Annotated in this window: 55 protein-coding genes, 1 tRNA gene and 1 other annotated feature (1 of these 57 running past the window's edge); of the genes, 29 read left to right on the top strand and 27 right to left on the bottom strand. The window is 56.3% G+C overall.

What is annotated here, in order from left to right; translation table 11 throughout:
- The 5 genes from ACH2EM_RS08110 to ACH2EM_RS08090 all read right to left on the bottom strand — a co-directional run.
- Positions 1-846, bottom strand: partial view of a TIM-barrel domain-containing protein gene (locus ACH2EM_RS08110; protein ID WP_395151708.1) — the beginning only. 1,647 nt of this gene lie to the left of the window's left edge; 846 of the gene's 2,493 nt are visible here — the first part of the coding sequence; the start codon lies at positions 844-846; its stop codon lies off the left edge, out of view.
- Positions 847-944: 98 nt separating this feature from the next.
- Positions 945-2,261: a TRAP transporter large permease gene (locus ACH2EM_RS08105; protein WP_395151706.1), complete on the bottom strand. Its 1,317-nt coding sequence runs from the start codon at positions 2,259-2,261 to the stop codon at positions 945-947.
- On the bottom strand, positions 2,261-2,740 hold the full coding sequence (locus ACH2EM_RS08100) for a TRAP transporter small permease (protein ID WP_395151704.1): 480 nt from the start codon (positions 2,738-2,740) through the stop codon (positions 2,261-2,263). The genes ACH2EM_RS08105 and ACH2EM_RS08100 overlap by 1 nt, the downstream gene beginning before the upstream one ends.
- Positions 2,741-2,801: 61 nt before the next feature.
- Positions 2,802-3,812, bottom strand: coding sequence for a TRAP transporter substrate-binding protein (locus ACH2EM_RS08095; RefSeq protein ID WP_395151702.1), 1,011 nt, complete (start codon positions 3,810-3,812; stop codon positions 2,802-2,804).
- Between the two features lie 110 nt (positions 3,813-3,922).
- A complete protein-coding gene (locus ACH2EM_RS08090) occupies positions 3,923-4,507 on the bottom strand; it encodes a YcxB family protein (protein WP_395151700.1) in 585 nt (194 codons plus the stop codon).
- A 205-nt stretch (positions 4,508-4,712) separates the two neighbouring features.
- Here ACH2EM_RS08090 and ACH2EM_RS08085 point away from each other — a divergent pair, with 205 nt between their 5' ends.
- Entirely contained in the window at positions 4,713-5,624 is a 912-nt protein-coding gene (locus tag ACH2EM_RS08085) for a helix-turn-helix domain-containing protein (RefSeq protein WP_395151699.1), read from the top strand.
- A 224-nt stretch (positions 5,625-5,848) separates the two neighbouring features.
- Here the strand turns inward: ACH2EM_RS08085 and ACH2EM_RS08080 are convergent, their stop codons facing one another.
- Positions 5,849-8,101: an EAL domain-containing protein gene (locus tag ACH2EM_RS08080; RefSeq protein WP_395151697.1), complete on the bottom strand. Its 2,253-nt coding sequence runs from the start codon at positions 8,099-8,101 to the stop codon at positions 5,849-5,851.
- A gap of 630 nt (positions 8,102-8,731) precedes the next feature.
- Between ACH2EM_RS08080 and ACH2EM_RS08075 the strand changes: the two genes are divergently transcribed.
- The 4 genes from ACH2EM_RS08075 (at position 8,732) to ACH2EM_RS08060 (ending at position 11,591) form a co-directional block, all read left to right on the top strand.
- Positions 8,732-9,244 (top strand): substrate-binding periplasmic protein, encoded by a 513-nt coding sequence (locus ACH2EM_RS08075; RefSeq protein WP_395151695.1) that lies wholly within the window; start codon positions 8,732-8,734, stop codon positions 9,242-9,244.
- A 105-nt stretch (positions 9,245-9,349) separates the two neighbouring features.
- A complete protein-coding gene (locus ACH2EM_RS08070; RefSeq protein ID WP_395151693.1) occupies positions 9,350-10,540 on the top strand; it encodes a transporter substrate-binding domain-containing protein in 1,191 nt (396 codons plus the stop codon).
- A gap of 3 nt (positions 10,541-10,543) precedes the next feature.
- Complete coding sequence (locus tag ACH2EM_RS08065; RefSeq protein WP_395151770.1) at positions 10,544-11,095, top strand: GGDEF domain-containing protein; 552 nt, start codon at positions 10,544-10,546, stop codon at positions 11,093-11,095.
- Between the two features lie 409 nt (positions 11,096-11,504).
- A tRNA-Leu gene (locus ACH2EM_RS08060) sits at positions 11,505-11,591 on the top strand.
- A gap of 194 nt (positions 11,592-11,785) precedes the next feature.
- Here ACH2EM_RS08060 and ACH2EM_RS08055 read toward each other — a convergent pair.
- The 4 genes from ACH2EM_RS08055 to ACH2EM_RS08040 form a co-directional block, all read right to left on the bottom strand.
- Positions 11,786-13,390 (bottom strand): MBL fold metallo-hydrolase RNA specificity domain-containing protein, encoded by a 1,605-nt coding sequence (locus ACH2EM_RS08055; RefSeq protein ID WP_395151691.1) that lies wholly within the window; start codon positions 13,388-13,390, stop codon positions 11,786-11,788.
- A 207-nt stretch (positions 13,391-13,597) separates the two neighbouring features.
- Positions 13,598-14,164 (bottom strand): ATP-binding cassette domain-containing protein, encoded by a 567-nt coding sequence (locus ACH2EM_RS08050; protein ID WP_395151689.1) that lies wholly within the window; start codon positions 14,162-14,164, stop codon positions 13,598-13,600.
- Entirely contained in the window at positions 14,161-14,931 is a 771-nt protein-coding gene (locus ACH2EM_RS08045; protein ID WP_395151687.1) for an ABC transporter permease, read from the bottom strand. Before ACH2EM_RS08045 ends, ACH2EM_RS08050 begins: the two co-directional genes overlap by 4 nt.
- Positions 14,906-15,973, bottom strand: a complete 1,068-nt coding sequence (locus ACH2EM_RS08040; protein WP_395151685.1) for an ABC transporter substrate-binding protein — start codon at positions 15,971-15,973, stop codon at positions 14,906-14,908. Before ACH2EM_RS08040 ends, ACH2EM_RS08045 begins: the two co-directional genes overlap by 26 nt.
- Positions 15,974-16,126: 153 nt before the next feature.
- On the opposite strand from ACH2EM_RS08040, the gene ACH2EM_RS08035 reads away from it, so the two are divergent.
- Positions 16,127-16,831: a Crp/Fnr family transcriptional regulator gene (locus ACH2EM_RS08035; RefSeq protein WP_395151683.1), complete on the top strand. Its 705-nt coding sequence runs from the start codon at positions 16,127-16,129 to the stop codon at positions 16,829-16,831.
- Between the two features lie 23 nt (positions 16,832-16,854).
- The gene (locus tag ACH2EM_RS08030) at positions 16,855-17,613 is read left to right on the top strand and encodes a flavin reductase family protein (protein ID WP_395151681.1); all 759 of its coding nucleotides are present in this window, start codon (positions 16,855-16,857) and stop codon (positions 17,611-17,613) included.
- A gap of 137 nt (positions 17,614-17,750) precedes the next feature.
- On the opposite strand, the gene ACH2EM_RS08025 is transcribed toward ACH2EM_RS08030, so the two are convergent.
- From ACH2EM_RS08025 to ACH2EM_RS07995, 7 genes are all read right to left on the bottom strand, one after another.
- Positions 17,751-18,029, bottom strand: a complete 279-nt coding sequence (locus ACH2EM_RS08025) for a GNAT family N-acetyltransferase (protein ID WP_395151679.1) — start codon at positions 18,027-18,029, stop codon at positions 17,751-17,753.
- Positions 18,030-18,056: 27 nt separating this feature from the next.
- On the bottom strand, positions 18,057-19,925 hold the full coding sequence (locus ACH2EM_RS08020; RefSeq protein WP_395151677.1) for a glycosyltransferase: 1,869 nt from the start codon (positions 19,923-19,925) through the stop codon (positions 18,057-18,059).
- Positions 19,926-19,962: 37 nt separating this feature from the next.
- The gene (locus ACH2EM_RS08015; protein ID WP_395151675.1) at positions 19,963-21,909 is read right to left on the bottom strand and encodes a glycosyltransferase family 2 protein; all 1,947 of its coding nucleotides are present in this window, start codon (positions 21,907-21,909) and stop codon (positions 19,963-19,965) included.
- Positions 21,910-22,035: 126 nt separating this feature from the next.
- The gene (locus ACH2EM_RS08010) at positions 22,036-22,770 is read right to left on the bottom strand and encodes an ABC transporter ATP-binding protein (RefSeq protein ID WP_395151673.1); all 735 of its coding nucleotides are present in this window, start codon (positions 22,768-22,770) and stop codon (positions 22,036-22,038) included.
- 16 nt (positions 22,771-22,786) lie between these two features.
- Entirely contained in the window at positions 22,787-23,581 is a 795-nt protein-coding gene (locus tag ACH2EM_RS08005; RefSeq protein ID WP_395151671.1) for an ABC transporter permease, read from the bottom strand.
- Between the two features lie 11 nt (positions 23,582-23,592).
- Positions 23,593-24,159: a dTDP-4-dehydrorhamnose 3,5-epimerase gene (gene rfbC, locus ACH2EM_RS08000; protein WP_395151669.1), complete on the bottom strand. Its 567-nt coding sequence runs from the start codon at positions 24,157-24,159 to the stop codon at positions 23,593-23,595.
- A 211-nt stretch (positions 24,160-24,370) separates the two neighbouring features.
- The gene (locus ACH2EM_RS07995; protein ID WP_395151667.1) at positions 24,371-25,816 is read right to left on the bottom strand and encodes a D-alanyl-D-alanine carboxypeptidase family protein; all 1,446 of its coding nucleotides are present in this window, start codon (positions 25,814-25,816) and stop codon (positions 24,371-24,373) included.
- Positions 25,817-26,000: 184 nt separating this feature from the next.
- Between ACH2EM_RS07995 and ACH2EM_RS07990 the strand changes: the two genes are divergently transcribed.
- Positions 26,001-26,597, top strand: coding sequence for a 5-formyltetrahydrofolate cyclo-ligase (locus ACH2EM_RS07990; RefSeq protein WP_395151665.1), 597 nt, complete (start codon positions 26,001-26,003; stop codon positions 26,595-26,597).
- On the opposite strand, the gene ACH2EM_RS07985 is transcribed toward ACH2EM_RS07990, so the two are convergent.
- On the bottom strand, positions 26,594-27,169 hold the full coding sequence (locus ACH2EM_RS07985; RefSeq protein ID WP_395151663.1) for a dipicolinate synthase subunit B: 576 nt from the start codon (positions 27,167-27,169) through the stop codon (positions 26,594-26,596). The genes ACH2EM_RS07990 and ACH2EM_RS07985 overlap by 4 nt on opposite strands.
- 3 nt (positions 27,170-27,172) lie before the next feature.
- The gene (locus ACH2EM_RS07980; protein ID WP_395151661.1) at positions 27,173-27,967 is read right to left on the bottom strand and encodes an NAD(P)-dependent oxidoreductase; all 795 of its coding nucleotides are present in this window, start codon (positions 27,965-27,967) and stop codon (positions 27,173-27,175) included.
- A 221-nt stretch (positions 27,968-28,188) separates the two neighbouring features.
- Here ACH2EM_RS07980 and murC point away from each other — a divergent pair, with 221 nt between their 5' ends.
- The gene (gene murC, locus ACH2EM_RS07975; RefSeq protein WP_395151659.1) at positions 28,189-29,562 is read left to right on the top strand and encodes a UDP-N-acetylmuramate--L-alanine ligase; all 1,374 of its coding nucleotides are present in this window, start codon (positions 28,189-28,191) and stop codon (positions 29,560-29,562) included.
- 247 nt (positions 29,563-29,809) lie between these two features.
- Here murC and ACH2EM_RS07970 read toward each other — a convergent pair whose 3' ends face one another.
- Positions 29,810-30,163, bottom strand: a complete 354-nt coding sequence (locus ACH2EM_RS07970; RefSeq protein ID WP_395151657.1) for a type II toxin-antitoxin system PemK/MazF family toxin — start codon at positions 30,161-30,163, stop codon at positions 29,810-29,812.
- Between the two features lie 169 nt (positions 30,164-30,332).
- Positions 30,333-30,710, bottom strand: a complete 378-nt coding sequence (acpS, locus tag ACH2EM_RS07965) for a holo-ACP synthase (RefSeq protein ID WP_395151655.1) — start codon at positions 30,708-30,710, stop codon at positions 30,333-30,335.
- Between the two features lie 141 nt (positions 30,711-30,851).
- Positions 30,852-31,089, top strand: a binding site (T-box leader).
- 58 nt (positions 31,090-31,147) lie between these two features.
- Here acpS and pheS point away from each other — a divergent pair.
- The 20 genes from pheS to ACH2EM_RS07865 all read left to right on the top strand — a co-directional run bounded on the left by pheS (position 31,148) and on the right by ACH2EM_RS07865 (position 52,556).
- Positions 31,148-32,170 (top strand): phenylalanine--tRNA ligase subunit alpha, encoded by a 1,023-nt coding sequence (gene pheS / locus ACH2EM_RS07960; protein ID WP_395151653.1) that lies wholly within the window; start codon positions 31,148-31,150, stop codon positions 32,168-32,170.
- A gap of 22 nt (positions 32,171-32,192) precedes the next feature.
- Positions 32,193-34,649 carry a phenylalanine--tRNA ligase subunit beta gene (gene pheT / locus ACH2EM_RS07955; protein WP_395151651.1) on the top strand — a complete coding sequence of 819 codons (2,457 nt, stop codon included), beginning with the start codon at positions 32,193-32,195 and terminating at the stop codon, positions 34,647-34,649.
- Positions 34,650-34,819: 170 nt separating this feature from the next.
- The gene (locus ACH2EM_RS07950) at positions 34,820-35,065 is read left to right on the top strand and encodes an IreB family regulatory phosphoprotein (protein ID WP_395151649.1); all 246 of its coding nucleotides are present in this window, start codon (positions 34,820-34,822) and stop codon (positions 35,063-35,065) included.
- 153 nt (positions 35,066-35,218) lie between these two features.
- Complete coding sequence (locus tag ACH2EM_RS07945; RefSeq protein ID WP_395151647.1) at positions 35,219-36,340, top strand: glycosyltransferase family 1 protein; 1,122 nt, start codon at positions 35,219-35,221, stop codon at positions 36,338-36,340.
- 46 nt (positions 36,341-36,386) lie between these two features.
- Positions 36,387-37,376, top strand: a complete 990-nt coding sequence (locus ACH2EM_RS07940; RefSeq protein ID WP_395151645.1) for a glycosyltransferase family 2 protein — start codon at positions 36,387-36,389, stop codon at positions 37,374-37,376.
- 27 nt (positions 37,377-37,403) lie between these two features.
- Positions 37,404-38,636 (top strand): glycosyltransferase, encoded by a 1,233-nt coding sequence (locus ACH2EM_RS07935; protein WP_395151643.1) that lies wholly within the window; start codon positions 37,404-37,406, stop codon positions 38,634-38,636.
- 8 nt (positions 38,637-38,644) lie between these two features.
- Positions 38,645-39,910 (top strand): glycosyltransferase family 4 protein, encoded by a 1,266-nt coding sequence (locus tag ACH2EM_RS07930; RefSeq protein ID WP_395151641.1) that lies wholly within the window; start codon positions 38,645-38,647, stop codon positions 39,908-39,910.
- Entirely contained in the window at positions 39,907-40,860 is a 954-nt protein-coding gene (locus ACH2EM_RS07925; protein ID WP_395151639.1) for a glycosyltransferase, read from the top strand. The genes ACH2EM_RS07930 and ACH2EM_RS07925 overlap by 4 nt, the downstream gene beginning before the upstream one ends.
- A complete protein-coding gene (locus ACH2EM_RS07920; RefSeq protein WP_395151637.1) occupies positions 40,857-41,870 on the top strand; it encodes a glycosyltransferase family 2 protein in 1,014 nt (337 codons plus the stop codon). Before ACH2EM_RS07925 ends, ACH2EM_RS07920 begins: the two co-directional genes overlap by 4 nt.
- A 24-nt stretch (positions 41,871-41,894) precedes the next feature.
- On the top strand, positions 41,895-42,932 hold the full coding sequence (locus tag ACH2EM_RS07915) for a glycosyltransferase family 2 protein (protein WP_395151635.1): 1,038 nt from the start codon (positions 41,895-41,897) through the stop codon (positions 42,930-42,932).
- An 86-nt stretch (positions 42,933-43,018) separates the two neighbouring features.
- Entirely contained in the window at positions 43,019-44,041 is a 1,023-nt protein-coding gene (locus tag ACH2EM_RS07910) for a glycosyltransferase family 2 protein (RefSeq protein ID WP_395151633.1), read from the top strand.
- A gap of 6 nt (positions 44,042-44,047) precedes the next feature.
- Complete coding sequence (locus tag ACH2EM_RS07905) at positions 44,048-45,052, top strand: glycosyltransferase (protein WP_395151631.1); 1,005 nt, start codon at positions 44,048-44,050, stop codon at positions 45,050-45,052.
- Complete coding sequence (locus ACH2EM_RS07900) at positions 45,049-46,260, top strand: glycosyltransferase family 4 protein (protein ID WP_395151629.1); 1,212 nt, start codon at positions 45,049-45,051, stop codon at positions 46,258-46,260. The genes ACH2EM_RS07905 and ACH2EM_RS07900 overlap by 4 nt, the downstream gene beginning before the upstream one ends.
- A gap of 34 nt (positions 46,261-46,294) precedes the next feature.
- Entirely contained in the window at positions 46,295-47,353 is a 1,059-nt protein-coding gene (locus ACH2EM_RS07895) for a glycosyltransferase family 2 protein (RefSeq protein ID WP_395151627.1), read from the top strand.
- A 112-nt stretch (positions 47,354-47,465) separates the two neighbouring features.
- Positions 47,466-48,338: an ABC transporter permease gene (locus tag ACH2EM_RS07890; protein WP_395151625.1), complete on the top strand. Its 873-nt coding sequence runs from the start codon at positions 47,466-47,468 to the stop codon at positions 48,336-48,338.
- A gap of 16 nt (positions 48,339-48,354) precedes the next feature.
- Complete coding sequence (locus ACH2EM_RS07885; protein WP_395151623.1) at positions 48,355-49,653, top strand: ABC transporter ATP-binding protein; 1,299 nt, start codon at positions 48,355-48,357, stop codon at positions 49,651-49,653.
- 56 nt (positions 49,654-49,709) lie between these two features.
- Entirely contained in the window at positions 49,710-50,858 is a 1,149-nt protein-coding gene (locus ACH2EM_RS07880; RefSeq protein WP_395151621.1) for a glycosyltransferase family 4 protein, read from the top strand.
- A gap of 16 nt (positions 50,859-50,874) precedes the next feature.
- On the top strand, positions 50,875-51,594 hold the full coding sequence (locus tag ACH2EM_RS07875; RefSeq protein ID WP_395151619.1) for a glycosyltransferase family 2 protein: 720 nt from the start codon (positions 50,875-50,877) through the stop codon (positions 51,592-51,594).
- A 5-nt stretch (positions 51,595-51,599) separates the two neighbouring features.
- Positions 51,600-52,037, top strand: coding sequence for a DUF2304 domain-containing protein (locus tag ACH2EM_RS07870; RefSeq protein WP_395151617.1), 438 nt, complete (start codon positions 51,600-51,602; stop codon positions 52,035-52,037).
- 210 nt (positions 52,038-52,247) lie between these two features.
- Positions 52,248-52,556, top strand: coding sequence for a hypothetical protein (locus ACH2EM_RS07865; protein WP_395151615.1), 309 nt, complete (start codon positions 52,248-52,250; stop codon positions 52,554-52,556).
- A gap of 180 nt (positions 52,557-52,736) precedes the next feature.
- Here ACH2EM_RS07865 and ACH2EM_RS07860 read toward each other — a convergent pair whose 3' ends face one another.
- From ACH2EM_RS07860 to rpsU, 6 genes are all read right to left on the bottom strand, one after another.
- A complete protein-coding gene (locus ACH2EM_RS07860) occupies positions 52,737-53,678 on the bottom strand; it encodes a hypothetical protein (protein ID WP_395151613.1) in 942 nt (313 codons plus the stop codon).
- Positions 53,679-53,776: 98 nt separating this feature from the next.
- Positions 53,777-54,277: a CD1247 N-terminal domain-containing protein gene (locus tag ACH2EM_RS07855; protein WP_395151611.1), complete on the bottom strand. Its 501-nt coding sequence runs from the start codon at positions 54,275-54,277 to the stop codon at positions 53,777-53,779.
- Between the two features lie 185 nt (positions 54,278-54,462).
- A complete protein-coding gene (gene efp / locus ACH2EM_RS07850) occupies positions 54,463-55,020 on the bottom strand; it encodes an elongation factor P (RefSeq protein ID WP_395151609.1) in 558 nt (185 codons plus the stop codon).
- Positions 55,021-55,240: 220 nt separating this feature from the next.
- A complete protein-coding gene (locus tag ACH2EM_RS07845) occupies positions 55,241-56,092 on the bottom strand; it encodes a TIM barrel protein (protein ID WP_395151607.1) in 852 nt (283 codons plus the stop codon).
- On the bottom strand, positions 56,089-56,592 hold the full coding sequence (locus ACH2EM_RS07840) for a YqeG family HAD IIIA-type phosphatase (protein ID WP_395151605.1): 504 nt from the start codon (positions 56,590-56,592) through the stop codon (positions 56,089-56,091). The genes ACH2EM_RS07845 and ACH2EM_RS07840 overlap by 4 nt, the downstream gene beginning before the upstream one ends.
- 155 nt (positions 56,593-56,747) lie before the next feature.
- Positions 56,748-56,867 (bottom strand): 30S ribosomal protein S21 (gene rpsU / locus ACH2EM_RS07835; protein ID WP_395151768.1); only part of this gene is annotated, 120 nt, incomplete at its 5' end.

Below are 56,867 nucleotides of genomic sequence, written 5' to 3'. Positions count from 1 at the left end.
ATCATCGCTGTCCTGCTCCAGCTCGGGGTAATACATGGAAGAACCCTGGTAGCCTAGTGCACGCTTGGGCAGCAGTGCAGGGCGGCCGGTAAGCAGAGTGTAATTGTCCACCACCTTTGCCAGAGTATCGCCTGCCAGCAGGAACAGATCAATGTCGCCGCCATCGGCCTGCCAGTAGGTATAGCGAGACCAATAGTTGCTCTTTTCGCAGCCCATGTTGAACACAGACTCGTAGTAGTTGTTGTAGTAAAGGCCCACAGCCTTCTGGGTGCTGCGGCTCAGGCGGATGTAGAAGGGGATATGCTTGTAGAGGGTATCCATCTTTTCTGCATCGTAACCCATGGCGTCGGTGGCGCGCTGCCGCTGGAAGGTTTTGTTCTTATTCAGCAGGCCGGCCTTTTCGCCAAAGCCATAAAAGCAGTCCTCCTCCTCCATGGAGCTGTAATGGGTAACCCGATTGTTGGAATCCAGGATGTAGGGGGTTCCGTGCAAATCGCTGTACAGCAGCTGGCCTTCCTTGTTGAACAGCTTAATGCCCAGCGGATTGCAGCTCAGCTCCAGCCGTACTGCACCGGTGGTAAATACATACCCCTGCTGGGTCTGCTCCAGTGCAGGCTCTACCGGCTGCACCCGGGTACGCTCCCCTTCAAACAGGCCGTCCAGGCGATCCTGCCAGGCGGTGGTTGCAAGCACATAGGACTCCTCCTCCAGCTTGCGGTCAAAAGCCACACGCACCCGAACAATTTCATCGGTCACAAAGCACAACAGCAGGTCGGCACAGTTGGTATGAAACAGGAATGCACCGTCACGGCGCTCCATTCCTGTGATTTGTTTACAAAGATGCATAGAAAACTCCTTTCGGATTTGCCGGTAACGCAAAGTTCCGGCTGCGTCCCATGGCTTGGGGCACAGCCGGAACCAGAACATTTTAAAAAGTCAGCTTATCAGCCCCACCAGAAGCTGTCCACCAAACCACACAGATAAGGTACAATCATGGGAATGGCCGGGATGTAAGTAATCAGGAACAAGGCAACCACCATGCCGCAGAACAGCGGAACGATGTACTTGGTAACACCCTCGATTTTCACCTTGGCCACACCGCAGCCCACGAACAGGCAGGAGCCAACGGGAGGGGTAACGGAACCAATACCCAGGTTGGTGATGAGCATGAGGCCAAAGTGAACGGGGCTCATGCCAATGCTGGTGGCAATGGGCAGGAAAATGGGGGTAAAAATCAACACCGCAGGGGTCAGGTCCAGGAACATACCCATTACCAGCAGGAACAGGTTCATAATCAGCAGGATGACATACCGGTTGTTGGAAATTCCCATCAAAGCGCTGCTGATGGCAGCAGGAATGCCAGAGTAGGACATTACATAAGACATGATGGAAGAAGCCGCAATCAGGAACAGAATGGTGGCAGAGCTTTTCATGGTGTCGGCCAGCATTTCATAAAAGGTCTTAAAGCTCAGCTCACGGTACAGCACAGCCAGCAGAGTGCAGTACAGGCACATCACCACGCCAGCCTCGGTGGCGGTGAAGTAACCGCCCAGAATACCGCCCATTACCAAAATAACGGCTAGCAGAGAAGGAATGGCATCCACCAGAATACGGGCGGCAGAGGCATCTTCCTTTACAGTGGAGGCTTTGTAACCCTTTTTTACTGCCAGGAAGATGGCCAGCACAGCCACACACAGGCCCAGCAGAATGCCGGTGAGGTAACCGCCCATGAACAGAGCTGCCACCGAAACACCACCTGCCGTGATGGAGTACAGAATCAGCGGACCGGAGGGAGGAATCAGAATACCGGTGGGAGCGGAACAGATGTTAACCGCTGCGGAATAGTTGGGGTCGTAGCCTTCCTCTTCTTCCAGCGGGCTCAGAATGGAACCCATGGCAGAGGTGGCGGCCACCGAAGAGCCGGACACCGCGCCAAAGAACATACTGGCCAGCACATTGGTTGCGGCCAGGTAGCCGGGAATACGGCCTACCAGCAAGCGTGCCAGGCGGATGAGCCGCCGGGCAATACCGCCCTTGTTCATGATGTTGCCGCCCAGGGTAAAGAAAGGCAGTGCCAGCAGCGAGAAGGAGTCCAGGCCGGAGAAGCACCGCTGGGCTGCAATCAGAGCAAAAATATCGGAAGGCATACTGAACAGTGCGGTAACAATGGATGCAATGCCAATACCCGCCGAGATGGGCACACCGGCCAGCAGCAGCACAAAGAAGGAGCCAAACAGGCAAAGAGTAGCTTGTAAAACCATCAGGAATTGCCTCCTTTTTTAGCAGCCAGCAGCTGCACATACTTGAGTACGCGGGCCAGCACAATAAACACACCAGAAACCGGCAGTACCGCATACAGGAAGGTGTAGGGAATGTGCATAACCGAAGACACATTCAGCGCAGCCGCCGAAAGCTTTGCACCGCCATACACAAACACATAGCACACAAAGAACAAAATCATGGCTTCAATGAACACATGAAGTGCCACCGCCACCGGGCCTTTCACCCGATCCCGGATGAGATCCAATGCCAGATGCTCATCCCGGTAAAAGCAGTAGGCAGAGCCAATCATGGAGGCCCAAATCAGCACATACCGCAAAAATTCATCGGTCACAGTGGATGGGTTATTGAGCACCATCCGGGTAAAAATCTGCCAGGTACCCCCTGCCAGCAGGGCAAACATGGAAAGTGCCATCAAAAACCGCATGACAAGATCCAATACTTTGTCAAATTTTTTCACAGGGTTCAACTCCTCTCACAAACTCCCGGCCCACAGGGCCGGTCAAGCGTTTCCGGCTTATTCATCCAGCCGTCTGGATGCGCTCCACATAGGCGTACACCTCGGGGGATTCTGCCTTCAGATTCTCATACAAAGGTTGGCAGGCCTCCTGGAACGCAGCGGTATCCACATCCCGCACCAGCTCTACGCTCTTTTCCTGGGCGGCAGCCAGCACTTCATTTTCAAACTCAGCCCAGGCAATTTTGTAATCGTCGGTCATCTGACGGGCACATTCCTCCACAATCTGCTTTTGCTGTTCATCCAGCTTGTTCCATGCTTCGGTGGAAATCAGCAGAATATCCGGAATGCGGGTATGTTCATCAAAGCAGTAGTAGCCGGTTACATCTGCATGGTCACGCATGGCGGTAACATTGTTTTCGGCACCGTCCACCACGCCCTGCTGCATACCAGTGTAAATCTCAGAGTAGCCCATAACCGTAGCCGAACCGCCCAAGGCGTTCATCATGTTAATGGCCATCTGGGAGTCCATGGTACGGATGCGCAGGCCCTTCAGGTCTGCCGGGGTGCGAATGGGAGTGTTAGCAGTATAGAAGGAGCGGGAACCAGAGTCCAGCCAGGTCAGACCCATAAAGCCCTTCTCAGCAGTAAGCTGGTACAGATCGTGGGCAATTTCCCCATCCATAACCTCATAGTAGTGCTCCTGGTCGTTGAACACATAGGGCACCGACAGCACATTCCACTCTGTCTGGAAATTGCCCAGTGTAGCAGCAGATACCTTAGCCATATCCAGTGCCCCTGCACGAATCTGGGTAATATTGTCGGTTTCGCTGCCCAGCACACCGTTTGCAAAAATTTCAATCTTCACGCTGCCGCCGGTCTTTTCCTTCACCTGGTCCGCAAAAGAGCTCAGGGCAATGTGTACTGCATGGTCTTCTGCCAAGCCATGGGAAAGGGTCAGTGTAACATTGCCTTCTCCTCCTGTGCTTGCTCCGTTGCCGCCGCAACCGGTCAGCATCAAACCCAGCGCAGCTGTGGCTGCTGCCAGACGCAGGCCAAAACGCTTGCTTGTCATGTGTGTCAATTCCTCCTCATCAATCCTTGCCTCCCAAAAATTTCAAAAGGCAATTTTTATCTGCAAACCGCCTGGGCATTCCCCCTGGTGGTATATGCCATTCCAAACTTTTAGCTTTTGCGTGATTTTGCCGCTTTCTTGCTGCTTTGGTGCATCCTCACTAAGTCTCGAAGATTTAAGGTAAGCAGCGAAATAGGCTGCTCCCAATGTTTTCCGCTGCGCTTTTGCACCAGCTCCATCAGCTGCTGCTCACATCCCTCTGGCAGCGATGTACGGTCGACCATCACCACCGAATCCGGCCCCAAAAACAGATACAAATGGTTCTTGTCCTGTACCAGACGATCCAGTTTTTCGTACCGGAATTTCTTGTGAGCTTTACCTTCCTGCACCTCCATATGGCCGGAATAAAACCGGGTCTGCACATCGGGCAGAGCACCCTTGCGGGCTTCCAGAGTATCTTCCGCCCGCAGGGCCGCCGGGAACTCCCGGCCCGCAAACAGCAGGCAACCAAACAACATCAGCATTCCTTGCGCATACATAGGCAAGGGCGCAAACAAAGCTGCCGCCGCTAACGCTGCACCCACAGCTGCTGCGGCAATCACCCGTCCCATGGAATAGGTCACATATTGGGTACGAAACAAATCATGAATGGTGTCCTCATTGTGACAGATGCTTCCTTCGTAACAAGCAGCCATAGTCGCCCTCCTTTTATCACATTTATACAGTCACTTTTGTTTTTTATAGCTATATTTGTAATTAATTTATTGTGCATTTTAACACGAATCGTCTACTTCGTTTCAATAATATCAAATTTCAACAGTTTAAATCATTTCTTTTTGTGACCACAATCTCGCAATTTGTGATATACTGAATTTCATTCCAGGGCAAAGGAGTTTATTTATGCAGCCATACTTTACCCCCTATGCAGACCAAAACATCACTCAGGAAGTAGCCAGCCTGCGTCTGCCGCTGGACAAGGTCATTACCGGTTGGTATTCCAACCGTCGGGTGTTTCAATCTGTGGTGCACTCTCATCCCTACCACGAATACATCCTGATGGAAAGCGGTCACGCCATGTACCATGTGGACGGCAGCCGCTACGAGCTGCGCCCAGGTGAACTGATGATTATTCCACCTGGCACGGTGCATTCGGGCCAATACGACAACTACGACCGGCTGATTCTTCAAATCGACGATGCATTCTGGCGGCAAACGCTGCACGGCTCCAATCTGCCGGATCCAGAATCCTGCGTGCCCCAGCAGCTCATGATTTTTGGTGCTGACTGTGTGCAAAAATGGGGCATTCGCAGCTTAATTGAACGGGCTGCTGTCTCTGCCAGCATTCTGGATTTATCTGCAAGAGAGATTATGTACCGCTGCCTGCTGGTGGAGCTGGCACTCAGCATTGGGCAGATGATTTTGGAAAGCGGTCTTCGTCCGCCCACCGCCACCAGCCCTTTGGCCGTGTTTGCAACCACCTACCTGCAAGAACACTTTCGAGACCCGGAGCTTACCGCCAGCGAACTGGCACGGCGGGCCTATGTAAGCCGGGAGCATCTTTCTCGTGTGTTTCGGGAATACACGCTGCAAGGGGTTCATCAGTATCTTACAGATCTTCGTATGCAGCACTGCCGCCGGGATTTGGCTGCGGGCAAGCCCGTTTTGGCTGCCTGTTTGGAAAACGGCTTTTCCAATTACAGCAGCTTTGTAAAATCCTTTCGCAAAATGTACGGCATTACCCCGCAGGAATACCGCAATCAGCTGCGCAGTGCCCTGCGGAGCGAACCTGTGGTGGATGCCGCCAGTTCATAGCCCTTTCATTCCACCTTTTTTGCCCTTTCTGTTTTCGTTTTGTGCAGCAGATAAAAAAGCAACCCCCGGCAGAAATTCCTGGTGAATTTCCTTCGAGGGTTGCTTTTTTATTATAGGCCAGCAGCGTGCTTTTTTAACATTAAAAAACCGCTATCTTGCCGCTGTGGGTGGAAAGGGTTCCGTCTGTTTTGTAATGGGACTGTCCCGACCATTGCGGACCATTTTTATAGCCTCTGTTCTGTCTTTTCACACGGGGGACAGGGAGAGTACCCCCCCCCGTTTCCATATTTTCTCAATTCATCCTTGTAGTGGGATTTTTCGAGAGGACGGGAGAAGTAGTATCCCTGGCCAATGGTGCAATGGTTTTCACGCAGAAAATCGGCCTGTTCTTTGGTTTCAATGCCTTCTGCCACAATTTCCAAATCCAGTTCCAAAGCCATCTGAATTGTAGACCGGATTACAACATTCATTCGCTCATCTCCGATGTGGTCCACAAAGCTCTTGTCCATTTTAATGGTATCAAAGGGCAGCGATGCCAGCGAACCAATGCTGGAAACGCCGGAACCATAATCGTCCATATCCACCCGGTAGCCACGCTCATGAAGCTGGTCAATCAGGCTGTTTAGGCTGTCGTTGGCGTCCAGCATTGCGCTTTCGGTAATTTCAATGGCCAACTCACCCTGAACAATGTTGTATTCCCGTGCCAGCCGATCAATCTGGTGTACAATGCCAGGATGGTGCAGATGCAGGCGAGACAGGTTAACCGAGATTGGCACCACCGGAAAGCCTTCTGCTTTCATTTCCTTAATGTCTTTGCACACCAGATTGATGACATGCTCATCCAATCGAATGATTTGGCCGTTTTGCTCAAACACCGGAATAAAATTACCTGGCGAAACCATCTGGCCGTCACTCTTTTTCCAGCGTACCAGAGCCTCTGCCCCTACAATGCGCCCTGTATCCAGCGCATACTTGGGCTGGTACCACACCTGAAATTCATCGTTCTGAATGGCCTGTGCAAATTCGGCTTCAATCCGGCCACGCTGCAAAAACTTTTCGCTCATGCGTTCGTCAAAGATGCAGTAGCAGTAATGGGTTACACCCTTGATTTCGTTTTTAGCCAAAATTGCATTGCCGTAAATGTTGCGGAAGGACCCATAAGGTTCCACCGGGCATACACCCATAGAAACATTCAGCGGGCAGATTTCGACCAGCTGTACACCTCGCTGGATTTCGTTGTTCAATGCCTTGAGCTTTGCCACCAGTTCTGCATTGGTCTTATAGCGAATCAATGCAATAAACTCATCTGCATGGCGCCGGTAAATCTCATCCTGACTGAGCACCCGATTGAAGGCATGGTACACATATAAAATGGCTTTATCGCCCATCTGCATACCGTGCAGCATATTAATCAGCTTCAGCTTGTCGATGTCCATTACCATCAGGGCCAGCCCCTGCTGGCCTTCCAGATTTTGTTCCTCAAAACGGAGTTTTAAGTATTCGTAGTTGTAACTGTTGGTAAGGGGGTCAACAAACAGCATTTTTTCGTTGCTGCGGGCTTGAATGCTATAATACACTCCAAAAAACACGCAGAATGCCGCCATAACGCTTACCACCAGCAGTCTGTCCTTCTGTATATTAAGAACAAAGCTGGCAGCATTGGCTTGCATATAGCTGCGGTTGACATAGGTCAGCAGATACCAATTGTTCACATCCAACCGCTCCACATAGCCCACATAGGAGCCATCGCCCATGCTGAAATAAATATAATGCCCTTTGGAGTTTGCGGTGCCGGTAATATCCTCCTTGACTTCGTTCTCAATTCCTTCCGCAAAATCACCTTGATTGCCGGCTACCTGGCGGCCCTCTTTATCAATTACAATGCTGTGGCCTTCCCCTTCAAAGGAAACAATGTTCAGCATCTGGGCAAATTTCTCCGATTTGTAGGGGGCGGTAATCAACAATTCTACCTGGCCATCTTTGTACACCGGCATGGTAAAGATGTTGATGTAATCCATCGTATCTTCGCTCAGCCGCATATCCGAAATCGTAAACTCGCCTTCAAAGCCTTTGATTACATAATCCTGGTCGCTTAAATCCAGTGTCTCGCCCCGGGTGGTGTAACAGATGCCATCCCGCCCGGTTACGCCCATATTATATAAATCGTATTGTTCTACATACGAAGAAAAACGCTGGAGCAACTGCTCCACATCGTAGTTTTGCTGTTGTTCAATATCCGCTGCCAAAGCCCGCAAAAAATTCTCCCTGCTTTCCAGCAAGGATTTTAGTGCATGAGCATTTTGATTTGACACATACATAAGATTTATTTCCGCCTGCTGGCGAAACAGATTTTGAATCTGCTTGCTGTACTGCATGGTTAAAAAAACAACCACTGCCACCAGCAAGGCAATACCATTCAAAACAATCAACATGTATTTGCCGCTGTACAATGCTGTCCGCTTCTTTTTGTATAGCATGAGCGCTGCTCCTCCTCCTCCTGTGCCGGGGTCTGTTAGCCCATACCTGCCGCGTCAAAATTGTATGGAGCCAAACCGCAATGATCCTCGTGCAACCTTTGGTACTTTTAAGCGTTCTGTGACTGTCTTTTATATCATTATAACAAATCACATCGCTTTAACAATATATTTAACTCAATTCACTTCACTTTTTTATATTTTTCAACCTTTTTCTTTTTTAAACTTCTACAAAATATTCCATAATTTAATCTATTTTTTCCTTTTCTGCATATTTCTTCTAATTTACCTGTTTTTCGTTATTTTTTCGGTGTTTGTCAACAGCACACAAACAGGGGTTACCGATTGATTTTATACCCCTTTGCGGCTCTGCAAATTCCCCTTTGCATCGTCCGTACTCCGTGCCACTTGCCTTGCTGAACACCTATTTGCTATACATCTATTTAAATAAGTGTATATATAGCTTCTCCCCTTCATCCAATTGTCGAATCTTTTGATAATTTTACCGCCCAAACCAATAAACAAAGAAACGAATTCTTGCTATAATAGCAGGCAAATTCATTAATAAACTCAACGAACTGTTGCCATATGGCCTGTGCCAACATTGGTAAGGCAACGAAGGAGCGTATAACTTTGAACATTCGTTGGCGAAGAAGCCTTAACCTGTTTATGACGCTGGGGATACTGCTGAGTCTGGTTTTACCCTGCCTTACCCTCACCACCCATGCCGCCGACGATAATGTAATTCATGTAGGCTTCCCCATCCAAAAGGGTCTCACCGAACTGGAAGACGACGGAAGTTATACCGGCTATACAGTTTCTTATCTGGAAGAACTGAGCAAATACACCGGCTGGGAGTACGAGTATGTGCAGATTGATGGGAACATCAACACCCAGCTGACCACCCTCATGAATATGCTGAAAACCGGCGAGATTGACATGATGGGAGCCATGACCTACCAGGAGTCGCTGGAGGAGGTATATCTTTACCCCAATTACAGCTACGGCACCTCCTATATTACTCTGTCGGTCGCTAAAGATTCTACTAATTGGATGGCCGAAGATTATGGCAATTGGGACGGCATCCGCATTGCCACCTACCCTGGTTTTGAACGCCGTCTGCCCAATCTGGAAAAATTTGCCTAAGTAAACGGCTTTAGCTATGAGCTGGTTCCCTACGAAACCCTGGAGGAATGCGAGATCGCCGTACTGAACGGCGAAGCCGACGCCACCTTACAGGTGGATATCTCGATGGACCCCGGTCTGCGGGGTATTGCACGGTTCCACCCCACTCCGTTTTATTTGGCATTGAGCAAAACACGGTCGGACCTTTTGCAAAAGCTCAACAACGGCATGAACAGCCTGAGTATTTCTTTCCCCACCATCCAAACGGATTTGCACAACAAGTACTTTGGTTGGGACGGTCATTTCCGTATTTCCGGTAAAAATCGGGAATACATCGAAAGCCTTGGCACGCTCAAGGTTTTGTTCTTTGACGGCAACGCCCCCATTCAAACCCAGCAGAACGGCCATTTGGAAGGTTTGGCAGTGGATTATATGGATTCCTTTGCTAAGGCTACCGGCCTGAAATACGAGCCCGTTGTGGTGCAAAACTTCCAGGAGGCTTTGGAACTGCTGAACAGCGACCAGATTGATTTGATTGCTGCACTGCCCCTTAACGCCAATCTGGTAAACGAATCCGGCCTGATGCTGAGCACTCCCTACTTTACAAGCTATGGTGTGGTGGTTTCCAGCCCGGATGTAACCAGCATCGATTACAGCTCTGTGCAGGTTCTTTCGGCCAACACCCAAAGCACCCTGCAGCAGCTGCGCTGCAGCCGCAACACCAGCATTTTGCTGGATGCCCAGCTCATTCAGATTTTTAACAGCTATGCTTCTAACCTGAGCGACAATGTGCGCCAGGAAATGCTCTACAAAAACTCTCAGATTATTTCCTCCTACACCTGGCAGGAACTGGTGTATATCTACTGGTTTCCTGTAACCATTGTGGGCGTACTGCTTTTAACTGCCATTGTCATTGCACGCCTTCTGCACAAAAACCGGATGCTGCGTGTAATCAAGACAGAGAGCGAGCGCATCTATCAGCTGTCTAAACTGACCGAAGAATGTTTGATGGAATACAACTACAAGGACGATGTTTTGCAGCTGCAAAACAACCAGTATGTGTTCCTGAACATGAACCCCATTAAAAACTTCCTGCATCTTAACCCCGCCAGTCAGTTTACTCATTCATATGAACTGGAAGCTTACACTGTGCTTAAGGAGATGCTTTCCACCCGCAGTGTGGAGCGGCATATAAACCTAAACATTGGTGAACAGAAGGTTTGGTTCCGGGTGGATTTGCGGTATGTGCAGGATGATTATTCCGACTATGCGGTCGGCCGTATTGTAAATGTAAGCACCGAAATGCTCTCGAAATAGCAGCTGCAGCAGCAGGCCAGCACCGATGGCCTTACCGGGCTGATGAACCGTGTGGCTTTTGCAGAAAAAATTCAGCAATTCTTAACCCAAGAGCCGGCAGAAGGCATTCTGCTGTTGATTGACATCGACAACTTTAAATGCCTGAACGACACTAAGGGCCACATGGCTGGCGACCAGGTACTGCGGGATTTTGCCCAGTACATGAACCAATTCTTCCGCTCCTGCGACTGGAAAGTCCGTTTGGGCGGTGACGAATTTGTACTGTTTATTCCCAACAATATGGAGCGTACTGTTCTTGAAGAAAAACTTACTCAGTTTCAACTTCAGGTAAAGCAGGTAGTGTTCTGCTCCTATCCGGATGTTCCCCTGTCCCTCAGCATTGGTGCCTGCTATATTAACCCAGAGTTAAGCACCTACTCTGCACTGTATCAGGCAGCGGACGAAGCCATGTATGTGGCAAAGCACACTGGCAAAGGCCGCTGGTATATCCACCAGCAGAAGGACGCCCAGGAGCAGCAAACCAGCGATTCTGCTGCTGCGCAAACCAACGCCTGACCCCTTTCGCTTTATTACATTTTGCAAAAACCACTGGTTTTATTACCATTGGTTTTTGTTTTGTCTGCCTTGCTTGGGCACTTGGCAGCGTTGGGCTGGGCTGTTTTGGCTTGCCTCTGCCCCGCAAAAGCTGCTGTGAAAACAGGCTGCGGGCCGGGGCGCCCTCTCCTTTGGGCTTTGGGTAAATTAACTGCCACAGGTGCGGCCCTTGTGTGGCATTCGGAACAAGGCATCCACTTGACCGGTTGCCATGCTGGCAAAAGGCTGGCTTGGGGCGGCTGGCAGCCCAGAATTTGAGCCATCTTTTAAAACCTTTATTTTTTTAAAAAAAATTTTGCAAAACCCCTTGCATTTTACAAAATCCATGCTATAATAAATATCGTCGCTGAGAGATGCGGCAAGCAAATATGCGGATGTGGCGGAATTGGCAGACGCGCTAGATTCAGGTTCTAGTGGTAGCGATACCGTGGGGGTTCAAGTCCCTTCATCCGCACCAAGCGAAACACCCTGTAAACCAATGGTTTACAGGGTGTTTTTGTGTTTGCCGGGCTGGGGCTTTGCTTCGCAAGAGGAAATCCAGCGATTGCACTCTCTGACCCTCCATGATTCTATCGTCCCTTGCTGGTTACCAGCTGACAAAAAGCGGCGCAGCCTTGCAACAGGCTGCACCGCTTTTTATAGAGTTACAGGTTAGTCTTCCCACTTTTCGCACAGGGCTTCAATCTGGCTTGCAAACCGGGCCAGCTCCTTATTGGCATGGCCTTCCTTGCCTTTGATAAGGTTCAACAGGCGGTGGCCTGCATCCAGCAGCCGACGGTAAACCGGGTTCTGGCTGCGCAAACCAGCCTTCTTTTCTTCAATGCGCTTGCGGTTGCCCAAAGCCAGGCACTGGCCGGTGAGCAGGTCGTACTCGGCGCCGTTGTAGGGGGCGGTAGCCGGGTACCCCAGTTCTGCAGTAAGCCGGTTTGCAAAAATATCACAAACGGTATCCTCGCCATGGGTTACAAACACCCGCTGGGGTTTGTGGTCCTTAAATCCTGCGGCCCAGCGCATCAGGCCCTCGTTGTCCGCATGGCCAGAAACACCTGCCAGCACCTGAATGTTGGCCCGCACCTCAATGGTTTCGCCAAACAGCCGCACCTGCCGGGCACCCTCTACCAGGGCACGGCCCAGGGTGCCGGGGCTTTGGTAGCCCACAAACAGAATGGTGGACTGGGGCCGCCACAGGTTATGTTTCAGATGATGGCGGATTCGGCCTGCTTCGCACATACCGCTGGCAGACAAAATCACCTTGGGGCGTTCGTCAAAGTTGATGGCCTTGGAGTCATCGCTGGTAAGGGAGAGTTTCAGGCCGGAAAAGTTCAGCGGATTGATGCCCTGCTCCACCAGGGCACGGGCTTCCTCGTCGTAACATTCCTGCCACTGTCTGCGGAAAATTTGGGTGGCTTCCACTGCCAGAGGGCTATCCACATACACGGTAAAATCCCCGTGGCCTTTTACCAGATTGCGCTCCTTGATTTGCCGCAAAAAATAGAGCATTTCCTGGGTGCGGCCCACCGCAAAGCTGGGAATTACCAGATTGCCGCCCCGGTCAAAGGTGGATTGAATCAGCCCTGCCAGCTCGGTTACATAGTCTGGCCGGGGGCCGTGGCTTCGGTCGCCATAGGTGGACTCCATCACCACATAGTCCGCTTCTTTCAAGATATGGGGATCCCGGAGCAGGGGCTGGTGGTCGTTGCCGATATCGCCGGAAAAAACCAGCTTTTTCTGCTGTCCATCCTCGGTAACCCACAGCTCGATGCTGGCAGAGCCCAGCAGGTGGCCCACATCCACAAAACGGCCTGTTACCCCCTCGCACACCTCAAAGGTTTCGCCGTATTCAATGCCCTCAAACAGCTTGAGGGCCGCCTCGGCATCCTGCATGGTGTAGATGGGCTGGTATTCCTCGGCACCGGAACGCTTTGCCTTGCGGTTGCGCCACTCCGCTTCAAACTCCTGAATATGGGCCGAGTCTCGCAGCATGATGTTGCACAGTTCGGTGGTGGCGGTGGTGGCCATAACAGGGCCACGGTAGCCGTTTTTCACCATCAAAGGAATCCGGCCGGAATGGTCAATGTGGGCATGGGTCAGCAGCAGGCAATCCACCTGGCTGGGGGCAATGGGCAGGGGCTGGTTTTCGTAAATGTCCCGGCCCTGCTCCATGCCGCAGTCTATCATGATGTTTTTTTCGCCCACTCGCAGCAGGTAGCAGCTGCCGGTAACCTCATGGGCAGCACCCAAAAATGTAAGTTTCATCAAACGACGCCTCCTTTATTGGGCCGGTGGGTCAACGCCCCTGGCGGCCATACAAGGATGTACAGCACTGTGAGGCTTTGCAAAAAATCTGCACATCCTTTACTTGCTTTTATTATACCCCCTTTGCCAGCAGCTTACAAGCAATTTTACAAAAAGCAAAACCATACAATTTGCATCTTTTGGGCAAATTGTATGGTTTTGTTGGTTTTAAGGATTCCAGCGCAGGCAAACGCCGCCAAAGGCAGCGGCTTCCTGCTGGTCGTGGGTAATCAGCAGCAGCCAGCGGCCTTGCAGCGTATCCTGCACCCAGCGGATGGCTTTTTGCCGGGTGGTTTCGTCCAGGCCCTTGAATGGCTCATCCAGAATGATTCCATCCCCAGGGGCCAGCAGCGCCCGGGCCAGCGCCACCCGGCGCGCCTGCCCGCCAGAAAGCTGGGCTGCCTGCTTGTGCAGATCCTGCTGGTTCAGCCCCAGCTGCTGCAAGGCTTGCACAATCTGGTCAAGGCTGCACTGGGCAGCAGCCAGCGCCACATTCTGCACCGCCGAAAGCTGCGGGCAGAGCCGATCTTCCTGAAACTGAGCCACCAGATGACCGGTGCACTCCACCCTGCCCTCGTCGGGCTGTTCCAGCCCCAGCAGCAGCCGGGCCAGAGTCGTTTTGCCCCGGCCTGAGGGGGCCATCAGCACCGTGGTGCCCTCCAGGGTGAGGGTAACATCCCTGAGCACCGGCACCCCTTGGTATTGCTTGCTTACATGGGTTAGCATGGCTTTCATGGCTGCACCTCCCATCTGCGGCCCAGCCAGGCCAAAAGCCGCAAAAACAACCGCTCACACAGGGTGCTTGCCGCCACAATCACCACCGTGCAGGCAAACAGCTCCCCTGTTTCCAGATACAGCTTTGCCTGATAGAGGGCTTCGCCCAGGCTGCCGGAGGGCAGGCCAATCACCTCGGCAGCAATGCCGCTTTTCCAGGCAAGGCCCATGCCCACGGTGCAGCTTTGCACAAAATAGGGCCACACCTGGGGCAGCCAGATGGCCCCCAAGGCCCTTTGCCAGGGAATCCGAAAGACCTGGGCCATCTCCAGCAGCTGGGCGTCGGTGCTTTTGATGCCTTGCAGCACCGCCGTATACACCACCGGCAGCACCATTAAAAAGGCAATAAGGGTGCACAGATTGCTGCTGCGCACCCAAAGCAAGGCCAAAATAATAAAACTAGCCACCGGCACAGCCTTCATCAGCTGCATCAGGGGCGAAACCAGAGCCTGCGCCAGCTGGACAGCGGCACTGAGCGCAGCCAGCAGGCAGCCCACCCCGGCAGCGGCGGCAAAGCCCACCAGAATGCGCAGGGCACTAAACCCCACCCGGTGCCAAAACGCCCAGCTGCCTGCAAGACGCAGCAGGGCAGCCAGGGTTTGCAGGGGCGAAGCCAGTAAAAAGCTCTGGTTCAGGGCGGCGGCCCCCAGCTGCCATACCAGCAGCCAGAACACCACCGCCCCCAGTTGCTTGAGCCGGCCCTTATGCGCCATAGTAGAAGGCGTCATCGGGCAGGGCACCGCCCACCGAATCGGCAGACTGGTTGAACAGAACCTCCAGGTAACCGCTGAGGGCCTGTTTCATCTCGGCACCATCCATGTACACCAGATTGCAGGCAGGCAGGGCCTTCTGGGCCAGGGGAGCCTTTGCCACAATGCCGGCCTGTGCAATCAGCTCGGCAGCCTCGGCAGTATTCTGGTTCACCCACTGGATGCTGTTCTTGTAATCCTGCAAAAAGCTGGTTACAGCCTCAGGGTTCTGCTGGGCAAATTCGGTGCGCACCACCAGCACACCGGTGATGAGCTGGCTGTCCTGGTTTACCTTGTTCCACTCCTGGGTCAGGTCCAGCGCCACGGTCAAGCCCTCCACCTGGGCCTGGGCGGCAGTTACATAGGGCTGGGGCAGCACGGCCACAGCATCGCCGCTGGCAGCTTGCAGGGTAGCCAGCACCTCGGTGGCCTCACTCTTGTATTCCACGGTCACATCCTTCTGGGGGTCCAGACCGTTCTGGGTCAGCAGATAGTTCAGCACATACTCCGGGGTAGTGCCCTTACCGGTGGAATAAATGGTTTTGCCGGCCAGGTCTGCAATGCTTTCCACCGGCTGGCCGGTGGTTACTACATACAGCACACCCAGGGTATTTACCGCAGCCACCTGCACTGCGCCGTTGGTTTTCTGGTACAGGGTGGCAGCCAGGTTTGCAGGGATAGCGGCCATGTCCAGCTCGCCCTTGGTGAGCAGCGGTACAATCTCGTCGGCACTGCCGTACATCTCCACCTGGTAGGCAGGGGTTTCCAAAGCAGCCTGGTCGTCCATCAGCTTTACCATGCCCATGGTGGTGGGGCCCTTCAGGCCAGCGGCACGCACCAGGGTCTGGCTTACAGGAATACTCTCATCCTGGCTGGCAGATACACTGGCGGACACACTGCTGGGCTGGCTGGCGGAGTTGGTGCTGGTTACAGATACAGAGCTGCTGCCAGAACTGGTGCAAGCAGCCAGGCTCAGAGCCAGAGCCAGGGCGGTTGCCAGGCTTACAATACGCTTCATCATGATTGATTCTCCTCTTTTGTTTTATATTGCCCTCCCTGGCCGGGGTCGCTGTTCCCCCTTGCCCGGTACGGGTTGCGTTTTCGGTTTCATTTTACTATAATAAGGGAAATCATACTGTTGCAGCAGCAACTCAGCTGCATAGGGAGGCCGCTTATGGGCAATGCACTTTTAACCGATTTTTTCCCCCTGCTGCTTGGCACCAGCCTGTTTCAGGGGCTGAGTCACCAGGAGCTTGCGCAGGTGCTGGAATGCTTTCAGCCCAATGTTCGCAGCTTTGCCAAGGGGGAAATTGTGCAGCTGGCCGGTTATGCGGTGCAGCAGATGGGTGTGGTGCTCACCGGCAGCCTGGAAGCTGTGAAGGGCACGCCAGAGGGGGCCAGCGTAGCCATTACCCGGCTGGAGCCCGGCAGCCTGTTTGGGGATGTACTTTCCGGGTCGGACACAAAAAGCCCTGTTACCATTGTGGCCTGTACCGGCTGCACCATCCTGCTTTTGCCCACCCAGCAGCTGCTCAACCCCCGCCCAGAGATGCACCCGTACCACCTAAAGCTGCTGCAAAACTGGGCTAAAACCCTGTCAGAAAAATACTTTGCGTTGAATCGGCGGGTAGATTTACTGATTTTGAAAACCCTTCGGGCCAAGCTGTGCGCCTACCTGCTGGAGCAAGCCCAGCTGGCCGGGGCCGATACCTTTACCATTCCCTTTACCCGCTCCGGCCTGGCCGATTACCTGAACTGTGAGCGCACCGCCCTCTGCCGGGAAATCTCCCGGATGCGGGCAGATGGCCTGATTGAAACCTACAAAAACAGCTTTAAGCTGATGAACAAGGCGGAACTTTTGCGCCAGCACCAGCGATAAGCAAGATTCCCAAGGGAGGAACCATGGAAAAAGAAATCTGGAAAGGCAGCGTACTGCTGGGGCCTATCCCCCCGGTGCTGGTAAGCTGCGGCACCCCGCAAGCCCCTAATGTGTTTACGGTGGCCTGGGCGGGCATTATCAACACCCATCCGCCCCGGCTCTCCATCTCGGTGCGGCCCAGCCGGTACAGCTACGAGCTGATTTGCAAAAGCGGCGAGTTTGTGGTCAATCTGCCCACCACCGCCCTGGCCCGTGCAGTGGACTGGTGCGGCGTAAAAAGCGGCCGAACCGAGGATAAATTCGCTCAGATGGGCCTTACCCCCTTGGCTGCCAGCCAGGTGAGCTGCCCCCTGGTGGGGGAAAGCCCGGTGAACCTGGAATGCAAGGTATTTCAGCAGATTGCCTTGGGAACCCATGATTTATTTTTGGCGGACATTGTGGCCGTGCAGGTAAGCCAGTCTTTGCTGGACCCCAAAGGCCGCCTTTGCCTGGAACGGGCAGATCTGCTGGCCTACGCCCATGGCGAATATTATGGGCTGGGCCAGGCCATGGGCACCTTTGGCTGGAGCGTACGCAAACAGCCTGCTGCCAGCGGCAAACGGCAGCCCTCTGCACAGGGAGTCCCTCAGGGGCCAAAGGCGGACGCTCCGGCACGCACCCAGCGTTCCTTTACAAAGCGTCCCAAAAAGCACAGCGGCACTCAGCCCGGCCGCACTCAGCACTCCGGCATCCAATTTGCAAAATCCGCAAAGCCCAAAAAGGCAGGGCGAGGCCGGGGGTAAAAGCCTTCCCTGCTCCGCCCCTGCCGGAGAGGGTTTGTTGTGCCGCCTTTGTTTCATCACATAAAAAAGAGAGCAGCCCAGCTGGGCTGCTCTCTTTTTTTCGGCTGATACAGGGCAAGCCCCCTGGGCCAGACGAGTTACTCCTGTGCCAACAGGTCGGCCTGGTCCGGGTGCTTTGCAAACCAGTTTGCTGCGTAGGTGCAGCTGGTGCGGGTTTTTAAGCCATTGGCCCGCAGCTGGGCCACACAGCGTTCCATCAGCTGGCCGGCAATGCCCTGGCCCCGCAGGCTGCCGTCCACAAAGGTATGGTTAATGTCCACCACGCCGGGGGCTACTTCCGGATAGGTGATGCAGGCCAGCTCCTGCTGACCATCGGTGTAAACAATGCGGTTTTCCAAAACTTGAAACTCCATCATGCTCCATCCTTTCTTAGCTGGGTGTATTCACTGCGGCTGGTTAAAAGCCTTTGGCTGCCAATCCGGCAGACGGGCCTCCTTGAGCCAGCGCAGGTCGTCACTTTCAGAAAAATCCTCCCGGTCCAAGGTCAGGCAGGGGTTATAGTACGGGTCCCGAATCAGCTGTTCCCGCCCAAACCGCTGGTACAGCCGGGCCTGTTCCTGGGCAAACCGGGCCTTTTTGGCCTGATCCTTTTCGTCGCTGCCCCGGCTTTTGCTCTCGTAATGGTAAAGTTTTGCGTAAGGGGTCCACACAATGCGCCAACCTGCCTGGCGTACCCGCAGGCAGAAATCCACATCGTTAAAAGCCACGGTGTAGGCTTCGTCCAAGCCGCCCACTGCATCGTATACCTGGCTGCGCACCAGCAGGCAGGCAGCCGTCACAGCAGAAAAATCCTGCACGGTGCCCATGCGGAACATATAGCCGCCGCTGGTAGCAGGCCGGTACTTATGGCTGTGGCCAGCATAGCCGCCCAATCCGGTGATGATGCCAGCGTGCTGCACGGTATCATCGGGATAGTACAGCATGGCGCCGCAGATGGCTACTCCCGGCCGGCTGGCCTGCATGAGCATCTGGGTAAGCCATTCCGGGTTAATGACCTCCACATCGTTGTTGAGCAGCAGTAGATACTCTCCCTTGGCAAAGCTGCGGCCAAAGTTGTTGATGGCCGAGTAGTTGAAGGGCCCCTCCCACTGCACCACCTGCAAATTGGGGTAGATCTGCTTTGCTTTTTCATAGTATGCAAAGGTGTCGGGGTTTGTGGAGTTGTTTTCAATCACAATCACTTCAAAGTGCTGCCAGGTGTTTTTTTGGTACACCGAATGCAAGCACTGCTCCAGATCCTGCACATGGTCCTTGTTGGGAATCAGAATACTCACCAGCGGCTGGCCCTGGATGGCCCACTCCACCTTGTAGGTGCTGGGGTAGAGCCCAGGCACCACCTGGCCCTGCTGCCCGGTGCGGGTAAGATGGTCCTGAATGGCTTTTTGTGCTGCCTTGGCCACATAGGGCTTTGCTTCCACGCCGCCGCTGGTGCTGCCCCCGTGCACCCGCCAGTAATACAAAACCTGGGGCACATGGACAATCTGCTCTTGGGGCAGGTTCTCCAGCAGCCGCAAAAACAAATCATGGTCCTGGCTGCCGTCACATTCCGGCCGCAGGCCCCCCAGCTGCTCAAACCGCTGCCGCCGGAACACCGCCAGATGGCAGATGTAGTTGCAGCACAAAAGATACTCCGGTGCGTAATCCGGCTTAAAATGGCCCACCAGCGGTTTTTTGATGCTGTGGGTAAACAGGGCCTCATCGCTGTACAAAAATTGTGCCCCAGTAGCCAGAATGGCCTGCTGCATGGTATACACCGCATGGGGTGCCAGGATGTCGTCATGGTCTGCCAGAGCCAGATAGTCCCCGGTGGCCATGCTGGCCGCTGCGTTGGTGTTGGCGCTGATGCCCAGGTTCTGCACCTGCATATAGCGTATTTTTTGCCCTGCAATGGCCATGGCCTGGTCTACCTGCGCCTTGACCTGGGGCTGGTGGGCCGGGTCGGAGGCATCCGCCAGGCAAAGCTCCCATCTGTCGCTGGTTTGCTGGAGCACACTGTCCAGCAGCTGGCTTAAAAAGTGGGGCGGTGTGTTGTACAGCGGCACACAGATGGAAATTACCGGCGCATCAGCCAGGGGATTTTGCCGCTGGGCTTGCAGCACCTGGGCTTTGGGCAGGTACCGTTCCCGCTTGCCAAAAAACCGGCGGCGCACAAAGCCGGCACCCCGGCGCACCATGGTTACCGGGCCTTCCTGCTGCACCAGCTGAACCGCATACCCGGCCAGTTCCTTCATTCGTTTGAGCTTCTGATTCACACCATCACCTGTTTGATTTGATTGGGGCCTTGCGCTATCAGCGCAGGCCGTAGTTCTCGTACTTTAAATTCAGATGCCGATTGTAATAAGGGTCGCCCTGTTCCATCAGGCTGCCGTAGGCTTTAATAAAATTGGCCTTTTCTCTGGCATAGCGCACCGCATTGGGGCCTTCCTCGTCCGAGCCACGGCTCTTGCTCTCGTGGTGATACGCCTCGGCAAAGGGCGTAAACACATTCAGATAGCCCATTTTCCAGAGCTTGAGGCCCAGGTCCACATCATTGTAGGCCACCGCAAAGGCTTCCTCGTCCAGGCCGCCCACCCGGTCGAACAGTTCCGCCTTTACCATCAGGCAGGCACCGGTAACGGCCATCATGTTTTGGGGCACCGCCAGCCGGTACATATCACCGCCAGACTCACGGGGGTGTCCCTTATGACTATGGCCCGCCGTGGAGTTGATGCCCAAAAATACCCCAGCGTGCTGGATGGTATCATCCGGGTAGTAGAGCTTTGCACCCACACAGCCCACATCCGGCCGCTGGCTGTACATGAGCATCTCCACCAAAAAGTCCGGGCTCAGCAGCTCCACATCGTTGTTAAGCAATAGCAGCTGTTCGCCCTTTGCAAACTTGCGGCCAAAGTTGTTGATGGCCGAAAAATTAAAGGGGCCTTCGTAACGCACCACCTGAAGGCAGGAGAACTTCTTTTTTGCCTCCTCGTAGTAGGCAAAGGTGGCCGGGTCGGTGGAGTTGTTTTCAATCACAATCACCTCAAACCGGCTGTACCCTGCAAACTGGTACAGGCTTTCCAAACAGCGGGAAAGATCGTCCACATGGTCCTTGTTGGGAATGAGAATGCTCACCAGGGGGTGACTGGTAAGCTGGTAGCGCACCCGGTATGCGCCGGGATTGCCCGGAATACTCTCCACGGTACCGGCTCTGCCGGCACGCTCCAGATGTGCGGCAATGGCCCGCTCCCCGGCTGCCAGAGCGTAGGGCTTTGCATCCATACCGCTGGCGGTGGAATTTGCATGGCTGCGCCAGATATAGAGCACATAGGGCAGATGCACGATTTTTTGGGCCTGTTCAGTAAGGCGCAGAATCAGGTCATGGTCCTGGCTGCCGTCAAATTCCGGCCGCAGTCCGCCCCCTGCCCGTTCCAGCAAGCTGCGGGAAAAGGCGGACAGATGGGTGATATAATTGCAGCCCCGCAGATAATCCGGGGAGTAATCCGGCTTAAAGTGGTAGCTGACCACATTTTTCAGGTCTGCGGTAAGAATAATCTCGTCGGAATAAACAAAGTCCGCCCCCTGCACCGCCTGCTGTGCCACCATATACAGGGCGTTCAGATAGAGCACATCGTCGTGATCCAGCAGTACAAACCAATCGCCCTTTGCCCGGGCCAGGGCCTGATTGGTGTTTTGAGCAATGCCCTGGTTCTGCTCCAGCCTGTGGTACACAATGCGCTTGTCCTCTTTGGCCAGCCGCAGCACCTGCTGCATCACCTGTTCCTGGTGCTGGCTGTCCGAGGCATCGGCTAATACCAGCTGCCAGTTCCGGTAGCTTTGGTTCTGCACGCTGTGCATCATCTGGCGCAAAAAGGGCAGCGGGGTGTTGTACAGGGGCACCACCACACTGATGAGGGGGCCGCCCGGCACACCCTGGCTTCGCTGGCGCTTCAGTTCCCGTTTGCTGGGCACATCCGCCCGGTACTCCCAGCCATCCCGGCCGGTGGCAAGGTCCACCCGGAACTTAATTTCCCGGCGCAGTCCCTCCATGCCATCCTCCCGCAGGGTCTGGGTGCACCAGCCTGCCACCTTGGCAAGATGGAGCGGGTTCAGCATGCGCAGTACCATACCGGGAATGCTGTCTCTTTTGGGGGGCTTGGCAGCGGTCTGTTCCTGCTGCTCCTGGCTGCTTTGGGCGGCTTTCACTGCCTCATTGGGTTGTTCCTGCGGGGGGAACGAAGCTTGTTTTTGCTCTGCCATTGGTTTATGATTCCTCTCTTTGCCCCGCCATCCTGATGCATGGGGCTAAAATTGCACAAAGCCGCACCGGCTAACAAGCGTTTTGTTTACGGTGCGGCTGTTTGTTTGCAGTTATTGTTCATCCGGTCAGCGGGTGGTCTGCTTGTAGGCATCGCACACCTGCTGCACCGGGCCATCCATTTTGATGCGGCCATGCTCCAGCCATGCCACCTTGTTGCACATCCGCTCGATTTGGTCGATGGAGTGGCTTACCAAAATCACGGTAGTGCCGCCGCTCAGCAGCTTTTGCATCCGCTTTTCGCATTTTTCCTGGAATAAAAAGTCGCCTACGGACAAAATTTCGTCCGCAATCAAAATATCCGGTTTGGTAATGGTGGCCACAGCAAAGGCCAGACGGGCCACCATACCGCTGGAATAATTCTTGAGGGGAACATCCAAAAAGTCCTGTAATTCGCTGAACTCCACAATCTCGTCAAAGTGTTCGTCCAGGTATTTGGGGCTAAAGCCCAGCACGGTGCCATTCAGGTAGATGTTTTCCCGTGCGGTAAGGTCCATATCGAACCCGGCACCCAGCTCAATGAGGGGGGCCACGGTGCCATTTACCCGGCAGCGCCCCGCTGTGGGCTTGTATACGCCGGAAATTACCTTCAGCAGGGTGGATTTTCCGCTGCCGTTCAGGCCCACCAAACCGTAAAAGTCTCCCGGTTCCACCGTCAGGCTTACATCCTTCAGGGCATAAAATTCGTCAAATTGCAGCTTTCCCTGTACCAGCTGCAAAAAGTATTCTTTCAGGCTTTCGCTTTTTTCTTTGGCAAGGTTAAAGCGCATGGATACATTTTCCACCTGAATCATGGGTGCCATCTTTCCTGCGCCTCCTTTACATATACAGCACAAAGCTGTCCTGGGTTTTTTTGAATACCAGAACACCCAGGGCCATCATGGCCAACGCCCACACAGCGCACACCACAATCTGGCCCAGGCTTAAAAGCTGGCCATCCATGACGGTGCAGCGGAAGGCATGAATGTACTGATAAATGGGATTTAGGTTAATCAGCTTTACCAGCAGCGGATTACCAAATTGCTCAGGGGTGTAAAAAATTGCCGAAAACCACATCAGCACGGTGGTGAACACCTCCCACAGGTGCATCACATCCCGAAAGAACACGGTTAAGGATGAAAGCACCATGCCCACGCCCAGGCTGAAAACAGCCAGCATCAGCAGAGGGTAAGCCCCCAGTAGGATGGTCCAGTGCAGGGGGGCGCCGGTAAAAATCATCACCAGAATCAGCGCAATAAAGCTGAACAGGCAGTTCACCAGCCCAAAGCAGACCTTTTGCAGGGGAAAAATATACTTGGGGATATACACCTTGCGCAGCAGCATGGCATTGTTCATGATGCTGGACATGGCCATGGTGGTGGAGTCCCGGAAGAAGTTAAACAGCAACTGGCCAATTACCAGGTAAACGGCGTAATTTTCGATGCCGCTGCCCCGGAACTGGGGCATCAGGGAGCCAAAAATCACAAACATTACACCGCACATCAGCAGCGGGTTAAGCACACTCCAGGCCACACCCAGCACGCTACGGCGATATTTCAGCTTAAAATCCCGGCTAATCAGGTTGTACAGCAGGTACCGATATTTAAAAAAATCCTGCATCGTAGCTTTTAACATACCCTGCACCCTCACATATCCTTAAAGCAGTCAAAGGACTGCTGGGCAAAGGGGGTGTGCTTGCCATCCTTCTCGCTCAGGCGGTACTCACAGCCGCAATCCGGCCACTGAATGCCCACCGTGGGATCGTTGTAGGGGATGCCGCCCTCTGCACTGGGGGTGTAGTAATCGGTGCATTTGTAGCAGAATTCGGCCTCATCGCTCAGCACCAAAAAACCGTGGGCAAAGCCCTTGGGCACATAGAACTGCTTTTTGTTTTCGGCACTCAGCACCACGCCCACCCATTTGCCAAAGGTGGCGCTGCCGGGGCGGCAATCCACCGCCACATCAAACACCTCGCCCTTTACCACACGCACCAGCTTGCCCTGGGTGTGCTCGGTCTGGAAATGCAGCCCCCGCAGCACGCCACGGGTGGAGCTGGACTGGTTGTCCTGCACGAATTCATCCGCAATGCCGGCAGCGGCAAACTCCTCCTTTTGGAAGGTTTCCATAAAATAGCCGCGTGCGTCACCAAAGACTGTGGGCTCCACGATTACAACGCCCGGCAGCTCGGTTTGAATAAAATTGAATTTTCCCATGCAGAACGCTCCTTTATTTTAGACGGTCATCCATCCTGATTCTGTTGGCAAACCCATTGGCATTGCACAGCAAAGGCCGCCGGGTTGCCCTTCCGATAAAGTTCCAGGGTATATTGTACCGTATCTGTTTCAAAAGCGCAACACTTACTATCTTACAGGGAATTGGGCCGGCAAAGTCTTTGCCAGAACGGCTGCTGCCAAGCGGGCTGTATTACCGCCGGGGCAGCTGGTTGTTCTGGCCGGGCCTGCGGCGAATCTGCCCACCGGTACGGTTGGTGCGCTGCTCCCACCGGGGGCTGGGCTGGTAGACCACAAAGGGGCTGTCCGGCAGCCAGCTTTCCTGCTGGTTCTGGCTGGCCTTTTGCCGTGCCACCGCCGCAGCACCGCCCTTGCGTTTTAACCCTGCAGCAGCTGCCGCAACAATTGCCGCCAGCACTGCCATACCTGCCCCCAGGCCCACCTTCCACACCAGCGGATCCAGGTAGGCTTTGGCCTCCACCAGCTGGGTGTTGGCCTCCAGCAGTGCCGCCAACCCGCTTACCTTCATATCCACTGCCGCAACCAGGCTGGGCTGAATCCCGTTGCTTTCTGGCAGCTTGTACAAAATCTGCGCCTTAAACCCCTGCCCCAGCAGGTAGTGTTCCGGCACCGCATATTCTACCGTTACATCCTGTGCTGTAAAGGCATCGCTCAGCAGGGCCGAAGCACCTGCCGGCGTGAGGGTAAGGTTGCCCAGGGCGGTTTCGCCGCCCCCCATCAGGGGCACGCTGAGCGTTTCGGCGGGAGCTGCCAGCTCCACCCGGCTGTAATGGGCAAAGGCATAATCCAGCAAAGCCGCTGTATCCAAAAAATGCACCTTGGTGGCGGCGGATTTCAGCACAACGGAAATCAGGTTTATGCCGTCCTGCTGGGCGTAGGTCACCAGGGTGTGGCCCGCCTGGTCATGGTAACCTGTTTTGGACCCTACCACATAGTCCCGGTAGTAGGTGGCCCCGCCCACCCGCATAAGGTCTGCACACCAGAAGGTGCGGGCCGGCTGCATATTGGTGGCCTCCATGGGCCAGGACTCCTTGCGGCTGAACACCTCCAAAAATCCCGGCACGCTGAGTGCCCAGCGGGTCAGGTTTGCCATGTCCCGGGCGGTGGTGTAGTGCTGGGCATCGTGCAGGCCATGGGGGTTCATATAGTGGGTATTGGTCAGGCCCAGCTGCTGGGCTTTTTGGTTCATCTTGTCCACTCCGCCCTGGATGGTATCATCGTCGCTGATATACTCTGCCAGCGCATTGGCTCCATCGTTGGCACTTTCCAGCTGGGTGCCGTAAATCAAATCCTGCAGGCTTATCACCTCGCCGGGAAGCAGCGCTATGTGGGAGGAACCCTGCTCCAGGCTGGTGGTCACCTCCTGGCTGATGGTGCGCTGTTCGCTCCAATCTCCCTGGGCTTTTTCCATGGCCAGTGCCAGCGTCATAATTTTGGTAATGGAGGCCGGGTACATCATCTGGTCGGGATTTTTCTCCATAATAACCTGGCCGGTATCCGCATCCATTACCACATAGGCTTCACAGGTAACCTCCGGCAATTCCTGGGCAGCGGCAAAGGGAGCCATCACCCAGGCCAATGTCAGGGCTATGATGCATATCGTTAATGGTTTTTTCAACACACTTGTCCTCGTTTTTTCTCGCAATTTGGCCACTGTACTTGGCTCAAGGCCAAACCAGTGCAATTTTATTATAGCGTAGAGTTTTGCCGCCATTCAATACCGCCACAAAATTTACACAGGTTCCGCTACTTCATGGTATAGTAACTGCAAGGCGTTTTTTTTCAAAAAAGGAGGTTTTCCTATGTGTTCTATCCCATCAAAACAGGAACTGCGCCGCACTGCAAGGGCTTTTTTAAGCCTGAACGGCCCCTCTCAAGGAGCAAAATGGGGTCAGGCCATGGCCCGGCAGATTACAGCCCTGCACTGCTGGCGCACCGCCCGCACCATCTTTTGCTTTGTGAGTACCTCCAAAGAGCCGGACACCAATCCCCTGCTGCAAGCGGCACTGAGCCAGGGCAAAACACTCTGTGTACCCCGGCTGGGCCAGCATCCGGGCCAGATGGATGCGGTACCGATTCAAACTCTGGAGCAGCTGGCTCCCACCCCTCTGGGCTTGTGGGAGCCGGCGGCTGCCCTGCCAGCAGCAGACCCACAGCAGCTGGACCTTGTGATTGCCCCCTGCCTGATGGCCAGCACCACCGGCCAGCGGCTGGGCCAGGGGGGCGGCTATTACGACCGCTTTCTGACCCGGTGCTGCTGCCCGGTATTGGTGCTCTGCCCCCAGGAGCTGGTGCAGCCCCAGCTGCCGGTTACTCCACTGGACCATCCCTGTGACGGGGTTGTAACCCAGCAGCAGATTTTAGCCATGCCCGGCACACAGTGCTCGACTAAATATTAAACATTCAGCAGCGGCCCCAGCTGGCGGCCCCGGAGCGCACTTTCCAGGGTATCCTCAATCAAATCAAAGTCGCTTTGCATACTGTAGGGCTTGCGCAGGTAATCATCCTGTGCAAAGGGAACCACATAAAAGTGCTTGCGGGCCAGCAGGGTGGCCAGATTTTGCAGGCTGCCCAGCAGTGCATCGTTGGTGGAAATGGCCAGCACCACCGGTTTGCCGTTGCGCAGCATACTTTTTGCTGCCAGCGTAACCGGTGTATCGCTGATGCCTGCCGCCAGCTTTGCCAGGGTATTGCCGGTGCAGGGGGCAATCACCATGGCCTGTGCCAGCTCCTTGGGGCCAAGGGGTTCTGCCTGCTGGAGCGTTTCCAGCGGGCGGCAGCCGGTGGCCAGTTCCAGCCGTTCCTTCCATTCCTGTGCCCTGCCAAACCGGGTATCCATGCTGGCAGCGTTAAAGCTCATAATCGGAATGACCTGGCTGCCCCGCTGGACAGCTGCTTCGATGCGGGGCAAAATCTGCCCAAAGGTGCAAAAGCTGCCGCACAGCCCCCACACGATGGTTCGTTGTTCCATTGTTTATTCCCCTCTTTCTTGCAAGATAGCCAGCACCGTTCTGGCCACAAATTCACCGGCGGTATCCGGCGCACAGCGGGCAGGCAGGCTCAAGGCCCGAATGGCATGGATGCCCCTCTGCCGGGCGGCCTCCAGATCCACCCCGCCGGGCAGGCTGGCCAAATCCACCACCAGGGTGCCGGTGGCCATCTGGTCCAGCTGAGCCGCCCCCAAAACCTGGGCAGGTATGGTGTTTACCACCGTATCAAAGGAGTGCAGGGCCGGTTCCAGCTGGCTTAGCTCCAGCACCCTGCACCCCTGAGACTGGGCCAGCGCACGCTGGGCACTGCTGCGCACCGCCACCGTTACATAGGCCCCCAGCCCATTCAGACGCTGGGCCAGTGCCTGGGCGCAGCGGCCATACCCCAGCACCAGCACAGGGCTATGCCAAAGGGTACGGGTTCGGTTTTGCAGCAGCAGGGCAATGCAGCCCTCTGCGGTGGGAATGGCATTCAGCAACGCCAGCTCCTCCCGGTCCAGATAATCGTACAGTTCCAGATTTGCTTCCCGGGCGGCATCCCTTGCCTCGTCAGAGACCTTGCCTGCAAAGGCCACCAGCCCCGGCACCGCCTGCTGCAAAAGCTGGGCAAAGGCTTCCCGATGGCTGGAAAGGGGCATGGGCAGCAGCGCATACTGTGCCTTATGCAGCCCGCTGGCAGGCACCACCACACAGCCCTGCTTCTCCAGCCAGGCGGCAGCTGCCTGCTGGCGGGCATCCTGCCCAATTACCGCAAAAATGCACATGGTTGATTCATTCATCTTGTTCCTCCCTCCCGTTTAAATGGGATGCGGCCTTTCCCGCAGATAACAGGCACCGGCCGCTCGTGTTATGGTATGCCCCCCGCCTGTGAATGGTGAAACCCCAAGGCAGGGCAAAAAATCCCGTAAATCTGTTTATTTTGCCGGGCAAAGATTATATAATAATAAACAACGATTCGGGGCCTTGTGCCCACCCCACTAAGAAACCGAGGTAACGAAACATGGATTTGAACGAAACATTGAGCTCCGATGTACTAAAACACGCAAAGCGACTGCATTTTGTGGGCATTGGCGGCAGCGGTATGTTCCCCCTGGTGCAGATTCTCCGGGACCGGGGTTACGAAATCACCGGCAGCGATGTGAACGAGGGCAGCATTGTGGATGCCGAGCGGGCCATGGGGATTGCCGTGTACATGGGCCACAAGGCCCAGCAGGTGCATGGCGCCGATGCGGTGATTTACTCCGCAGCCATCCACACCGAAAATGCCGAGCTGCAGGAGGCAAAGGCCCTGGGCATTCCCACCATCGAGCGCAGCCAGCTGCTGGGCTATGTATGCCGGATGTACCCCAACAGCATCTGCGTGGCAGGTACCCACGGCAAAACCACCGCAACCTCTATGATTACCAGCCTGCTGGAACTGGCCGGGCAGGACCCTGCCGCTGTGATTGGCGGCAAGCTGCCGCTGATTGGCGGCTACGGCAAAAATGGCCGGGGCAGCACCATTGTGATCGAATCCTGCGAATTTGCCAGCACCTTTCTGCACCTGAGCCCCGCCATTGCTGTGCTGCTGAACATCGACAACGACCATCTGGACTACTACGGCAGCATGGACAATCTGAAAAAGGCTTTCCACGACTTTGTGGCCCTGGCCCAGAACACCGTAGTGGCCAATGGAGACGATGCCCATGTGCTGGAAGTGGTCAAGGACCTGAAACAGCCGGTGTGCACCTTTGGCATTCAAAACCCGGCAGATTTCCGGGCGGAAAACATCCGGGAATACAAGCCCGGCTTCTTTGCCTTTGATGTAATGCACCAGGGGGCTGTTTTTGCCCAGCTGGAGCTGGGTGCCCCCGGCTACCACAACATCTACAACGGTCTGGCCATGGCTGCCTGTGCCCACCTGTGCGGTCTGACTGGCCAGGATGCTGCCGCCGCAGCCGCCAGTTTTAAGGGTGCAGGCCGCCGCTTTGAAATTTTGGGCGAATTCAACGGCGTAACCGTAGCGGACGACTACGCCCACCACCCCACCGAGGTGGCCGCCACCCTGAACACCGCCTCCAAAATGGGCTACAACCAGGTATGGGCGGTGCACCAGCCCTTCACCTACTCCCGCACCCGGGAACTGCTGGATGAGTTTGCGCAGGTGCTGCAAATTGCCGACCATGTAGTGCTTACCCCCATCATGGGCAGCCGTGAGGTGGACGATGGCAGCGTTTGCAGCCAGGACCTGGCGGATAAAATCCCCGGCTGTGTGGTGGTGGAAGGCTTGCAGCAGGCGGCGGACTATGTGCGCCAGCACGCCCAGCCCGGCGACCTGGTGCTCACCATGGGCTGCGGCGATGTATACAAGGCGGCCCACATGATGCTGAAATAAGTTTTCCACACCGGCAGACTCTTGTGGTGGAAAACCGCCCGTTGCCCCATCCGCTGCGGTTCCGGTTTTCTTTTGGAACTATGGATTCCGGCTTGTGGGGTTTGCTTTGCACGCCCCGGCGTGAGCCGAATGTTTGATAAACCAAAAAGCCCCCAGCCAGCGGCAACAGGTCCACTGGCTGGGGGCTTTGCTTTGAGATGAAAGAATGGGGAATGTTTTGCCTGCCGGGCTGGCAGGCAGCGGAGCGTTACTGCATGGGCACCAGCCCCACACTCACCCGCAGGGCCTGGTCCACCCGGCTTTGGTCCTGGGGGGTAAGGCAGCCGGCCTTCTCCCGCAGGCGGCGTTTATCCAGAGTGCGAATCTGCTCCAGCAGCACAATGCTGTTTTGGCGCAGACCGCAGCTTTTTGCTTCCAGCCCAATGTGGGTGGGCAGGTTGGTTTTATCTTTTTTGGATGTAATGGCAGCTGCAATCACGGTGGGGCTGTACCGGTTGCCCACATCGTTCTGCAAAATGAGCACCGGCCGGATGCCGCCCTGCTCCGAGCCCACCACAGGGCTCAAATCTGCGTAAAATACTTCTCCTCTATGCACTTCCATGGTCTGTACTCCCTCCACTATACTTTCGGCCCATGCCCCAGGACGAGCCGGTGTGCGGCCCTATGTGGCCCCCTGCGGGGCGGTGGGTGTTTTGTTGTTGTGGTGGTAGTATGACCGGGGCGCAGGCAGTTCAAACCGCCTGCCAAAAACTTTCATTTTTTGCTCTGGTTCAGTCCTGCCGCTCCAAAATTACAAAGGCCTGGGCAATGCCCCCATCATGGGCCAGGCTCAGGTAGGCCTGTACCTTTTGTTCCTGTGCCCACTGGGCCGCCTGCCCCAGCAGTGCAAAGCAGGGTGCGCCGCTGGGCTGGCGCAGCACCTGAATCTCCCCCAGCTCAAACCCGCCAATGCCGGTTCCAATAGCCTTTAAAAAGGCTTCCTTGGCAGCAAAATTAGCGGCTGCACTCTGCTTTTGGCGGCTGGGTGCCAGCTGCTCAAGCCATTGCCGCTCCTGGGGGCCAAACACCCTGCGCCAGAAGGCCAGGCTGGCCAGGCTTTTTTCCATTCGGTCAATTTGCACCACATCGGTACCGATGCCCTGTATCATGGCAATTCTCCTTGCTTTTTGGCTTTTGCTTTATCTTACCACATCCGGGCAGCTTTCGGCAGTGGGCCGGGTATTTTTTTGGCTCCTGCACCGGGCAAAACGGTTGCATTCCCGCCGGGTGCATGGTATAATCGGGCTTGTTCAAACACTTTGACGGAGAAAAGTAACCAGCTGCCCCGGCAAGAGAAAAGGCCCCCTTGGCTGTAAGGGCCTTACGGCAACGCCGCTGTGCGAAGTTCCCTCCCGAGTGGCCGGGCTGAACGGTGTGTGCACCCATTAGGCCGGGACGGTTTCCCCCGTTAACGGGATACGAGTGTTTGCTCTGAGAGCAAAAATTTGGGTGGTACCGCGGAGTTTTTTCAAAGGCTTCGTCCCTGTAAGCAATTACGGGGGCGGAGCCTTTTTTTCTGCCCCCTTCACAAAAGGAGAGTGCAAACATGAAAGAGGCATTGGAATCCATCCGCCGCACGGCGGACCAGCTGATTGCCCAGGCTGCCGACGAGAAAGCAGTGGATGAACTGCGGGTTCGTTTTTTGGGCAAAAAGGGTGAACTGACTGCCATTCTCAAGCAGATGGGCAAGCTCAGCGCCGAGGAGCGCCCGGTGGTGGGCGCCCTGGCCAACGAAGTGCGGGAAGCCATTGACGAGCAGATTCGCAGCCGCACCCAGGCACTGGCCCAGGCTGCTCTGGCTGCCCGCCTGGCTGCCGAGGAGATGGATGTTACCCTGCCGGGCACCCAGCCGGTGCAGGGCGGTCTGCATCCTTTCCATCTGGTGCTGAACGACTTGAAGGAAATCTTTTTGGGCATGGGCTTTGATGTGGTCAGCGGCCCCGAGGTGGAGCTGGACCACTACAACTTTGAGATGCTGAATATGCCCAAGAGCCACCCTGCACGGGATACCCAGGATACCTTCTACATCACCGAAAATATCCTGCTGCGCACCCAGACCAGCCCCATGCAGATTCGCACCATGGAGCAGCAGAAGGCCCCCATCCGCATCATTGCCCCCGGCCGGGTATACCGCAGCGACGCTGTGGACGCTACCCACAGCCCCCTGTTCCATCAGATTGAGGGCCTGGTGGTGGATGAAGGCATCACCTTCAGCGACCTGAAGGGCACTCTGGAGGTGTTCATCCGCAAGCTGTACGGCCCCGAAACCAAGGTTCGGTTCCGTCCCCATCACTTCCCCTACACCGAGCCCAGCGCCGAGATGGATATGAGCTGCTTTAAGTGCGGCGGCAAGGGCTGCCCCCTGTGCAAGGGCGAGGGCTGGATTGAGATTCTGGGCTGCGGCATGGTGCACCCCAAGGTGCTGGAAAACTGCGGCATCGACCCCGAGCGTTACAGCGGCTATGCCTTTGGCATGGGCCTGGAGCGCATTACCATGATGCGCTACGGCATTGACGATATGCGCCTTTTGTACGAAAATGATCTGCGCTTTTTGAAGCAGTTCCACTAAGAAACCAGGGAGGAAAACAAGTATGAAAATGCCATTGGGTTGGGCAAAGGAATTTGCCGATATTAACTGTACTCCCCAGGAATTTGCCGACCGCATGACCATGAGCGGCAGCAAGGTGGAGTGCTGGGAGAGCGAAGCGGACTCCATTGAAAATGTAGTGGTAGCCCGGGTGCTGGAAATTGTGCCCCATCCGGACTCTGACCATATGGTAGTATGCCAGATGGACACCGGCGCCGGCGAGCCTGTGCAGATTGTAACCGGTGCAGGCAACCTGAAGGTAGGCGATCTGGTGCCTGCCGCCCTGCACAAGTCCCGTCTGCCCGGCGGTAAGGAAATCCGCAAGGGCAAGCTGCGGGGCGTTGCTTCCAACGGTATGCTGTGCAGCCTTGGCGAGCTGGGCCTGACCATCCACGACTTCCCCAATGCTGTGGAAGACGGCATTCTGGTGCTGGACGAGGAATGGCCCACCGGCACCCCCATTGTCCAGGCTCTGGGGCTGGACGATGTAACGGTAGAGTTTGAAATCACCCCCAACCGGCCCGACTGCCTGGGTGTGCGTGCCCTGGGCCGGGAGACTGCCGCCACCTTCGGCGTGCCCTTTAAAGACCACCTGCCCCAGGTAAAGCCCGGCAGCGGCGATGTAAACCAGCTGCTGAAGGTTGAGGTGCAGAACACCGACCTGTGCTATCGCTACTGCGGCGCCGTGGTGGAAAATGTGCGGGTAAAGCCCAGTCCCCGGTGGATGCGCCAGCGTTTGCGCAACTGCGGCGTGCGGCCCATCAACAATCTGGTGGACATCACCAACTATGTAATGCTGGAGTACGGCCAGCCCATGCACTGCTTTGACCGCAGCTTTGTGAAGGGCGGCACCATCTGCGTGCGCAACGCCAAGGAAGGCGAGCAGATTGTAACCCTGGATGGCCAGGAGCGTGCACTCTCCCCCGAAATGCTGGTAATTGCCGATCTGGAAGGCCCCATTGGCGTGGCCGGTGTAATGGGCGGCGAGTACAGCGGCACCTACGAAACCACCACCAGCGTGGTGTTTGAAAGTGCTATGTTCAACGGCCCCAGCGTGCGTACCACCGCCAAAAAGCTGGGTCTGCGCACCGAGTCCTCCGGCCGGTACGAAAAGGGCCTGGACCCCAACGCCTGCCGCCGTGCTCTGGACCGTGCTCTGGAGCTGGTGCAGCTGCTGGATGCCGGTGATGTGGTAAACGGCGTGGTGGACATCTACCCCGCAGTGCGCACCAGCCGCCGCATTCCCCTGCGTCCCGAAGGCATTAACCGTCTGCTGGGCACCCAGCTGAGCCGCCAGGAGATGGTGGATATTCTCACTCCCCTGGGCTTTGTGATGGAGGGTGACGATGTGGTTTGCCCCACCGACCGCTGGGATATGCAGCGGGAATGTGACCTGGCCGAGGAAGTGGCCCGGTTTGTGGGATACAACAAGATTCCCAGCACCGTCATGAAGGGCTGCGCCCAGGCACGGCCTACCCCCCGCCAGCGTTTTGACGAGCAGATGACCAGCACCCTGGCCGGTTACGGCCTGTGGGAGTGCGAGACCTTCAGCTTCTACAGCCCCAAGTGCTTTGATTCCATCAATCTGCCCGCCGAAAGCCCCCTGCGTGATGCGGTGGTCATCTCCAACCCCTTGGGCGAGGATACCTCCATCATGCGCACCACCGCCCTGCCCAGCCTGCTGGATGTGGTGGCCCGCAACTGGGGTGCCCGTGCCGCCGAGTGTGCTGTGTTTGAGCAGGCCACCGAGTACCTGCCCAGCCCCCTGGCCCACGAAGTAGCGGACAACGATTTCAACAATTACGAGGCATTGTGTGGAAAACTGGCCGCCGAGGGCAAAACCCCCAGCGACCTGCTGCCCACCGAACGCCAAAAGCTGATTCTGGCCGCCTACGGCCCCCGTTGGGACTACCTGGCCCTAAAGGGCGTGGTGGAAAAGCTGCTGGCCTGCGCCGGCATCCGCCAGCTGCGCATTGAGCGCAACGCCGAAGGCACCACCTACCACCCCGGCCGTGCCGCTTTCCTGTACGACGGGGAGGTTCTGCTGGGCACTCTGGGCGAGCTGCACCCCACCGTGTGCGCCAACTACGGCATTAAGGCCCGTGTGGTAGCTGCCGACCTGGATCTGGACGCTCTGTTTGCCCAGCGCCGCCAGGATGTGGCCTTTAAACCGCTGCCCAAGCACCCTGCCACCAGCCGTGACCTGGCTCTGGTAGCCGATCTGTCTACCCCTGCCGCCGACCTGGTGCAGTGCATCACCAAAGGCGCAGGCAAGATTCTGGAAAGCCTGACCCTGTTTGACATCTACACCGGCGATAAGATGGAAGCCGGCAAAAAGAGCCTGGCCTACAATCTGGTGTTCCGTGCCGCAGACCGCACCCTCACCGATGAGGAAGTGGATGCTGCCGTACAGAAGATTCTCAAAAATCTGGCTGCCATTAATGTAACCCTGCGCAGCTAAATTCCTTTTATCGCACCTCTCTGGCCACCGCTGCAAGGGCAGCGGTGGCCTTGTTGCACACAGCTTTCAAACCATTTTTGTTTGTTTTGTGCGGGGGTTTTCTCTTGCAATCAGCGGGTAAATGGGGTATACTGAAAAAAACTATTCTGTTAAAGAGGGGGGCCACTGCTATGTCTGATCCTACCGCTGTATTTTCCATCTACGATGATCGGGAGCAAGAAATCCGTGCCATTGTGCAGGAAGTGTACGATGCCCTGAAGGAAAAGGGCTACAACCCCATTAACCAGCTGGTGGGTTACATTCTTTCTGAGGACCCCACCTATATTACCACCTACAAAAACGCCCGTTCCCTCATCCGCCGGGTGGACCGGGACGACCTGCTTCAGGCCATGGTGCGCAACTATGTGCGCCCCTGAGTTTTAATTGTTTTTGTTGTTTGCAAGGCCCTTTTGCCACAGGCAAAGGGGCCTTGTTTTTTTGCCTGTCCCGCTGGCGGGCGCACTTTGCAATGCCATATTTTTTTGGTATACTAGATTCTGTATAAGTTGTTGCGAAACGAGGTGTATTGTTTGGCTGTTTTGCGGGTGCTGCACTGCGTGGCCGGGCTGGATCACGGGGGCTATGAAAGCCTGTTGATGAACCTGTACCGGCAGATTGACCGGCAGGTGCTGCAATTCGATTTTTTAAGCTCCTTTCCCGGTGTATACGAGGAACCCATCCGGCAGCTGGGCGGGCAGATTTATTCCATTCCCTTTATCACCCAAAAAGGCCCCTTTGTGTACCAGCACCAGCTGGACCGGGTGCTGGCCCAGAACCGCTGGCCCATTGTGCATTCCCACATGGATAAATTCAGCGGGCTTGTCATGCGTCAGGCCCAAAAGGCAGGCATTCCGGTACGCATTGCCCACAGCCACAACACCCAAAACGAAGGGGGCGTGCTGTTCCACGCCGTCAAAAACTACTACGGCCGCATGGTGCTGCCCCACGCCACCCAGCTGTTTGCCTGTTCCCAGGCGGCAGCCCAGTGGATGTTCGGCTCCAGTGCCCCCAAGGCCCACATTCTGCTCAACGGCATCGACCCGGAACGCTTTCGCTTTGGGGCAGATGTGCGCACCCAGGCACGGGCAGAGTGGAACCTTAGCCCGGACGCCCTGGTCTTTGGCCATGTGGGCCGCTTTACACCTCAAAAAAACCATACCCGCATTCTGGATATTTTTGCTCATATCCACCGGATAAAGCCGGGCAGCGTTCTGCTGCTGGCAGGCTCTGGCCCTCTGGAGCAGGAGATGCGCAGCAAAGCAGCCCGGCTGGGGCTGGCCGCTCAGGTGCACTTTTTAGGCCCACGGCAGGACATTCCCCAGCTTTTGGCCGCCATGGACGGCTTTCTCTTTCCTTCCTTGCACGAGGGGCTGCCTGTTACCCTGATTGAAGCCCAGGCTGCCGGGCTGCCGGTGCTGGCGGCCTCCACCATTACCAGCGAAGTCTGCGTTACCCCCCTGGTGCAGCAGCTGGACCTTGCCCAACCGGACGAAACCTGGGCCAGCCAGCTGGTGGCCGCAGCCCAGGCCCAGCAAAACCGCCGCAGCTGCCCTGCCAAGGCCCTGGCCGATGCCGGTTATGACATTCGCCAGACTGCGGCCTGGCTTACCCAATTTTATCTGGAACAGGCAGACCGGGCCGGGTGGCGATAACCGGGCCCTTTGCCTTGCTATCTGTTTTAACCATGGAGGTTCGCCAATGGAACAACAGCCCCTTGTAAGCGTGATTGTGCCGGTATACAACGCCGGGGCGCATCTGCTGCCCTGCCTTGCCAGCATTGCTGCCCAAAGCTTGCAGCAGCTGGAAGTGATTCTGGTGGAAAACGGCAGCAGCGATGATTCCGCTGCCCAGTGCCGCCAGTTTATCCAGCAGGACCGCCGGTTCAAGCTGCTGATTCTGCCGGAGCCGGATGTCACCCAGGCCCGCCGGGCCGGGCTGGAGACCAGCTGTGCCCCTTGGGTATCCTTTGTGGACTGTGACGACCTGCTCCACCCTCAAATGCTGCAATCCCTTTTGGAGGGCTGCATCAGCACCGGCCTGCCGGTGGCCTGCTGCCGCCTTGCACCCTTTTGGGGCCAGCCGCCCCAAGCCCAGCCCATTGCCGCCGCTCCGCAGGTTCTGGCCGCTCCCCAGCACCAGATTGCCCTGCTGCAAAGCAAGGCGGTGGAGTACAGCCTGTGCAACAAGCTCTACGCCCGCTGTCTGCTCCAACGGGTGGAGTTTGCCTGCCCAGCTGCCAGCAACGAGGATTTATATCTCAACTGGCTGCTCTTTGGCCACAGCCCCGGCCTTGCCCAGCTGGACTTTGTGGGCTATTTTTACCGGCAGCACAACGCTTCTGCCAGCCACCGGCCCCTCACTGGCCAGGTCATCCAGCAGCAGCTTTTGGTGGCCAGCAACATTGCCCAAAGTGCCCAAAATTCCCCGAGCAGTTCTCTGCAAACGGCGGCCCAGGCTTTCTACTACGAAAAACTGTTGTACCTCAACAGCATGATTCTGCGGCAGAAAAACTCTGCCCCTCTGGCCAGCCAGCACAAAGAACTGGTTGGTCTGGCTCGCCAGCAGCTGGGGGCTGCGCTGGGCAACGCCAGCCTTTCCCCCACCATGAAGTGCACCGCCCTGCTCACCTGCTGGGGCGGCATCTTTTACCGGCTGCTCTGCCGTCTTATGCTGCGTGACCGGCGCTGAAGGCCCGGCTTTTTGTAAGGAGAACTCATGAAACTGCTTTTTATTCTGGACAGTGTGGAATTTCCCCTGGCTCCCACCCCTGCCCTGGCCCGCCGCTGTGCCGCTGTGCTGGCCCAGGCGGGGCACGAGGTGCATCTGCTGGAGCTCCACGACGGCCAGACCCTGCCCCCAAAGGCTGAGGGCTGCACCCGCACCCTGCTGGCCTTTGAGGATGAACGGGTGATGAACCAGCTGCTGGAATTTGGCCGCCCCGGCGGAACCCCTGTCTGGCTGCGGCTGGCCCGCCTTAGCCTTCGCCCCCGTGCTGCCTGGGCTGCGGTGCGGCAGATTGCTCTGCACCACCCCCGCCGGGTGAGTGCTGCCCGCCGTGCCATCGAGCAGCTGAACCAACAGCACCGGTTTGATGCCGCTATTGCCGTGGCTGCTCCCTATGCAGCCAGCTTTGCCCTGCAAAAGGCCATGGTGCGCTGCAAAAAGGCCAGCTGGCAGATGGACCCCTATGCCGCCAACCAGGATTACCAGGCCCCCGGCGCCTACCAGCGGGAACGCCAGCTGTGCGCTGCCATGGACCGGCTGTTTGTAACTCCCCTCATGGCCCGGGACTATGCCCCCGGTGCCCCTCTGGCAGACTTTGCCGCCAAAATGCAGGTGCTGGACTTTCCCAGTCTGGTGCCGTTGCCCCAGCAGCCCCAAGCTGCCAGCCACGGGCCGCTCCGGTGCGTGTTTGCAGGCAGCCTGTATCCCTCGCTGCGCACCCCCCACTTTGCGCTGGAACTGTTCTGTGCATTGAATGACCCCCAGGTGGAGCTGGTCTTTGTGGGGGGCGGCTGGGAACATTACCCACCCCAACTGGTGGAGGATGCCCGCCGGATTCTGGGCCAGCGGCTTACTATAACCGGGCCGCTTTCGCCCCAACAGGCAGCGGAACAGCTGGCCCGTGCCGATGTGCTCCTCAATCTGGGCAACGCAGTGGACAACCAGGTGCCCAGCAAACTGTTCGAATACTTTGCCGCCGGCAAGCCGGTGCTGCACCTGGGCAAGCTGGCCCAGGACCCCTGCCTGCCCTATCTGGAACGGTGGCCCCTTTCCCTCTGCCTGTTGGAACAGCAGGGCTGCCCCCCTCAGGTGCTGGGCCAGCTGGCAGAATTTTTGCACCACAGCAGCCGCTGCCGTATTCCCTTTGAACAAACCCAGGCACTGTTTGCCGCCAACACCCCACAACAGGTGGCCAGCCAGCTGACGGCCGCTTTTCAGGAGTGATTCATGCAATGAAAGTATTGTGGCTTTTGAATTTTATTCCCCCTGTCATGGCCAAAGCCCTCCGTCTGCCGGTGCAGGCCGGGGGCAGCTGGGTGATGGCTCTGCAACAGGCCTTGCAGGGCTTTGGCCCCCTGGAACTGGTACTCTGTGCCTATGCAAACCAGCTGGAACAGCCCCAGCGCCGCCAGCTGGAAGGCTGCACCTATCTGGTGCTGCCCTCCAGCGGCGGCAAACAGGCACTGGAACAGGCGCTCCAGCAGGAGCAGCCGGATCTGGTGCAGCTGTTCGGCACCGAATTTCAGCACGCCCAATGGCTGTTTGAGTGTTTTGATGCCCAGCGCATTCTGGTGCACATTCAGGGTCTGGCCGGGCCTTACGCCCAGCACCTGCCAGACGGCTTGCCGCCCCGGCTGCTCCGTGCCCATCCCCTCCGGGACCGGCTGGCTCAGGCCACCGGCGGCAGCACGGTACACCAGCTTTACCAAACCATGACCCGCCAGGGCCAGGCGGAACAGCAGCTCTTTGGCCAGGTGTGCCATGTATTAGGCCGCACCCAATGGGACAGAGCGCTGGCCACCGGCTGGAACCCCCAGGTGCAGTACCACTGCATTGGTGAAATCATGCGCTCTGTCTTTTATGAAGGGGGCTGGCATCCCCGGACACCGGGCTGTGACCCTGTTTTATTCGTGAGCCAGGCCCATCTGCCCTTTAAGGGCTTGCACTGGCTGATAGAGGCTCTGCCGGAAATTCGCCGCCACTTCCCCGGTGTTCAGGTGCAGGTGGCAGGCTGGCCGCCCCAGAACAAGGGCCTGCTGCAGCCTGTCTACCACTGGCTGGCAGACTACCAGGGCTATCTGGCAGGGCTGGCCCGCCGTCTGGGCGTGGCGGATTGCATCCACTACACCGGCGTGCTGGACGCCGCCGGAATGCGCGACGCCTTTTTAAACAGCGATGTATTTGTAATGCCCAGCACCATCGAAAACAGCCCCAACGCTTTGGGCGAAGCCATGCTGCTGGGTATGCCCTGCATCGCCGCCCAGGTGGGCGGCATTCCCAGTATGCTCACCAGCGGCAAGGAAGGGCTTCTGTTCGACCCCTGCCAGCCGGGAGCACTGGCCCAACGGGTGGTGGAACTGCTCCGCCAGCCCCAAAAGGCCGCCCAACTGGGTGCGGCAGCCCGCCAGCGTGCACTGGCCGCCCACGACCCTGCCGCCATTGCCCAGGCCCACTGGGTGCTTTACCAACAAATCTGCTCAAAGGAGGTTCAGCCATGAACAGCCGCCCGGTGGTTACGGTGTTGATTACCACCTACAACCAGGAACGGTACATTGCCCAGACCATTGAAAGCGTTCTGGCCCAAAAAACCGACTTTCCGTTTGAAATTTATATCAGCGAGGACTGCGGCACCGATGGAACTCGTGCCATTTTGCAGCAATATGCCAGCCGTTACCCGGATTTAATCCGCCTGAACCTGCGCAGCCAGAATGTGGGCATCAGCCGCAACTGGTACGAGGGCCTTTGTGCCGCCCGGGGCGAGTTCGTCTGCACTTTGGAGGGGGACGACTGGTGGCTGGACGACCACAAGCTGCAAAAACAGGTGGACTTTTTGCGTGCCCACCCGGACTATGCGGCGGTAAGCCACAGATTGCAGCTTACCGACGACAGCGGCCGCACCTACGAAACCCTGCCCAATGACCCCCGCATCCTCAACCGGGATACCACCATGGAGCTGTTTTTGCGGGGCATTACCTATTCCTGCACTGCCTGCCTGGTTCGCAATCGGTTTGATGCAGCGGACAAAGCCCTTTATAACTATGTGACCGCAAACCGAAGCATTGCGGACTTTGCCCTTTGTATGCTCTATTTAAGCTGGGGCAAGGTATTTGTTATGGACCAGGCCCTTTCTGCCTACCGGGTAGCGGGCAGCAATCCCAACCACCAAAACTACAACGCAAGCCAGAGTGCCCTCAAAAAATATGCCGACTTTTTGGATGTGGTACAGGCCAGCGAAGCCTACTGGAAGGGCCGCTATTCCTTTACCCTGTGTTACTGCAACGGCAGTTTTTACCCCCTGATTGACCGGATAAAGCAAGGCGGGGCGGTGGCATTTATCAAGCTTATGGGCCGTATGCCCCTGGCTGCAAAGCTGTTGTTCCCCTTTTACAGTGCCGCTCGCTGTGCAGGGCTTGTGTGGAATAAACTCACCGGAGGGAACCGCGCATGAGCTGCCCCTGTTACAGCGTGATTGTTCCGGTATACAACGCAGAAAAAACCCTGGCCCGCTGTGTGCAGAGTATTTTGCAGCAGGCGCCCCAGGACCTGGAACTGATTTTGGTGAACGACGGCAGCCAGGATGGCAGCGGCCCTCTGTGCGATGAACTGGCCCGCCAGGATGCACGCATTCAGGTGGTACACCAGCCCAACGGCGGTGCCAGTGCAGCCCGGAATGCAGGGCTGGAGCTGGCCCGGGGCCACTACATTCAGTTTGTGGACGCAGACGATTGGGTGCTGCCCGGCCTGTACCAGGCCGTCGGCCAGCTGCTGACCCCACCAGTAGACCTTTTAATCTTTGGGGTGCAGAATATCCCCCCCGTTCCGGAGCCCAAACTGCCCGACGCTTTGTATGCCAGCCTTGGGGAATTGCGCAGTGACTTCAAACGCTATCTGGTGGATACCGGCCAGTTTGCCTGCCCCTACAATAAGTTCTACAGCCGCCAGCTCATCGGCACGCTTCGCTTTGATGTGAGCCTGCCCATCAACGAGGATTTTATGTTCAATCTCCAGGTGCTCAAGCACTGTGGGGCTGTGCGGATGATTCCCCAGGAATATTATGCCTACGACCAAAGCAACCTTAACTCCCTGTCCCGCTCGCTGCGCACCGACTTTTTGCAGGTTGAACAAGCCACCCGCAGCACTTTTGAGGAATTTTGCCTGCATTATGGCCTTTCTCCCCAGCAATTTGAAGGGCTGCTGTCTGCCCGCATGGGCCAAACAGCCCTTGCCCAGATGTCCCATCTGATAGAGCGCCGTGGCCCGCTTTCGCTGAGGCAATACTGCCAGATTATCCGCCAGCTGCTTGCAGAACCCAGGTACCGGCAGGCCCTTGCCCATAAGTTTGCCGCCGATTCCAACCGGCTTTTGGCCCTGCCCTATCGGTTCTGCATCAAGCTTCGGTTTGCACTGCCCATGGCCCTTTGGTGCTGGCTGCGGTGCAGCACCACCCATTCACTTTAATTTGTTCAAGGAGGACTCCCTTGTATGTCCACTGTATTAAGCTGCATCATCCCTGTTTACAATGCAGAAAAATACCTAAAAAAAAGCGTTGAAAGCGTGCTGAGCCAGAGTTTTGCCTGGTTTGAGCTGATTCTGGTGGACAATGCTTCCACCGATGAAAGCCGGAAGCTCTGCGAAGAATTTGCCCGCCAGGACGAACGGGTAAAGGTAATCACCCAGCCAAAGCAAGGGGTAGCTGCCGCCCGCAACGCAGGGGTGGAGGCCGCCAACGGCCGCTACATCACCTTTGTGGATGCGGACGATGTTCTGCTGCCCAAGGCATTTGAAAAATGCGTGCAGGCTATGGAAAATCAAAATCTGGATTTGGTCAGTTTTGATTTTGTCTTTCGCAGCGACAGCCAGGATACCCCTGCTGCCTACCCTGCCTTTTCTACCCAAACCCTGGCAGAGTTCTGGCCCCATTTTGTGGAGTACTACCAGGCAAATTTGTTTTTTGCATTGTGGAACAAGGTCTACCGCACCCAGCTGATTAAGGGGCATTGCCTTTGTTTTGATGAATCCATGCGCACCGGTGAGGACATCGCCTTCAACTGCGCTTACCTAAAAAACTGCAACAAGATTCAGCATCTTGGCAGCTGTTATTACGAATATTGGGCTCATCCCCAAACGCTGACCCGGCAACCCTCCCTGGAACATATGGAAAACAGCCAGCGCATTCTGCACCTGGTGCGGGACTTTTTGGAGCAGTGCGGCCAGTCCCAGCTGTATCCTCCCCTGGTTGCCTCCCAGCTGCCCTGGGACACTGCCTGCTTTTTTGACCTGCTGACCGATTCCAGCCGGGACTACACCCTTCAGCAGCGCAAAACCGGCCTGGAACAGCTGTTCCGCAACAAAATCTGGCATACAGCCCTGCTCACCCAGCTGGAGGAGCGTGAGGGCCGCTACCACCAGTTTTTGCGGTTTGCCGTCCAGCACAAAAGCATTCGGATGGCCCTGCTGCCGGCTGTCATGCGCTCCAAGCAGTCCTTTGTGCAAAAAATCCGCACACTGCTAACGCTGTAAAAAATTTTTCTGCTTTGCCGCCTGAACCAGAGCGGCAGCAATCCGGTTTGGGCCTCTAGGCCCAGACCCCAACAAGGAGAATGTACATGGCTGACCCCATTTTGTCCATCATTACCACCGTTTATAATGTGCGGGACTATCTGCCCCAAACGGTGCAAAGCATACTGGCCCAATCCTTTACGGATTTTGAACTGCTGCTGGTAGACGACGGCTGTCCCTATGGCAGCGGTGCCTTGTGTGACCAGCTGGCCAAGCTGGACCCCCGCATCCGGGTGATTCATAAGCCAAACGGCGGGCCTGCCTCTGCCGCCAATGCGGGGCTGGACCAAGCCCGGGGGCGGTATGTGGGCTTTGTGAACGGAGACGATGTGGCGGAGCCCACCATGTACCAGACCCTTTACGAGGCCATCTGCCAGTCTGGTGCACGAATTGCCGCCTGCTGCGGCGACTGCATCGACCAAAACGGCCAGCCCATCCCCTCCCAGGGGGTTACGGTGGAGCAAACCGGCGTGAGGGATGCCCAGGAGCTTTTGCTGGAGGCCTTTCGTACCGGGCGTTTTTACGGCCCTTTAAGCTGGAACAAATTGTTCGACATCCGCACCTTCCGGGAGAAGGGCATTCATTACGACGAGACCATGCACTTTGGCGATGATGCCAGCGTGCTTCATCTGGTGTTTGAAGGGGAACAGATGGTTTGCCTGGATAAAGTTTTATACCACTACCGCTCCCGGGAAGGCCAGATTACCCAGGCCGACCTGTTTTCGCTGCGCAAGCTGGACGATTTGCGGATGTACTGGAACTGGCTGTGCTATTTTTCGGCCCAGCCCCAGCGTGCTGCCCTGTACCGGCCCTGGGCCGTTGTGCGGTACTGGAACCTATTTTACACCCTCTGGCACCAGGCCCACGCCGCCGGTGCCATGGCCCAGGCCGGGCCTGCCTTTACGCCTCATTTGAAACACCTGCGCAGCCTGATGAAGGATTTACTCCTTAGCCCCCACCTGTCGCTGCCGGCACGGCTGCGGGCCGCCGGGTTCTGTGCTTGTCCCCATCTGGTCTATGGCCTGGCCTGCTGCTGGGGCCGCTTGTTAACCCCCCGAAAGGAGCCTTGATTGTTTATGTCACGCCCTGCCATTAGTGTGATTGTGCCGGTCTACAACGCAAAAGCCTGGCTTTCCGCCTGTGTGGAAAGCATTCTTGCCCAATCTTTTGCCGACTTTGAGCTGCTGCTGGTTGACGATGGTTCCACCGACGGCAGCCGGGAGCTGTGCTGCCAGCTGGCACAAAAGGACGCCCGCATCCGGGTTATCTGCCAGCCCAACCAGGGGCCTTCCGTAGCCCGCAACCACGGAATTGAGCAGGCACAGGGAGAGTATCTTTCCTTTGTGGATTCCGACGATATCCTCTGCGGCGAGTTTTTGCAAACCCTCTACCAGGCTTGCCAGCAGCATCAGGCGGATATGGCCATGTGCGCTGTGGAGGATGTGCGGGAGGATGGCACCAGCAATGCCCCCCCTCGCTGCACCCTGCCCGCCGCCACCGGTGTGTTCTGCGGCCAGGACCTTCTGGAATGTCTGTTCGGCTCCCATGGCCCCTGTTATTCGGTGGTGTGGAACAAGCTGTACCGTGCCACGGTGTGGCAGCATCTGCGCTTTACCCCCGGCAAGTCCCACGGAGAGGACAATCTGATTTCCCACCGGATGCTGGCCCAGTGCCAGCGGGTGGTTTGTCTGGATGAGGTATTGTACCGCTATCGGGTACGCAGCGGCAGCCTGTGCCACAGCGGATTAACCCCCCAGGCCTTTCAGCAGGTAGAAGCGGAAATTGACCGGTACCGCTTTTTTAAAGAGCAGTTCCCCCACCGCTCCCAGCTGATTGAAACTGCCTATGCCATGTGCTGGAAGCAATTTTTGTGCTTTTGTGCCCAGGCAAGGCAGGCCCCCACCCCTGCCTTGCAGCAGGCCATGGCCCAGCAGCAGCGCAATTTGCGGCCGCTCCTTGGCCACCTGCCTGCCAGCTCTCAGCTTGATTTTTGGCAAAAATGCTCGGCGGTGCGCTGGTGTCTCACCCCTGTGGGCCTGCTTTGCCCTGTAACCCATTCCCAACAGGAGGAAACCCCATGAGCCACACTCCCTTTAAACAGCCGTTGCAGGTGGTTCTGGTGCCGCCTCCCGTGCTGCCCCTGCCCCAGGTGCAGGGCGGCGCGGTGGAAACCCTGCTCACCCATTTAATGGAGCAGAACGAACAACAAGGTCTGCTCTCTCTGGTTTGCGCCTCCATCCCCCACCCCCAGGCTCAGCAAAAGGCTGCTGGCTACCGCCACACCAAAATGCTGTATCTGCCCCAGCCCTCACCCCATCCGCTGGACCGTGCACGGGCCATCTGGCAGCGGTGCCAGGGAATGCTGCCTCCCTCCGACCCATGGTACAACGCAGTTCTGGACCAGCTGCGCCAGGGGCCCCGCCCGGATTTTTTGGTGGCAGAGGGCGGCAACCCCATGCAGTTTGGGGCTTTAAGCCGCTGGGCCGGGCCTCAGCGGTGCCTGTTTCATCTCCATGGGCACAGCCACTCCAACCCTTACATGGATCGTATGTTTGGGGGAATTCTTGCTTTAAGCCACTTTCTCCGTTCCGAATACCTTGCCACCAGCCAGCTGCAGCCCCAAGCTGCACACCTGGTGCACAACTGCATTGATTGCAGCCGTTTTACCCCCGGCACGCCGGATGGGGCCCTGCGCCGCAGCCTGGGCCTTGCGCCGGAGGATTTTGTGGTGCTGTACTGCGGCCGGGTCATTGAGGAAAAAGGCATTGAACCCCTGATGGATGCCATTGCTCTTTTGGGGGATACCCTTCCTGCAAAACTGCTCATTGTGGGCAGTCCCTTTTTTGCCCAAAGCCAGGAAAGCCCCTTTTTGACCAAGCTGAAAACCAAGGCCCAGGCCCTGGGCAGCCGGATTCAATTTACAGGCTTTGTGCCCAACGAACAGCTGCCCCAATACTACCGCTGCGCCAATGTTTGCTGCATCCCCACCTTGGTGGAGGAGGCCGCCGGGCTTGTGTGCATGGAAGCCATGGCCTGCGGCATTCCCATTATCGCCACCGAAAGCGGCGGTATGCCGGAGTACCTGGCGGGCAGCAAGGCCCTGGTGCTGCCCCGCACCCCCCAGCTGCCCCAGCTGCTGGCCCAGGCCATCCACCAGCTTTACCAGTCTCCCCAGCAATGCAGGGAGATGGCCCTGGCAGGCACGGCGGTGGCGCAGCGGTATTCGCCCCAGGCATTCTACCGGGAATTTGTGGCTGCGCTGCACGCCCAGCAAGCCCTGATTCCCTGACCCATTTACTTTTTTGCAAGGAGGCAGCGGATTTATGCCCACTGTTACCATTATTGTGCCGGTGTACCGGGCCATTCACACCCTGGGCCGCTGTGTGCAGAGTATCTCCAGCCAGAGTTTTCGAGATTTCCAGCTGCTTTTGGTGGACGACGGCAGTACCGATGGCAGCGGCCAGCTGTGCGATGTGCTGGCCACGGCAGATGAGCGCATTCAGGTGATTCACCAGGCCAATGCCGGAGTAAGCCAGGCCCGCAATGCAGGGCTGGCCGCCGCTGTGGGAGAGTGGATTGTGTTTGTGGATGCGGACGATGTTCTGGCCCCCCATGCGCTGGAAAGTGCGCTTGCCGCCCAAACCCTGCACCCCCAGCGGTGGGTGGTTTGGCCCCACATCACAACCAGCCCCCAGCAGCTGCCTGCCGCTCCCAGCGGCGAAGGGCAGCTGCTGGGGCCGGAAAAACTGGCCTATGTGTACCGGGACTGCTGCCTTTCCATGCCCTGGAACAAGCTATACAAGCGGTCGGTGCTGGAGGAAGGCATCCCCCTGCGCTTTGACCCGGCCTATTCTTTGGGCGAAGATTTACTGTTCTGCCTGGATTATGCCAACCGCTGGTTTGCTGGCACAGGGGAAGGGTTCTTTCAACTTAAAGAACCACAAACCTTTTATGAACAGGGCCCTAATCCGGACAGTCTGACCCAGCGGTATCGCAGCGATTTCTGCCAGCTCTGGACCCGGCTGTTTGCCCGTCTGCTGGCAGATTGCAGGGCGCGGAACTGCCCCCCTGCCGACCTGGTGCATGTGTGGCACAGCTACCTGACCACCCTCTGCTTTGGCATAACCGATGAACTGAACCGTGGCCCAGGCACCCCAGCCCAGCGGCGCAAAAGGGTTGCCCAGTTTATGGCACAGCCCTGCTGCAAGGAGCTGTGCCGCCAGCTGTGGCGCATGGGCTATTATGCCCCCCTGGCCACCGCCCTGGCACTGCGCAGCCCCCGGCTGGTAAGCTGGCTGTGGCAGCTGCGGCAAACAAACCCGGATTTGTACGGCAAGGCCCAGGCCATTGGGCAGATGTTCTGCCCAGCCCCTGGCAACTAGCTGTTTTTGCTTTTCGTGCCTTTTTGTGCTATAATAGCACGATATTTTTTACAATAAATTCAACCGGGTCATCCCTTGCTTTGGGAGCGGCCCCTGTAAAGGGAGTGTGCTGATGCAAACACCAACCGAACCCCACTGGGACACCATCATCCGGCCACGCACCGGCTGGTTTGACATTGATTTTAAGGAGCTGTGGCGCTACCGTGACCTGGTGGTGCTGTTTACCAAGCGCAATTTTGCTATTTTGTATAAGCAGACCATTCTGGGCCCGCTCTGGATTCTGCTTAACCCCCTCATTACCACCATTTTGTTCAATGTAATTTTTGGGGGCATCGCCAAGCTGCCCACCGAAGGGGTGCCCAGCTTTTTGTTTATTATGGCCGGCAACACCCTGTGGACGCTGTTTGCCTCCTGCATCAACAACACCGCCAACACCTTTGTGACCAACGCCAGCGTGTTTGGCAAGGTGTATTTCCCCCGGCTTACTATTCCTTTGTCCCAGGTGCTCACGGCGGTTATCAACTGCATGATTCAGTTTGCCATGTTCCTGTGCTTCTGGGTGTTGTTTGCCTGCACCCCTCTGGGCCAGGGCAGCCAGTTCCAGCTTACCGGCTGGGTACTGTACCTGCCGGTGGTGCTGGTGCAGGTAATGCTGCTGGGGCTTGGTGTGGGTATTATTGTTTCCAGCCTGACCACCAAGTACCGTGACCTGGCCATTGCTGTGGGGTTTGGCGTGCAGGTTTGGATGTACGCCACACCGGTGATGTACTCCACCACCACCCTGGGCAGCCAGCCGCTGCTGCAGGCTGTGGTGCGCTTTAATCCCATGACCGCCCCCATTCAGGCTTTTCGCCTGGCTCTGCTGGGCTGCGGCAGCGTGGATGTGGGCAGCCTTGTGTACAGCCTGGCAGTCACCCTTGTGCTGCTGGCACTGGGTGTGATTTTGTTCAGCCGCATTGAAAAAACCTTTATGGACACCGTTTGACCAAAGGAGAGCCACTATGCAAAGCACTGCATCTACAAGCAACAAAGAGCCTGTCATTCAGGTGGAAGGGCTGAAAAAGCAGTACAAGCTAGGCCAGATTGGCGGCGGTACTCTTACTGCCGACCTGCAAAGCTGGTGGGCCCGCATCCGCGGCAAGGAGGACCCCAACCTGCCCCTGGGCACCGATACCCGGCTGTTTGGCCAAACCTTTATGGCCCTGAATGGGGTGGATTTGACCATCTACAAGGGCGAGGCCGTGGGCATCATCGGCCGTAACGGCGCAGGCAAGTCCACCCTGCTCAAGCTGCTCAGCCGCATCACCGCCCCCAGCGAGGGGGAAATCCGCATCAAGGGGCGCATCGCCAGTATGCTGGAGGTGGGCACCGGCTTTAACCAGGAGATGACCGGCCGGGAAAACATCTACATGAACGGTGCCATTTTGGGCATGAGCAAGGCGGAGGTGGACTCCAAGCTGGACCAGATTATCGCCTTTTCGGAATGCGGCGATTTCATCGACACCCCGGTAAAGCGGTATTCCAGCGGTATGTTTGTAAAGCTGGCCTTTGCGGTGGCCGCCCATCTGGACAGCGAAATCATGATTATGGACGAGGTGCTGGCCGTTGGCGATATGAAGTTCCAGCAAAAGTGCCTGGGCAAGATGGGGGATGTGGCCAACCAGGAGGGCCGTACCGTACTGTATGTGAGCCATAACATGAGCACCATCCGGCAGCTGTGCACCCGGTGCATTGTGCTGGATAAGGGCCGGGTTCTGTACGACGGCGATGTGGATACCGCCATTGCCATTTATATGGATACCACCGATGTAAACATTGTGGATTACGACCTTACCAACTGCAACCGGCTGGTGCCGGGTGCTGCCAGCCGCCTGTTTGTGGACCGGGTGCTGTTTGTGGGCAAGGAAAGCAGTGTGTATGCCAGCGGCGAGCCGCTGCGGGTGCAGCTGTTCTGGCGTGCCTTCCAGCACTTTGATGCCGTGAACATGAAGCTGGAAATCCGCTACCGGGATGCCGAGTCCATCGGCATTACCCACCCCATTACCCTGGGGCCTGCCCAGCCCGGCAAGCTGTACACCACCACCTTTTGTTTTGACACCTCTCTGTTGAGCGAGGGGCAGTATTTCTTTTATCTGGATGTGTTCGAGCGGGAGCCCTCCTGTGCTGTCTGCCTGGATATGCCCGCCGAACAGTTCGCCTTTGAAATCACCAATTCGGACCGTACCCTTACCAAATGGGAAAGCTACTGGGGGCACATTCACTTCCCCCCGGTGGTGCTTGAGGAACAGTCCGGCCAGTAAGTTGCGCTTTGGCTGCCTGTGTTTGCGAGCCAAAGCATCGCAAAGGAGCGGTTTTGTTGACCATCTGTTTTTTTGCTGCCCAATACCTGCCCACGGTGGGCGGTGTGGAGCGTTACACCTGCAATCTGGCCCGCCAGGTGGCAGCCCGGGGGCACCGTGCTTTTGTGGTAACCAGCCAGCTGCCGGGGCTGCCGGTGCAGGAAACCGACCCCCATGGGGTAAAAATTCTGCGGGTGCCCTCCTGGCTTTTGATGAAGGGGCGTTTCCCCGTACTAAAGCCAGGCCCAGCCCTGGGCCGCATTTTACAGCCCCTGTGGGATGCAAAGCCTGACCTGCTGGTGGTCAACACCCGGTTTTATCCCCTTAGCCTTTACGCAGCGGCCCAGGGCCGCTTGAGGGGCATTTCCACCATTGTTGTGGACCATTCCACCGGTCACCTGCCCATGGGTAGTGCCCTGTTAAACGCCGCCGGAGCCTGTTACGAACATCTGGCCGCTGCCTTTTTGCGGCTCTGCAAGCCCCAATTTTATGGAGTGAGCCAGGGGGTATGCCGCTGGCTCACCCATTTTGGCATCCAGCCAGCGGGCACGCTCTACAACGCTGTAGATCCTCAGGCGATACAGCGCATTGCAAGGGATCCAAACGCAGTGGATTGGCGGGCTCGCTTGGGGCTGCCTGTCCGCTGTCGCCTGGTTGTATTTGTAGGCCGGATGATTGCGGAAAAAGGTGTGGAGGAGCTGGCCCAGGCTTTTGTAAAAGCCCAGCTGCACAACTGTGTGCTGCTGATTGCAGGGGATGGCCCCTTGCGGGAACAGTTGATTGTCCAGCAGCTGCCCAGGGTTTACTGCCTGGGTGCTGTACCTCACAACCAGGTGCTGCAACTGCTGAGCCAGGCGGATTTGTACTGCCTGCCCACCTATTATGCCGAGGGCTTTCCCACCACTTTTTTGGAGGCTGCAGCCTGTGGGTGCCCCATTGTGACCACCCGCACCGGCGGAAGTGACGAACTTCTGCCCAGCGAGGATTACGGTTTGCAGCTGGACAGCCCCGACCCTACCCTTTGGGCCGATGCGCTGTGCCGCTGCCTGAACGACGACGCCTGGCGCACCAGGGCCAGCCAAAACACCTTGACCCGCCTGGAACATCATTTCACCTGGGACACAGTGGCTGATGCCCTGCTGGCCCTGGCAGAACAACAAGCTTAAAAGGAAGCAACACATTATGCTGAAACTACTCATCGTCATACCCGCCTACAACGAAGAAGGCAACATTGTGCAGGTGATCAACAACCTGCGCCGGTGCTGCCCTCAGCACGACTATGTGGTGGTGAATGACGGCAGCCGTGACCGTACCGCTGCTTTGTGCCGTGCCCATGGATTTCGGCTGATTGACCTGCCTGTAAACCTGGGCCTTGCCGGTGCGTTTCAAACCGGTGTGCGCTACGCTGCCGAAAACGGGTATGACTGCGTGCTGCAATTTGATGCAGACGGCCAGCACCTGCCCCAATACATCGACCCCATGCTGCAGCTTTTGGAGCAAGGGGCAGATATTGTGATTGGCAGCCGCTTTGTGCAGGTAAAAAAGCCCAAAAATTTGCGTATGCTGGGCAGCTATCTCATCAGCTGGGCAATCCGGCTGACCACCGGCCAAAAAATCTGCGACCCTACCAGTGGTATGCGGATGTTCAACCGCCGCATGGTGGATGAATTTGCCATGAATCTGAACTATGCACCGGAACCGGATACCATCAGCTACCTGATTAAAAACGGCGCTGTGGTGCAGGAGCTTCAGGTAAAAATGGAGGAGCGCACCGCCGGCTCCAGCTACCTGAACTTTGCCCGCTCCATGCAGTATATGCTCAAGATGGGTTTTTCCATCCTGCTGATTCAGTGGTTCCGCAAACGGGAACCTGTGACTTTTTATCCTGAAAGGAGATTCTGAGGGATATGGTATTGTTTGTGCCCTCTTTGCTTTCCGGCCCCATTCGCCTGCTGCTGGTTTTGGGCAGTTTTTTAACCTTGCTGTTTGTACTGCGCCGGGTGCGGCAAGCAAAAGTTCAGATTGAAGACTCCATTTTTTGGCTGTTTTTTTCGGTTTTTTTGCTGCTTTTAAGCCTGTTTCCGGAGTTTACCACCCTTGTTGCAAAGCGCTTTGGCTTTGTAAGCGAAATCAATGTGGTGTATCTTTCCATTATCTTTCTGCTGCTCACAAAGCTGTTCTTTTTGTCCATGCGGGTAAGCCGGCTGGACAGCACCCTGCGGGATTTAACCCAGCGTGTGGCACTGGACGAAGAAAAGGCAGAACGGGCCAAACAAGCTACCCGCCAGCCCAATGGTTCCAGCTGTGGGGTACAGCGAGTGCCCACAAAAGAACAGGACTTTTAAGCCCTGCTTCTATTCGATGAAACAAAAAGAAGTTCTGGCAATAGTTTACATTGCCAGAACTTCTTTTTTATGTTATAATAAAATGTAAAGCAATCATTCAGTTTTATGTTCCGCACTGTGCGGAATGGCACTCGCTCAGCTCTGCCTGAGGCCCGGAGCCTCGCCTGTGGTGCAGCTGAGCCAACATCATCGAAATGGAGGGTTTCTAGAATGGCATTTACCCCGAAACTGACCTATAAAGGTAAGCCTTTGGTGCGCTGCAACAACGAAATTTACTTTGGCAGCCTGGCTGACCCCTTTGTAGTTTTTATGCAGATACTGACCACAAAAGAAGAACAGGGTGTTACCGTAGCCGATAAGGTTCATGTCATGCTGCTGAGCACCGACTCCACCAAAGCTCTGCCCGACCGTGTTATCAAGCAGAGCAGCAAAAACGGTCTGTTTGCCGCTTTGGAGATTGGCTCTATGTGGCTGGAGCGCGCCTTGAAAGAGGCTGCTTCTGCTGGCAAAAAGGCATAACCCCTTTAACAACAAGCACAAAACACCACCTTCGCCATGGCGAAGGTGGTGTTTTTATTTGTTTTGCTTCATGCTGCTGCAAAGTGTTCTTGTAAGGATAACTCCAGCAGTTTTGCAGTGTTTCAGCCTATGCCGCAGCAAACGGCTTTTGTTTTGTGCCAGGTGTCATTCTTCTTTGCTTTAAGCAAAGCGAGGGTCCAGCCGCTGCTGTACATACTGCTCCAGCAGTGCACAGCTGGCATCAAACTGGGCCTGCTCCTCCTGGGTCAACACCGGCAGAAAGGCCGCCTGTGCTCCCTGGCTCCCCACCTGGCGGGGAATGCTTGTAAAAATTTCCGGGTGGTTTGGGCTGCGCCGGTAGGGGCCGGAGCACATCATCACCTGGCCGCAGTCTGCAAAGATGGCACCAATCAGCTCTGCGGCTGCACTGCCAATACCAAACTCGGTGCAGCCCTTACCTGTTACGATATGCCAGCCTGCCTCAATGGTCTGTCTGGCCACCTGCTGCCGGTCCAGTGCGCTAACCCGCTGGGGCTGCTGCTGGGCCAGCTGTTCCAGGCTCAGGCCACCGATGCGCACCTGCGAAAAGATGGGTACCTGGCTGTCTCCATGTTCACCCAGGCAAAACCCCTCCACGCTGGCAGGCTGAACAGCCAGCTGCTGGGCCAACCGCACCCGAAAACGGGCGGAATCCAGGGCCGTTCCGGTACCCACTGTGGGAAGCCCAGTTTTGCGGGCAAAGTACTGAGCCACCAGGTCACAGGGGTTGGTAATGCCCACCAGCACACCGGCAAAGCCACTGGCTTTAAGCTGGGGCAAAATTTCATCCGCTATATCCAAGGCCACTTCCAGTTCTTCCAGCCGATTTTCCTCAAAAATGGCGCCGCAGTAGGCCAGCACGCACACCTGTGCATCCCCAATGTCCTGGTAACTGCCGGCATATACCCGGGTATTTTTGCCTGCATAGCAGGCTGCGTCCTGCAAATCCTGTGCATGGCATTCGGCTTTTCCTGCATCGGTATCCAGCAGCACAATTTCCTCGCAGATGTCCCCCAGCATCAAAGCACTGGCCACATGAGAGCCCACATGGCCTGCGCCAACAATCGCAACCTTCCGTTTCATGTTTTGCTCCTTTTAGTGCAATATCTTACTAAATTAAACCCCTGCAAAAAAGCCGCCAAAAGCGTTTGGCCCTTGGCGGCTTTGCAAACCTTACAGAATTATTCTTCCACTTCTTCGGCGCAGTCCTCGCAGTCGCACTCGTCGCCGCAGTCGCACTCACCGAACTCGATTTCAAACTCAGCACCGCAGTTGCCGCAGCATACCTGCTCGTTCAGCAGGGTATCCTCATCCACCACGGTTACAGCGCCGCAGTTAGGGCAGGTGAGCTCGTAATCAATGGAGCAATCCTCTTCCTCACAGCAGCAGTCCTCGTCGTCGCAGCAGCAGTCGTCTTCTTCCTCTGCGTCGCTCTCGTCCTCGTCTTCGTCCTCCTCATCCTCGCCAAACAGGAGGTCTTCCAGCTCATCCATGTCCTCGTCCATGGCGTCCAGTTCATCGTATACCTGGTCCATATCTGCATCCAGCTCGGTTACGGTTTCGCACAGCTGGGCTACCAGGTCATACATGGCCTTCAGAACCTTGCCCTCCTTGCTGGAATGTTCGATTTCCAGGCCTTCCATCAAGCCCTTCAGGTATGCAGCACGCTCTTTCAGTTCCATTGTTCGTTCCTCCTTAAAAGAAATCCAGAGAACCGGCAGGTTTTGTACAGGGCAAAATGCCCCACATCAGCCGCCTTTTGTTCTGTTTATAAAAACGCCTTGCAGCGTTTTGGCTTACATAAAAAAATGGAGCGGCGGCATAGCCGCCGCCCCAATCACAATACAGTTCATGCCAAGCGGGCCGATTAAGCGCGCTCCATGTACTCGCCGGTACGGGTGTCCACACGGATCATGTCGCCCTCGTTGATGAACAGGGGTACACGAATTTCAGCGCCGGTCTCCAGCTTAGCGGGCTTCAGGGTGTTGGTAGCGGTGTTACCCTTGAAACCGGGCTCGGTCTCGGTAACCTGCAGCACTACAAAGTTGGGAGCTTCCAGGCCAAACACATTGCCCTTGTAGCTCAGAATCTTAACCATCTCGTTTTCCTTCACGAACTTGAAGGAATCGGACAGATCGCTCTCGTTCAGCGGGGTCTGCTCAAAGGTCTCGGTGTCCATAAAGTAGTACAGGCCACCATCCTCGTACAGGTACTGCATCTCACGACGCTCGATGAAAGCAGTGGGGAATTTATCGCTGGGGTTGTAGCTCTTTTCGGTTACAGCACCGGTGATTACATTCTTGGTTTTGGTACGCACGAAAGCAGCACCCTTGCCAGGCTTTACATGCTGGAACTCTACAACCTGCAGCACGTTGCCGTTTTCCTCAAAAGTTACGCCATTGCGAAAATCGCCAGCAGAAATCATAAATGATCCTCCATTTACTTATTTAAAATTGCTTCTTCCTCATCAGCGCCGCGGCCTTATCCTGCCAGAGTACTCTCGCAGGTGTCTGGCACCGTTGACATATCCAATGATATTTTACCCCACAAACGGGCATTTTTCAAGCCCTTTTCGTGGGATTACCCCTTGGGGAACCGGGTATTTGCGAAATTAAGCCCCAAAAGGGCCTTTTCGGCTTACCGGCTTAGCCCAGGCTCTCAAAATAAGCCTTCATGGCTGCCGCATCCTCCGCCTGGGTACCGGCAGATTCGCAGATGATGGTGGGGCACAGATTGCGCTCATAGCACAGCTCCATCAGCGGCTCAAACTCCGGGCCATACACCGTATCCGCAAAGGTAAGGTGCTGCTTTTCTCCGCCGGTGGTGTACTCAATTTTGCTGAAATGCACATGGAAGCAGCGGGCCCGTTCATCCCCCAGCACCTCCCCCATTCGATCCAGAATAGCGGCGTAGTCCTGCTTGGTTTTAATGCTGCCCTGGTCTCTTGCGTTCAGGTGCCCAAAATCGATGCAGGGAGTAATGCGGGGGTCCACCTTACACAGGGCCAGAACCTCCTCCAAGGTGCCCAGCTGGCCTACCTTGCCCATGGTTTCGGGGCAGAGAACCACATCCGAAAAACCTGCCTGGTCCACCGCTTCCACCATGCGGTGCATGGTGTCCAGGGCTTTTTCCAGGGCGGCTTGCCTGCTCTGCTTGCCGCAGCTGCCGGAGTGAAAAATCACCCGGTTGCCCCCCAGTGCACGGATGGCCTGGGCGCTTTGCAAAATATAGGTGATGCTGTTGAGGCGTTTTTCCTCCTCCATGCTGCTCATGGAGATGTAATACGGCGCATGAAGGCTGAACCGGATGTTGTGGATTGCCGCCTGGGCTGCAATTTTTTGAGCCAAATCTTCCTTCAGGCGCACACCCCGGCCGCACTGGTATTCAAAGGCATCCAGCCCCATGCGGCGGGTGTAGGCAGGCACCTGCTGGCTGTTTTTGTAGCCCATAGCCTGAAAGCTTTCACTGGTACCAGCGGTACCAAACAGGATGCTCACAGCAGTTTTCCTCCTTTACGGTAGTAGCGATTCAAAAAAGGCTGTTCCAGCTTGCGCTTGAACCGAATGCCCTTGTGGGTATCCTCGGTCATGGGCAGCACCACCAAAGCACGGATGCCATACAGCGCAGCTGCCAGACGATCGGTGAACAGCTGGTCGCCCACAATGGCCAGCTGGCTGCGGCTTACCCCCAGCTGTTTGCTGGCCTTTGCAAGGCCCCAGGGCAGGGGCTTGCAGCACATGGCCTGATAGGGCAGCCCCAGCTTTTGGGCGAAGGGCTCCACCCGGTGCTGGGTGTTGTTGCTGGCAATGGCCAGCTGAATGCCCGCCTGCTGCATCTGGGCCAGCCAGCTGCGGATGTGGCCGGGCAGCTCCTGGCTGCCGTGGGCTGTCAGGGTATTATCCACATCCAACAGCAGGGCGGTAATGCCTTGGCTGCGCAAAAATTCCGGCGTAATGCGGGACGCATCCCGAAACAGGTAGCAGGGTGTAATGAACATACTGGCCTTCGCCTCCTTTTGTAAAGTAAACGGTACACTGCCCCCGATTGAGTAAGGCAGCATAAACAAAAAACAATAAAAAAATGAGCAGGCCCAACTGATGGGCCTGCTCGGGCGTTTGCACGCATTGTTAGCCTTTGTTCCGGCCACCGCAATTACTTAAACTTGCGCTTGCGGGCAGCTTCGGACTTCTTCTTGCGGCGCACAGAGGGCTTCTCGTAAGCTTCACGCTTGCGAACCTCGGCAAGCACACCGCTGCGGGCGCAAGAACGCTT

Source organism: uncultured Allofournierella sp. (genome assembly GCA_944382705.1).
In the GTDB taxonomy this organism is placed as follows: domain Bacteria; phylum Bacillota; class Clostridia; order Oscillospirales; family Ruminococcaceae; genus Allofournierella.
Note: the sequence above shows the minus strand (reverse complement) of the source record. Positions and strands in the feature narration are given on the sequence as shown.

What these genes read in the sequence shown, in the direction of transcription:
- ACH2EM_RS08105 (WP_395151706.1), bottom strand. Translation starts at nt 2,261, where the DNA reads ATGGTTTTACAAGCTACTCTTTGCCTGTTTGGCTCCTTCTTTGTGCTG.
- ACH2EM_RS08095 (WP_395151702.1), bottom strand. Translation starts at nt 3,812, where the DNA reads ATGACAAGCAAGCGTTTTGGCCTGCGTCTGGCAGCAGCCACAGCTGCG.
- ACH2EM_RS08090 (WP_395151700.1), bottom strand. Translation starts at nt 4,507, where the DNA reads ATGGCTGCTTGTTACGAAGGAAGCATCTGTCACAATGAGGACACCATT.
- ACH2EM_RS08085 (WP_395151699.1), top strand. Translation starts at nt 4,713, where the DNA reads ATGCAGCCATACTTTACCCCCTATGCAGACCAAAACATCACTCAGGAA.
- ACH2EM_RS08080 (WP_395151697.1), bottom strand. Translation starts at nt 8,101, where the DNA reads ATGCTATACAAAAAGAAGCGGACAGCATTGTACAGCGGCAAATACATG.
- ACH2EM_RS08070 (WP_395151693.1), top strand. Translation starts at nt 9,350, where the DNA reads ATGGACCCCGGTCTGCGGGGTATTGCACGGTTCCACCCCACTCCGTTT.
- ACH2EM_RS08055 (WP_395151691.1), bottom strand. Translation starts at nt 13,390, where the DNA reads ATGAAACTTACATTTTTGGGTGCTGCCCATGAGGTTACCGGCAGCTGC.
- ACH2EM_RS08050 (WP_395151689.1), bottom strand. Translation starts at nt 14,164, where the DNA reads ATGAAAGCCATGCTAACCCATGTAAGCAAGCAATACCAAGGGGTGCCG.
- ACH2EM_RS08045 (WP_395151687.1), bottom strand. Translation starts at nt 14,931, where the DNA reads ATGACGCCTTCTACTATGGCGCATAAGGGCCGGCTCAAGCAACTGGGG.
- ACH2EM_RS08040 (WP_395151685.1), bottom strand. Translation starts at nt 15,973, where the DNA reads ATGATGAAGCGTATTGTAAGCCTGGCAACCGCCCTGGCTCTGGCTCTG.
- ACH2EM_RS08035 (WP_395151683.1), top strand. Translation starts at nt 16,127, where the DNA reads ATGGGCAATGCACTTTTAACCGATTTTTTCCCCCTGCTGCTTGGCACC.
- ACH2EM_RS08030 (WP_395151681.1), top strand. Translation starts at nt 16,855, where the DNA reads ATGGAAAAAGAAATCTGGAAAGGCAGCGTACTGCTGGGGCCTATCCCC.
- ACH2EM_RS08025 (WP_395151679.1), bottom strand. Translation starts at nt 18,029, where the DNA reads ATGATGGAGTTTCAAGTTTTGGAAAACCGCATTGTTTACACCGATGGT.
- ACH2EM_RS08015 (WP_395151675.1), bottom strand. Translation starts at nt 21,909, where the DNA reads ATGGCAGAGCAAAAACAAGCTTCGTTCCCCCCGCAGGAACAACCCAAT.
- ACH2EM_RS08010 (WP_395151673.1), bottom strand. Translation starts at nt 22,770, where the DNA reads ATGGCACCCATGATTCAGGTGGAAAATGTATCCATGCGCTTTAACCTT.
- ACH2EM_RS08005 (WP_395151671.1), bottom strand. Translation starts at nt 23,581, where the DNA reads ATGTTAAAAGCTACGATGCAGGATTTTTTTAAATATCGGTACCTGCTG.
- rfbC (WP_395151669.1), bottom strand. Translation starts at nt 24,159, where the DNA reads ATGGGAAAATTCAATTTTATTCAAACCGAGCTGCCGGGCGTTGTAATC.
- ACH2EM_RS07990 (WP_395151665.1), top strand. Translation starts at nt 26,001, where the DNA reads ATGTGTTCTATCCCATCAAAACAGGAACTGCGCCGCACTGCAAGGGCT.
- ACH2EM_RS07985 (WP_395151663.1), bottom strand. Translation starts at nt 27,169, where the DNA reads ATGGAACAACGAACCATCGTGTGGGGGCTGTGCGGCAGCTTTTGCACC.
- ACH2EM_RS07980 (WP_395151661.1), bottom strand. Translation starts at nt 27,967, where the DNA reads ATGAATGAATCAACCATGTGCATTTTTGCGGTAATTGGGCAGGATGCC.
- murC (WP_395151659.1), top strand. Translation starts at nt 28,189, where the DNA reads ATGGATTTGAACGAAACATTGAGCTCCGATGTACTAAAACACGCAAAG.
- ACH2EM_RS07970 (WP_395151657.1), bottom strand. Translation starts at nt 30,163, where the DNA reads ATGGAAGTGCATAGAGGAGAAGTATTTTACGCAGATTTGAGCCCTGTG.
- acpS (WP_395151655.1), bottom strand. Translation starts at nt 30,710, where the DNA reads ATGATACAGGGCATCGGTACCGATGTGGTGCAAATTGACCGAATGGAA.
- pheS (WP_395151653.1), top strand. Translation starts at nt 31,148, where the DNA reads ATGAAAGAGGCATTGGAATCCATCCGCCGCACGGCGGACCAGCTGATT.
- pheT (WP_395151651.1), top strand. Translation starts at nt 32,193, where the DNA reads ATGAAAATGCCATTGGGTTGGGCAAAGGAATTTGCCGATATTAACTGT.
- ACH2EM_RS07950 (WP_395151649.1), top strand. Translation starts at nt 34,820, where the DNA reads ATGTCTGATCCTACCGCTGTATTTTCCATCTACGATGATCGGGAGCAA.
- ACH2EM_RS07940 (WP_395151645.1), top strand. Translation starts at nt 36,387, where the DNA reads ATGGAACAACAGCCCCTTGTAAGCGTGATTGTGCCGGTATACAACGCC.
- ACH2EM_RS07935 (WP_395151643.1), top strand. Translation starts at nt 37,404, where the DNA reads ATGAAACTGCTTTTTATTCTGGACAGTGTGGAATTTCCCCTGGCTCCC.
- ACH2EM_RS07930 (WP_395151641.1), top strand. Translation starts at nt 38,645, where the DNA reads ATGAAAGTATTGTGGCTTTTGAATTTTATTCCCCCTGTCATGGCCAAA.
- ACH2EM_RS07925 (WP_395151639.1), top strand. Translation starts at nt 39,907, where the DNA reads ATGAACAGCCGCCCGGTGGTTACGGTGTTGATTACCACCTACAACCAG.
- ACH2EM_RS07920 (WP_395151637.1), top strand. Translation starts at nt 40,857, where the DNA reads ATGAGCTGCCCCTGTTACAGCGTGATTGTTCCGGTATACAACGCAGAA.
- ACH2EM_RS07915 (WP_395151635.1), top strand. Translation starts at nt 41,895, where the DNA reads ATGTCCACTGTATTAAGCTGCATCATCCCTGTTTACAATGCAGAAAAA.
- ACH2EM_RS07910 (WP_395151633.1), top strand. Translation starts at nt 43,019, where the DNA reads ATGGCTGACCCCATTTTGTCCATCATTACCACCGTTTATAATGTGCGG.
- ACH2EM_RS07905 (WP_395151631.1), top strand. Translation starts at nt 44,048, where the DNA reads ATGTCACGCCCTGCCATTAGTGTGATTGTGCCGGTCTACAACGCAAAA.
- ACH2EM_RS07900 (WP_395151629.1), top strand. Translation starts at nt 45,049, where the DNA reads ATGAGCCACACTCCCTTTAAACAGCCGTTGCAGGTGGTTCTGGTGCCG.
- ACH2EM_RS07895 (WP_395151627.1), top strand. Translation starts at nt 46,295, where the DNA reads ATGCCCACTGTTACCATTATTGTGCCGGTGTACCGGGCCATTCACACC.
- ACH2EM_RS07890 (WP_395151625.1), top strand. Translation starts at nt 47,466, where the DNA reads ATGCAAACACCAACCGAACCCCACTGGGACACCATCATCCGGCCACGC.
- ACH2EM_RS07885 (WP_395151623.1), top strand. Translation starts at nt 48,355, where the DNA reads ATGCAAAGCACTGCATCTACAAGCAACAAAGAGCCTGTCATTCAGGTG.
- ACH2EM_RS07875 (WP_395151619.1), top strand. Translation starts at nt 50,875, where the DNA reads ATGCTGAAACTACTCATCGTCATACCCGCCTACAACGAAGAAGGCAAC.
- ACH2EM_RS07870 (WP_395151617.1), top strand. Translation starts at nt 51,600, where the DNA reads ATGGTATTGTTTGTGCCCTCTTTGCTTTCCGGCCCCATTCGCCTGCTG.
- ACH2EM_RS07865 (WP_395151615.1), top strand. Translation starts at nt 52,248, where the DNA reads ATGGCATTTACCCCGAAACTGACCTATAAAGGTAAGCCTTTGGTGCGC.
- ACH2EM_RS07860 (WP_395151613.1), bottom strand. Translation starts at nt 53,678, where the DNA reads ATGAAACGGAAGGTTGCGATTGTTGGCGCAGGCCATGTGGGCTCTCAT.
- ACH2EM_RS07855 (WP_395151611.1), bottom strand. Translation starts at nt 54,277, where the DNA reads ATGGAACTGAAAGAGCGTGCTGCATACCTGAAGGGCTTGATGGAAGGC.
- efp (WP_395151609.1), bottom strand. Translation starts at nt 55,020, where the DNA reads ATGATTTCTGCTGGCGATTTTCGCAATGGCGTAACTTTTGAGGAAAAC.
- ACH2EM_RS07840 (WP_395151605.1), bottom strand. Translation starts at nt 56,592, where the DNA reads ATGTTCATTACACCCTGCTACCTGTTTCGGGATGCGTCCCGCATTACG.